The 57,671-nt window shown below is 71.8% G+C and carries 43 protein-coding genes, 1 tRNA gene and 1 pseudogene (1 of these 45 cut by a window edge); 30 read left to right on the plus strand and 15 right to left on the minus strand.

Annotation, left to right across the window (positions count from 1 at the left end; all coding sequences use genetic code 11):
• Nucleotides 1–36 precede the first annotated feature (36 nt).
• Nucleotides 37–795: a dioxygenase family protein gene (locus ACQEVS_RS14240; RefSeq protein ID WP_433027550.1), complete on the minus strand. Its 759-nt coding sequence runs from the start codon at nucleotides 793–795 to the stop codon at nucleotides 37–39.
• A 244-nt stretch (nucleotides 796–1,039) separates the two neighbouring features.
• Between ACQEVS_RS14240 and ACQEVS_RS14245 the strand changes: the two genes are divergently transcribed.
• Nucleotides 1,040–1,546, plus strand: coding sequence for a MarR family winged helix-turn-helix transcriptional regulator (locus ACQEVS_RS14245; protein WP_433020192.1), 507 nt, complete (start codon nucleotides 1,040–1,042; stop codon nucleotides 1,544–1,546).
• 142 nt (nucleotides 1,547–1,688) lie between these two features.
• Here the strand turns inward: ACQEVS_RS14245 and ACQEVS_RS14250 are convergent, their stop codons facing one another.
• Both ACQEVS_RS14250 and ACQEVS_RS14255 read right to left on the minus strand, forming a co-directional pair.
• Nucleotides 1,689–3,206, minus strand: coding sequence for an MFS transporter (locus ACQEVS_RS14250; protein WP_433020195.1), 1,518 nt, complete (start codon nucleotides 3,204–3,206; stop codon nucleotides 1,689–1,691).
• A gap of 358 nt (nucleotides 3,207–3,564) precedes the next feature.
• The gene (locus tag ACQEVS_RS14255; RefSeq protein ID WP_433020198.1) at nucleotides 3,565–4,197 is read right to left on the minus strand and encodes a TetR/AcrR family transcriptional regulator; all 633 of its coding nucleotides are present in this window, start codon (nucleotides 4,195–4,197) and stop codon (nucleotides 3,565–3,567) included.
• Nucleotides 4,198–4,469: 272 nt separating this feature from the next.
• Between ACQEVS_RS14255 and ACQEVS_RS14260 the strand changes: the two genes are divergently transcribed.
• On the plus strand, nucleotides 4,470–5,726 hold the full coding sequence (locus tag ACQEVS_RS14260) for a M6 family metalloprotease domain-containing protein (protein ID WP_433020201.1): 1,257 nt from the start codon (nucleotides 4,470–4,472) through the stop codon (nucleotides 5,724–5,726).
• 527 nt (nucleotides 5,727–6,253) lie between these two features.
• On the plus strand, nucleotides 6,254–7,720 hold the full coding sequence (locus ACQEVS_RS14265; RefSeq protein WP_433020204.1) for a hypothetical protein: 1,467 nt from the start codon (nucleotides 6,254–6,256) through the stop codon (nucleotides 7,718–7,720).
• A gap of 209 nt (nucleotides 7,721–7,929) precedes the next feature.
• On the opposite strand, the gene ACQEVS_RS14270 is transcribed toward ACQEVS_RS14265, so the two are convergent.
• Nucleotides 7,930–10,284: a tetratricopeptide repeat protein gene (locus ACQEVS_RS14270; RefSeq protein WP_433020207.1), complete on the minus strand. Its 2,355-nt coding sequence runs from the start codon at nucleotides 10,282–10,284 to the stop codon at nucleotides 7,930–7,932.
• Between the two features lie 160 nt (nucleotides 10,285–10,444).
• Between ACQEVS_RS14270 and ACQEVS_RS14275 the strand changes: the two genes are divergently transcribed.
• On the plus strand, nucleotides 10,445–10,921 hold the full coding sequence (locus ACQEVS_RS14275) for a GNAT family N-acetyltransferase (RefSeq protein WP_433020210.1): 477 nt from the start codon (nucleotides 10,445–10,447) through the stop codon (nucleotides 10,919–10,921).
• Between the two features lie 175 nt (nucleotides 10,922–11,096).
• On the opposite strand, the gene ACQEVS_RS14280 is transcribed toward ACQEVS_RS14275, so the two are convergent.
• Nucleotides 11,097–12,104: a helix-turn-helix domain-containing protein gene (locus ACQEVS_RS14280; protein WP_433020213.1), complete on the minus strand. Its 1,008-nt coding sequence runs from the start codon at nucleotides 12,102–12,104 to the stop codon at nucleotides 11,097–11,099.
• A 70-nt stretch (nucleotides 12,105–12,174) separates the two neighbouring features.
• Between ACQEVS_RS14280 and ACQEVS_RS14285 the strand changes: the two genes are divergently transcribed.
• From ACQEVS_RS14285 to ACQEVS_RS14330, 10 genes are all read left to right on the plus strand, one after another.
• The gene (locus ACQEVS_RS14285; protein ID WP_433020216.1) at nucleotides 12,175–13,692 is read left to right on the plus strand and encodes an MFS transporter; all 1,518 of its coding nucleotides are present in this window, start codon (nucleotides 12,175–12,177) and stop codon (nucleotides 13,690–13,692) included.
• Nucleotides 13,693–14,874: 1,182 nt separating this feature from the next.
• Nucleotides 14,875–15,273, plus strand: coding sequence for a cupin domain-containing protein (locus tag ACQEVS_RS14290; protein ID WP_433020219.1), 399 nt, complete (start codon nucleotides 14,875–14,877; stop codon nucleotides 15,271–15,273).
• Nucleotides 15,266–16,825, plus strand: a complete 1,560-nt coding sequence (locus ACQEVS_RS14295; protein ID WP_433020222.1) for a class I tRNA ligase family protein — start codon at nucleotides 15,266–15,268, stop codon at nucleotides 16,823–16,825. The genes ACQEVS_RS14290 and ACQEVS_RS14295 overlap by 8 nt, the downstream gene beginning before the upstream one ends.
• Nucleotides 16,826–17,026: 201 nt before the next feature.
• Nucleotides 17,027–17,389: an aspartate 1-decarboxylase gene (gene panD, locus ACQEVS_RS14300; protein ID WP_433020225.1), complete on the plus strand. Its 363-nt coding sequence runs from the start codon at nucleotides 17,027–17,029 to the stop codon at nucleotides 17,387–17,389.
• A gap of 78 nt (nucleotides 17,390–17,467) precedes the next feature.
• The gene (locus ACQEVS_RS14305; protein WP_433020228.1) at nucleotides 17,468–18,892 is read left to right on the plus strand and encodes a SidA/IucD/PvdA family monooxygenase; all 1,425 of its coding nucleotides are present in this window, start codon (nucleotides 17,468–17,470) and stop codon (nucleotides 18,890–18,892) included.
• Nucleotides 18,889–20,136 (plus strand): NAD(P)/FAD-dependent oxidoreductase, encoded by a 1,248-nt coding sequence (locus tag ACQEVS_RS14310; RefSeq protein ID WP_433020231.1) that lies wholly within the window; start codon nucleotides 18,889–18,891, stop codon nucleotides 20,134–20,136. Before ACQEVS_RS14305 ends, ACQEVS_RS14310 begins: the two co-directional genes overlap by 4 nt.
• Nucleotides 20,137–20,312: 176 nt before the next feature.
• The gene (locus ACQEVS_RS14315; protein ID WP_433020234.1) at nucleotides 20,313–21,668 is read left to right on the plus strand and encodes a hypothetical protein; all 1,356 of its coding nucleotides are present in this window, start codon (nucleotides 20,313–20,315) and stop codon (nucleotides 21,666–21,668) included.
• A gap of 127 nt (nucleotides 21,669–21,795) precedes the next feature.
• A complete protein-coding gene (locus tag ACQEVS_RS14320; protein ID WP_433020237.1) occupies nucleotides 21,796–22,680 on the plus strand; it encodes a VOC family protein in 885 nt (294 codons plus the stop codon).
• An 88-nt stretch (nucleotides 22,681–22,768) separates the two neighbouring features.
• On the plus strand, nucleotides 22,769–23,584 hold the full coding sequence (locus ACQEVS_RS14325) for a thioesterase family protein (RefSeq protein ID WP_433020240.1): 816 nt from the start codon (nucleotides 22,769–22,771) through the stop codon (nucleotides 23,582–23,584).
• A 78-nt stretch (nucleotides 23,585–23,662) separates the two neighbouring features.
• Nucleotides 23,663–23,735 (plus strand) — tRNA-Arg (locus tag ACQEVS_RS14330).
• Between the two features lie 125 nt (nucleotides 23,736–23,860).
• Here ACQEVS_RS14330 and ACQEVS_RS14335 read toward each other — a convergent pair.
• Entirely contained in the window at nucleotides 23,861–24,199 is a 339-nt protein-coding gene (locus ACQEVS_RS14335) for a tyrosine-type recombinase/integrase (RefSeq protein WP_433020243.1), read from the minus strand.
• Here ACQEVS_RS14335 and ACQEVS_RS14340 point away from each other — a divergent pair.
• Together ACQEVS_RS14340 and ACQEVS_RS14345 are read left to right on the plus strand one after the other, a co-directional pair.
• Nucleotides 24,176–24,415, plus strand: a complete 240-nt coding sequence (locus ACQEVS_RS14340) for a Scr1 family TA system antitoxin-like transcriptional regulator (RefSeq protein WP_433020246.1) — start codon at nucleotides 24,176–24,178, stop codon at nucleotides 24,413–24,415. The two genes, ACQEVS_RS14335 and ACQEVS_RS14340, sit on opposite strands and share 24 nt — an antisense overlap.
• Entirely contained in the window at nucleotides 24,412–24,642 is a 231-nt protein-coding gene (locus ACQEVS_RS14345; RefSeq protein WP_433020249.1) for a DUF397 domain-containing protein, read from the plus strand. The genes ACQEVS_RS14340 and ACQEVS_RS14345 overlap by 4 nt, the downstream gene beginning before the upstream one ends.
• Nucleotides 24,643–24,984: 342 nt before the next feature.
• On the opposite strand, the gene ACQEVS_RS14350 is transcribed toward ACQEVS_RS14345, so the two are convergent.
• From ACQEVS_RS14350 to ACQEVS_RS14365, 4 genes are all read right to left on the minus strand, one after another.
• On the minus strand, nucleotides 24,985–28,059 hold the full coding sequence (locus ACQEVS_RS14350) for a type I restriction endonuclease subunit R (protein WP_433020252.1): 3,075 nt from the start codon (nucleotides 28,057–28,059) through the stop codon (nucleotides 24,985–24,987).
• Nucleotide 28,060: 1 nt separating this feature from the next.
• Nucleotides 28,061–29,266: a restriction endonuclease subunit S gene (locus tag ACQEVS_RS14355; RefSeq protein ID WP_433020255.1), complete on the minus strand. Its 1,206-nt coding sequence runs from the start codon at nucleotides 29,264–29,266 to the stop codon at nucleotides 28,061–28,063.
• Entirely contained in the window at nucleotides 29,259–30,773 is a 1,515-nt protein-coding gene (locus tag ACQEVS_RS14360) for an N-6 DNA methylase (protein ID WP_433020258.1), read from the minus strand. Before ACQEVS_RS14360 ends, ACQEVS_RS14355 begins: the two co-directional genes overlap by 8 nt.
• A gap of 662 nt (nucleotides 30,774–31,435) precedes the next feature.
• A complete protein-coding gene (locus ACQEVS_RS14365; protein ID WP_433020261.1) occupies nucleotides 31,436–32,224 on the minus strand; it encodes a GntR family transcriptional regulator in 789 nt (262 codons plus the stop codon).
• A gap of 109 nt (nucleotides 32,225–32,333) precedes the next feature.
• Here ACQEVS_RS14365 and ACQEVS_RS14370 point away from each other — a divergent pair, with 109 nt between their 5' ends.
• Genes ACQEVS_RS14370 through ACQEVS_RS14380 form a run of 3 tightly spaced genes read left to right on the plus strand, consistent with a single transcriptional unit; the run spans nucleotide 32,334 to nucleotide 33,626 of the window.
• Nucleotides 32,334–32,741 (plus strand): NUDIX hydrolase, encoded by a 408-nt coding sequence (locus ACQEVS_RS14370; protein WP_433027553.1) that lies wholly within the window; start codon nucleotides 32,334–32,336, stop codon nucleotides 32,739–32,741.
• A 46-nt stretch (nucleotides 32,742–32,787) separates the two neighbouring features.
• Complete coding sequence (locus ACQEVS_RS14375) at nucleotides 32,788–33,213, plus strand: ATP-binding protein (RefSeq protein ID WP_433020264.1); 426 nt, start codon at nucleotides 32,788–32,790, stop codon at nucleotides 33,211–33,213.
• The gene (locus ACQEVS_RS14380) at nucleotides 33,210–33,626 is read left to right on the plus strand and encodes a hypothetical protein (protein ID WP_433020267.1); all 417 of its coding nucleotides are present in this window, start codon (nucleotides 33,210–33,212) and stop codon (nucleotides 33,624–33,626) included. The genes ACQEVS_RS14375 and ACQEVS_RS14380 overlap by 4 nt, the downstream gene beginning before the upstream one ends.
• 1,274 nt (nucleotides 33,627–34,900) lie before the next feature.
• Here ACQEVS_RS14380 and ACQEVS_RS14385 read toward each other — a convergent pair.
• The gene (locus ACQEVS_RS14385) at nucleotides 34,901–35,605 is read right to left on the minus strand and encodes a hypothetical protein (RefSeq protein ID WP_433020270.1); all 705 of its coding nucleotides are present in this window, start codon (nucleotides 35,603–35,605) and stop codon (nucleotides 34,901–34,903) included.
• A gap of 220 nt (nucleotides 35,606–35,825) precedes the next feature.
• On the opposite strand from ACQEVS_RS14385, the gene ACQEVS_RS14390 reads away from it, so the two are divergent.
• From ACQEVS_RS14390 to recQ, 10 genes are all read left to right on the plus strand, one after another.
• Nucleotides 35,826–36,578, plus strand: a complete 753-nt coding sequence (locus ACQEVS_RS14390) for a polysaccharide deacetylase family protein (protein WP_433020273.1) — start codon at nucleotides 35,826–35,828, stop codon at nucleotides 36,576–36,578.
• Nucleotides 36,579–36,905: 327 nt separating this feature from the next.
• Complete coding sequence (locus tag ACQEVS_RS14395) at nucleotides 36,906–39,692, plus strand: ATP-binding protein (RefSeq protein ID WP_433020276.1); 2,787 nt, start codon at nucleotides 36,906–36,908, stop codon at nucleotides 39,690–39,692.
• Nucleotides 39,689–40,093 (plus strand): roadblock/LC7 domain-containing protein, encoded by a 405-nt coding sequence (locus tag ACQEVS_RS14400; RefSeq protein ID WP_171166850.1) that lies wholly within the window; start codon nucleotides 39,689–39,691, stop codon nucleotides 40,091–40,093. The genes ACQEVS_RS14395 and ACQEVS_RS14400 overlap by 4 nt, the downstream gene beginning before the upstream one ends.
• Complete coding sequence (locus ACQEVS_RS14405) at nucleotides 40,090–40,488, plus strand: DUF742 domain-containing protein (protein WP_433020279.1); 399 nt, start codon at nucleotides 40,090–40,092, stop codon at nucleotides 40,486–40,488. Before ACQEVS_RS14400 ends, ACQEVS_RS14405 begins: the two co-directional genes overlap by 4 nt.
• Complete coding sequence (locus ACQEVS_RS14410) at nucleotides 40,469–41,080, plus strand: GTP-binding protein (protein ID WP_433020282.1); 612 nt, start codon at nucleotides 40,469–40,471, stop codon at nucleotides 41,078–41,080. The genes ACQEVS_RS14405 and ACQEVS_RS14410 overlap by 20 nt, the downstream gene beginning before the upstream one ends.
• A gap of 661 nt (nucleotides 41,081–41,741) precedes the next feature.
• Nucleotides 41,742–42,920: a cytochrome P450 gene (locus ACQEVS_RS14415; protein WP_433020285.1), complete on the plus strand. Its 1,179-nt coding sequence runs from the start codon at nucleotides 41,742–41,744 to the stop codon at nucleotides 42,918–42,920.
• Complete coding sequence (locus ACQEVS_RS14420; RefSeq protein ID WP_433020288.1) at nucleotides 42,854–44,098, plus strand: cytochrome P450 family protein; 1,245 nt, start codon at nucleotides 42,854–42,856, stop codon at nucleotides 44,096–44,098. Before ACQEVS_RS14415 ends, ACQEVS_RS14420 begins: the two co-directional genes overlap by 67 nt.
• A 386-nt stretch (nucleotides 44,099–44,484) precedes the next feature.
• Nucleotides 44,485–45,222 carry a VC0807 family protein gene (locus tag ACQEVS_RS14425; RefSeq protein ID WP_433020291.1) on the plus strand — a complete coding sequence of 246 codons (738 nt, stop codon included), beginning with the start codon at nucleotides 44,485–44,487 and terminating at the stop codon, nucleotides 45,220–45,222.
• A gap of 121 nt (nucleotides 45,223–45,343) precedes the next feature.
• Complete coding sequence (locus tag ACQEVS_RS14430; RefSeq protein WP_433020294.1) at nucleotides 45,344–47,449, plus strand: restriction endonuclease; 2,106 nt, start codon at nucleotides 45,344–45,346, stop codon at nucleotides 47,447–47,449.
• A gap of 129 nt (nucleotides 47,450–47,578) precedes the next feature.
• Nucleotides 47,579–49,552 carry a DNA helicase RecQ gene (recQ, locus tag ACQEVS_RS14435; RefSeq protein ID WP_433020297.1) on the plus strand — a complete coding sequence of 658 codons (1,974 nt, stop codon included), beginning with the start codon at nucleotides 47,579–47,581 and terminating at the stop codon, nucleotides 49,550–49,552.
• Nucleotides 49,553–50,410: 858 nt separating this feature from the next.
• On the opposite strand, the pseudogene ACQEVS_RS14440 reads toward recQ, so the two are convergent.
• The 4 genes and pseudogenes from ACQEVS_RS14440 to ACQEVS_RS14455 form a co-directional block, all read right to left on the minus strand.
• Nucleotides 50,411–51,055: pseudogene (locus ACQEVS_RS14440) on the minus strand (class F sortase); the annotation flags it as partial.
• 178 nt (nucleotides 51,056–51,233) lie between these two features.
• Nucleotides 51,234–51,779 (minus strand): hypothetical protein, encoded by a 546-nt coding sequence (locus ACQEVS_RS14445; RefSeq protein ID WP_433020300.1) that lies wholly within the window; start codon nucleotides 51,777–51,779, stop codon nucleotides 51,234–51,236.
• Between the two features lie 240 nt (nucleotides 51,780–52,019).
• Nucleotides 52,020–53,855 (minus strand): MFS transporter, encoded by a 1,836-nt coding sequence (locus tag ACQEVS_RS14450; protein ID WP_433020303.1) that lies wholly within the window; start codon nucleotides 53,853–53,855, stop codon nucleotides 52,020–52,022.
• Nucleotides 53,856–54,255: 400 nt separating this feature from the next.
• Entirely contained in the window at nucleotides 54,256–56,850 is a 2,595-nt protein-coding gene (locus ACQEVS_RS14455; RefSeq protein ID WP_433020306.1) for a D-alanyl-D-alanine carboxypeptidase, read from the minus strand.
• Nucleotides 56,851–57,109: 259 nt separating this feature from the next.
• Here ACQEVS_RS14455 and ACQEVS_RS14460 point away from each other — a divergent pair, with 259 nt between their 5' ends.
• Nucleotides 57,110–57,671: the 5' portion of a GOLPH3/VPS74 family protein gene (locus ACQEVS_RS14460; protein WP_433020309.1), read on the plus strand. The gene runs 224 nt beyond the window's last position; the window shows 562 of its 786 coding nt (coding positions 1–562); the start codon lies at nucleotides 57,110–57,112; its stop codon lies off the right edge, out of view.

Raw genomic sequence — 57,671 nt, forward strand, 5'->3', positions numbered from 1 at the left:
CACCCGTCGGCGGGCTTCGCGGCCGCCGGGGAGTCGTCAGCCGAACTGCACCGACCGCTTGGCCAGTCCCAGCCAGAACCCGTCGATCACACTGCGCTGGCTGTCGAGTTGCCCCTCGGCCGCCCCCAACGTGACGAAGAGGGGCGCGAAATGCTCCGTGCGCGGATGCGCCAGACGGGCCGCGGGCGACTTGCGCGTGAAGTCCAGCAGGGCGTCCACGTCCTGCGCCTCCAGCGCCTCCCGCCCCCAGTGGTCGAACTCGGCGGACCAGGCGGGCGTACCGCCCTGGTGCCGCAGGGCGGCCAGGTTGTGGGTGAAGAAGCCGCTGCCGACGATCAGCACGCCCTCGTCGCGGAGGGGTGCGAGCCGGCGGCCGATCTCCATGAGGCGCACCGGGTCGAGCGACGGCATCGACATCTGGAGCACCGGAATGTCGGCGTCCGGGTACATCTCGACCAGGGGGACGTACGCGCCGTGGTCCAGCCCGCGTTCGGGCATGTCCTGGACGGGGAGGCCGGCGCCGCGCAGCGTGGAGCGGACCCGTTCCGCCAGGGCGGGGGCGCCCGGGGCGGCGTACCGGACGCGGTAGTAGTGCTCCGGGAAGCCCCAGAAGTCGTAGACGAGCGGGACGGTCCGCGTCGCGCCGAGCGCGAGCGGCGCCTCCTCCCAGTGCGCCGAGACCATGAGGATGGCGCGCGGCCTGGGCAACTCGGCCGACCAGGCGGCGAGCTGGCCGGGCCACAGCGCGTCGTCGGCGAGGGGCGGGGCGCCGTGGGAGAGGTAGAGGGCAGGCATCCGTCCGGAGGCCGGGGCGGAGGCGGGGTTTGGGCGGGGGGCCGAGGTGTCGTCCGGCACGGTCACTCCTGAGCTCGCTCGATCGACGTGATCGACGTACTGGACGCGATCAGCGGGGTCGACGTGATCAATGTGCTTGAACTTTCAAGCTCTACAGCCTCACTTTAGACCGGCTTTATTTAGACTTCAAGAATCCCCGAGGGGCCGACCGACCGGCCGCCCGACGAGTGGAACAGTGGATGTCATGAGGAAAGAACCCGCAACGGACCCGGCGGAGCCCCGCTGGCTCTCCGCCGAGGAGCAGGCGACCTGGCAGGCGTACCTGCACGCCACCACGCTCCTGGAGGACCATCTCGACCGCCAGCTCCAGCGTGACGCGGGGATGCCGCACATCTACTACGCGCTGCTCGTCCAGCTCTCGGAGGCCCCCCGGCGCCGGATGCGGATGACCGAACTGGCCCAGCAGGTCAAGATCACCCGGTCCCGGCTGTCGCACGCCGTGGCGCGGCTGGAGAAGAACGGCTGGATGCGGCGCGAGGACTGCCCCTCCGACCGGCGCGGGCAGGTGGCGGTGCTCACGGACGAGGGGTACGAGGTGCTGCGGAGGACGGCGCCCGGCCATGTCGCGGCGGTACGGGCCGCGATCTTCGACCGGCTCACGCCCGAGCAGGTCGCCGAGCTGGGCGAGATCTGCGCGACCATCGCGCGCGGCCTCCAGCCGGCCGGCGCGGACCTGCCCTGGCTGCGCTGAGGCAACCGCCCGCGGCCCTTCCGGATACGGCGAAGCCCCCGCACGGAGCGATCCGTGCGGGGGCTTCGGCCTCGTTCGGCCTCTCGGCCACCGGAGGAACCGCGGCCGCCGGGCAGCGCGGGCCTCGGTGGGGCCTACGGTCTCAGTGGGCCATCACCGGGACGGCGTCCTCGACGGCGCCTTCCCCGTCGCCCGCGCCCGCCTTGGCCGCGGCGTTCGGGCGGCCGGCGTTGACGAAGACCACGGCCACCAGGGCGGCCAGCGTCAGGATGCCCGTCGCCCAGGCGATGCCGACCTGGAAGCTGTGCACCGTCGCCTTGATGCCCAGGACCTGGATGGCCTCCTTCGTCGTGGCACCCGCGCGGTGGGACGCGGCGTAGTCGTCCCTGGCGCTGTTGGCCAGGGTGTTCAGCAGGGCCGTGCCGATCGCGCCGCCGACCTGCTGCGAGGTGTTGACCATCGCGGAGGCGACACCGGCGTCACGGGCCTGGACGCCGTGCGTCGCGAGGCTCATCGCCGGCATGAACGCCGTACCCATGCCGATGCCCATGAGCAGCAGGCCCGGCAGGATGCCCGTCACGTACGAGGTGTCGACGTCGATCCGGGTGAGCCACGCCATGCCGAGGGCGGCGGTCAGGAAGCCGGGGCCCATCAGCCAGCGGGCCGGGACCCGGGTCATCAGCCGGGCGCCGATCTGGGTCGAACCGGTGACCATCATGGCGATCATCGGGAGGAAGGCCAGACCGTTGGTGATCGGGCTGTACTCCTTGATGCCCTGGAGGTAGAAGACCAGGAAGAGGAACAGACCGAACATGCCGATCGAGGCCAGGCCGAGCGCGCCGTACACGCCGCCCCGGTTGCGGTCGGCCACGACGCGCAACGGCAGCAGCGGCGACTTGACCTTGCCCTCGACGACGACGAACGACACCAGCAGCACCGCCGCGGCGGCGAACAGGGTGAGCGTCAGACCGGCGGTCCAGCCGTCGGTCTCGGCGCGGGTGAAGCCGTAGACCAGCGAGACCAGGCCGAGGGTGGCCAGGATGACGCCGGGGATGTCCAGCTTCGACGGGTTGCGGCTGCCCTCGGGCTCGTGGATGACGGCGACGGCACCGGCGGCGGCCACGGCGGCGAAGGGGATGTTCACGAAGAACGTCCAGCGCCAGTTGAGGTACTCGGTGAACACACCGCCGAGCAGCAGACCGACGGCACCGCCGCCACCGGCGATGGCACCGAAGATGCCGAACGCCTTGGCGCGCTCCTTCGCCTCGGTGAAGCTGACGGCGAGCAGCGACAGCGCCGACGGCGCGAGCAGCGCGCCGAAGACGCCCTGGAGGCCGCGGGCGGCCAGCAGCATGCCGGTGTTGACGGCGACACCACCGAGCGCGGAAGCGACGGCGAAACCGATGAGGCCGGTGATGAAGGTCTGCTTGCGGCCCCACAGGTCGGCTATTCGGCCGCCGAAGAGGAGCAGTCCGCCGAACGCGAGCGCGTAGGCGGTGATGACCCACTGCCGGTTGCCGTCCGAGATGCCGAGGTCGGCCTGGGCGGACGGCAGCGCGATGTTCACGATGGTCGCGTCGAGGACGACCATCAGCTGGGCCATGGCGATGAAGATCAGCGCTTTCCAGCGCCGGGGATCCGGGGTGGTGATGTCTGGCATGGAAGGGCCTGCCTAGTGATGCGAGAGGTGAACGAGAACCGAAGGAATGACGGAGCGCCGGGTGCGGGTGTGACGTGCCGTGGGCGAGACGGCGGACACACCCGGCACGGCCGGTGAAGCGGCTGGCGCGAAGCACTCGGGCCGGTGGGGTTCGACGGATCGAACGGGCCTGGGTACCGCACGAGTTGGAAGGACCGGACGGACTGGACGGGTCGAGCGGGCCGGACGGACCGGAAGGGGCGGACGGGCTGGACGGGTGGAGCGGTGGATCAGGACGGACGGTACGAAGGACGTTCGGATCGGACCGAAGGACCTTCGGATCGGACTATGGCAGACGGGTCTGACAACGGGGCCGGACCTACCGCCGGTTGTGGCGCAGTTCGTCGAGAGTCGCCGCCGAACCGGGCAGTTCGGAACGGGCCGGGGTCATCAGGCCGTCCAGGAACAGCTGGAGGTGCCGGTGGACGAACCGGTCGAAGTCCAGACAGCCCTTGCCCGGCAGCGGTCTGGTCAGTTGGGTGAGGGCGACCATGAGGTCACCGACGTCGATGTCGGAACGCAACTGCCCCGCTTCGCGGGCGGCGGCCATCAGCTCCCGGATGTTCCGGTCGAGCCGGTCGCGCGCCTCGACGAGATCCGGATGACCGCGATCCACATCGGAGTCGAGCAACGGGCACAGCGCGCCCACCCGTTCGTCTGCCGCGGCGTGGACGAACCGCCTCAGCGCACGGAAAGCATCGGGCTCCTCGGCTCGTGCTGTCTCGGCGCAGTCCGCGATGCGGTCCATCACCGAGAGGGTGACATGGTGGATCAGCTCGCGGCGGTCCGCGAAGTGACGGTACAGCGTCGCATTGCCGACCCCGACGCGTCGAGCGATTTTGTCGAAGGAGAACTCGGCCCCGTGCTCGACCAGCACTTCGCGGGCGGCGGCGATGATGCGCTCCCGATTGCGCTGGGCATCGGCGCGCAGCCGCGGCGAGGGTGTGGTCACGACGGGTCTCCTCTCTCCTTGCGGGCCTCTTCTTGCGGGTCTCTCCCCGCGAGCCGAGCCGGCCCCGGGCCAAACGGGGAAGGCTTCCCCGTTTGCGCGGGGACGAGAGGTTAAACGGGGAGAAGCTCCCCGGAAATTTCCCCTCCGCGGGAATTTACGATGTGGCCTGCGTCACGTTTGAAACGACCGCTGTCCCCCGCTTGCCGTACCCCCGGAAGCGCACGGGCGTACGACCGCCCAGGGTGTTAGTCACCCGGCAGGAGGTGACAGGCATGAAAACCCTGGCCATCCCCGTGGTGGCGGCCGCGCTGTTCGCCCTCACCGCACCGGTGGCGGGCCGGGCGGGCGCCCACGAGCCGGTGGCGATGCCCGCCGCCGGACCGGATCCCACCGGCCGCCCCCCGTCCGGGCCCTGCGCCCTGCGCTCGGGCACCCGCTCCGTCTCCGAGAGCGCCCGCACCCCGCGCGGCTACGCCCGCTCCCGGGGGACCGTACGGGCGATGACCCTCTTCATCGACTTCCCGGACGCCCCGGGCAAGGGCAGCCCGCGGAAGCGGTACGCCGAGTTCTTCCCGGCCGTCTCCGACTTCTACCGGACCAGCTCCTACGGGCGCCTGGACTACCGCTCCACGCCGCTGCTGCGCTGGATCCGCATGTCGCGCCCGTACGCCGCGTACGGCATCCGGCGCGGCACGCCGTTCGACACCCGCAGCGACAGCGGCTACCACGCGCTCGCCAAGGAGATCGTCGCCGCCATCGACGGCACGGTGGACCTGCGCCGCTACGACCTGGTCAACGTCCTGGCCAGCCCGGACGCCGGGCCTCCGGCGACGGAGGACGTCCGTTCGGTGACCTTCGCGGGGGCCCCGACGGGCCTGCGGACCCGCCACGGCGCCGCCCTGAAGAACGTCTCGTTCATATGGAGCCGCCAGACGGGCGACAGCCCGTACCGCGTCCTCGTGCACGAGAACGCCCACAGCTTCGGCCTCCCCGACCTCTACGCCGCCGGTCGCGGGGACCGCGTCGTCTCCCCCGTCGGGCACTGGGACCCGATGGACGAGGACTGGGGACCTTCGAACGACTTCCTCGCCTGGCACAAGTGGAAGCTGGGGTGGCTCGCGCCACGGCAGGTGCAGTGCGTCACCGTGGCCGGCAGCCGTACGTTCACGCTCACCCCCACCGCGACTCCCGGTGGTACCAAACTCGTCGTCGTCCCCGTCTCCCGCCGCCGCGCCGTCACCCTGGAGGCCCGCACCCGGGGCCCCCTCGACCACGCGGTCTGCCGCCCCGGGGTCCTCGTCGCCACCGTCGCCACCGACCGGCCCTCGGGCACCGGCCCGGTCCGTGCCATCGACGCCACCCCTCACGGCCGCGGCTGCTACACCACCGACCCCAATGTGACGGCGAGCCTGAGCGACGCTCCCTACCCGGTCGGCGGGCACTGTGTGGTCGACGGCGTCACCGTCGACGTCCTCGGCCGGGACGCGCACGGCAAGTGGCGGGTGAGGGTGACGCGTTCACGGCACTGAGCCTCGGGGGCCGCGGAGACCGTCAGGTGACGAGTGCGACGGCAGTAACGTGGCGGGGGAAGGCGGGGAGGAGTTGCCGCCGTCGGTGAGCGGGTGAGCGTGACGAGGGGGACCTGGGGTGCGGGACGACGTGCGGGAGTTCGTGCCGGAACGGGTGCCGGTGCCGGTTCCGGTAGCGGTTCCGGTTCCGGGACGGATACGGGTGCCGGTGGGCGCGGACGCCGTGCGGTGGGTGACCCGCGGCCGGGTGAAGCGGGTGCTGTTCGTCGTCCACAACGTCACGTCGGCGACGCGGTTGCTCGATGTGATGCCGCTGTTCGACGGGGACCTGCGGGTACAGATGGCGGTGACGTGCACCGGGTCGTCACCGTTTCTCGCGGGGGTACCGGAGCTGCTGGCGGGGGTGGGGCTGCCGGTGCTGCCGTGGGAGCAGGCGAAGGAGGAGGCGCGTGGCTTCGATGTGGTGATCGCGGCCAGTTACGGTGGTGAACTGGAGTTCTTTGAGGGGAAGTTGGTGGTCCTCTCGCATGGAGTTGGCTACAATAAAAGGCTGGCCGCGCCGGGAGCCGGGAGCCGGGAGCCGGGAGCCGGGAGCCGGGAGCCGGGAGCCGGGAGCCGCTGCCGTCGCCCTCGCCGCCCCTGCGACCGCCGCGCCCGTCTTCGGCCTCGGCCCCGAGTGGCTGCTCCATGACGGACGCCCCCTCGCGACGGCGACCGTCCTCTCCCACCCCGAGCAGCTCCGGCGCCTGCGCGCCGCCTGCCCGGAGGCGGCCCCCACGGCCGTCCTCGCGGGCGACCCCTGCTACGACCGCATCCTCGAAGCGCTCCCCCAACGCGACCGCTTCCGCCGCGCGTTCGGCGTCGCCCCCGGTCAGCGGCTCGTCGTCCTCAACTCCACCTGGGCGCCGCGCGCGCTGTTCGGTGACGGCGCGGAGGACCGGCTGTCCTGGCTGCTGTCCCGGCTGACCTCCGAGCTGCCCGCGGACGAGTACCGGACGGTCGCCGTCCTGCACCCCAACATCTGGTACGGGCACGGGCCCGGGCAGGTCCGCGCCTGGCTGGAGCGGGCCCGGCGGGCGGGGCTGACGCCGGTCGACCCGCTGGAGGACTGGCGGCAGGCCCTCATCGCCGCCGACTGCGTCATCGGCGACCACGGCAGCGTCACGTACTACGCCGCGGCCATCGGCCGGCCGGTTCTCCTCGCTTCCTTCCCGGAAGCCGATCTCGACCCCGACTCGCCGGTGGCCGCGCTCGGCCGGACCGCGCCGCGCCTGCAGGCGTCGGACGATCTGCGGCACCGGATAGCGGCGGTGATCGAGTCCCACGACCCGCGCGGCTACGCCACTTTGGCGGAGCTGACGAGCTCGGCGCCGGGGCGTTCGGCCGTGCTGCTGCGCCGCCTCCTCTACCGGATCATGGAGCTTCCCGAGCCGGCCGGGCGCCCGGCGCTCCTCGGCCGGCTGCCTCTTCCCGTTCACCAGCCCGCCGTGCGGACCGCTCCCGTCCGCGTCCTCACGCGCGTCCTGCGGGTCGAGCCGCCCGAGGTGGCCGTCGTCCGGTACACCGATCCGGCGTACGAGCCGGAGGAGCCCGGCGCGGAGGCCGCGCATACGGTGGTGCACGAGGACACGTCCGACGTGTCTCTTTTGGAGAACGCCGATGTCATCCTCCGGGATGGTGATCCGGACGATCCGCGGGTCGGGCCACCCGCTGTCTGGGCCTCCGAAGTCGCCGCGCGGTATCCGTATTGCGGGCTCGCCGCTTATCTCACCGGGGTCGATCGCGGGACCGTCCGTACGCGCGGGGGTGAGCTGCTGCGGCTGGCTGCCGTGCCGGGTGGGGACGGGCGGGCCGATCTTTGTGATCCGGCCGCGTATGTGTCGGGGCTGTACGCCTGGTTGGGGGATGGGCATGAGGTTCCGGCTGAGCTGACCGTCGTCACGGGGGCGGTGCGGCATCGTGTCGTAGTGGAGCGGGTGGACGCTTCGCGGTGAGGGTGCCCCGGTCCCGCCCTTTCACCATTTCTTGCGGGGCAATCCCCCGCACCCCCTAAGCGCCCTGCGGGCGCTGTCCTCAAACGCCGGACGGGCTGACTGTTCAGCCCGTCCGGCGCTTGAGGACGAGCGGCGCAGCCGCGAAAAAGGGGGTCTGGGGGCTTGCCCCCAGGAATCGGCGAAGGAGCGGGACCGGGGCCGGGGCACCCTCACCCCCCAGTCAAACCCGCCCGCACCCGCGCCGCCCCCACCCCGTCCCCGCCCCGCTCGTACAACTCCTCCGCGCGGCGCAAGAACGCCACCCTCCGTTCCGCGTCCTCCGCGCAGCGGGCCCGCATTTCGGCCGCGTCCGCCTGCTGCAGCTCGGCGCCCTCGTGGTCCATGACGGCCAGGGCCTCGTCGAGGCAGAGCCGGGCCGCGTCGGGGGCGCCGGCGGCGAGGTGGGTTTCGCCGAGGCTCATGTAGACGCGGCCCTCGTTGTAGAGGTCGCGCTCGGGCAGGGCCCGGAACAGGGCCAGGGCCGTGTGCAGGGTGCGGACGGCCTCCTCGTACCGTCCCGCGCCGCGCAGGGCGCGGCCGATGTGGTCCTCCAGGAGGGCGAGGCCGCGGGGGACGTCCCGGGCGCCGTCCTCTCCCGGCCCGATGCGTCGCAGGAGTTCCCGGGCGCTCGTGAAGCAGTCCCGTGCCTCCTGCCACCGCCACTGCCTCAGCCGCAGCAGTCCCAGGGATTCGACGGCGGTGGCCTGGCCGCGGAGGTGGCCGGCGGCGCGGTCGGCGTCGGCGGCCTCGGTCAGCGCGGTCTCGGCCTCGTCCCACTGGCCCCGGCCCAGGTACGCGAAGGCGAGCTGGGCGAGCACGCGTCCGACCGCCCGCGCGTCGCCGAACTCTCCGGCCTGGCGGCGGGCGGCGGCGGCGCCGCGCCGGTGGGTGTCGATCCACTGGTCGTGGAAGCCCAGCCGCAGGTGCAGCCCCCAAGTGGCCTCGCACAGCTGCCAGACCAGGTCGTCGAGACCGAAGTGCTCGGCGACCCGGACCGCCGCCGCGAGGTTCGCGCGTTCGCGGCGCAGTGCGGCGAGAGCGGTCCGGCCGTCGTGGGGATCGCGGCCGGCGGGCAGGGTCAGGCCGTGGTAGGCGGGGCCCAGGCGCCAGCGGCCGGGCATCACCCGGAAGTCGGCCGCCGCCGCGAACCGCAGGTACCAGATGATCATCCGGCGTGTCGCAGCGGCGAGTTCGGCGGGGGCGTCCTCCGCGCGGGCCCGCCGTTCGGCGTCCGCGCGGACGAGGTCGTGGAGGCGGTACCGCTCCTCCCCGACCTCCTGAAGGAGGTGGACGCCGGCCAGTTCCTCCAACAGGACGCGCGCCGCGCCCTCGGTGGTGCCGGCCAGCCGCGCGGCGGCTTCCACGCCGGTCTCCGGCCCCGGCCAGAAGCCCAACAGCCGGTAGAGCCGGGCGGCTTCGGGGCTCAGCTCGCGGTAGGTCAGGTCGTGAGTGCGGCGGACGGCGTCCGTCCCGTTACGGTCGTCCATCCCCTCAGGGTTCCCCGGAACCGGCCCGGCGAGCCGTCGTTCGACGGTCTCCCAGCTGAGGTGCTCGCGGCCGGCGACCAGCGCGCCCGTCTCGCAGAGCGCCAGGGGCACCCGTCCACAGCGCCGCGCGACCGCCGCCATGCGCGCCGCGTCGCGCGCCCCCTCGCGTCGTCCGCCCATCGCCACCACCCGCTCCAGCAGGAGGACGGCGTCGGCCTCCGGCAGCGGGTCCAGGGTGAGGAAGCGCGCTCCTGGGTCACCGGCGAGGCCGTTCAGCCGGTAGCGGCTGGTGACGATCACCAGCGAGCCGGGGGCGGCCGGGATCAGCGGTCTGACCTGCGCTTCGCCGGCCGCGTCGTCGAGGAGGACGAGCATCCTGCGGCCGGCGGTGAGGTTCCGGTACAGGTTCTCCTGGCGACGCGGATCGGCGGGGACGCGGTGCGCCGCCAGCCCGAGATCTCCCAGGAGCACGGACAGCGCCTCTCCGGGCCGCGCGGCCGTGCCGGCCGCAGGGCCGCCCAGCCGGACGAACAACTGCCCGTCCGGGAAGCGCTCCTTGAGCCGGTGGGCGCAGTGCACGGCGGTGGCCGTCTTCCCGATGCCGCCCTGGCCGGTGAGTACGGCGACGTGCGCCCCCGGACGTTCGTCGCCGTCGATCAGCTCCTCCAGCGCGGCCAGCACCGGCTCCCGGTCGGTGAACACCCCGCTGGCGGCCGGCAGGACGCGCGGTACGTGTCCGGGACCGGCCCCGAGGCTCGGCGCGTCGGTCTCCCGCACCCAGGCGAGCAGTTCCCGGGCGAAGCCGGGGTCGGTCAGTGCGCGGGCGTGCAGGGCCTCGGCGAGCCGCCGTACCTCGTCCACGCCGACCGGCGGCCCGTCCCCGCCCTCGTCCTCCCCGGCCCGCCGGCCGCGGCCGAGCAGCCGCGCCAGTCCCTCGGCGGCCCGGCGGCCCATCTCCCCCGCGGCCCCGCCCAGCGTCCCCGACGCGGCCGTCTCCAGCGCCCCGAGCACGGCCTCCACGCTGATCGCCAGATCCACAGACCCTCCCCGCCCTCCCCGATTCGACCCGCCGGGACACGCTATCGGTGCGCCCGGCTCCGTCCCAGACCTGCCGCGCATGCGCCCGGCGCGACTCCACGGCACACGCCCGTATGAAGCCGATCACAACCCCTACCGTGGACGGCCCGGCCGTTGGATCGTGATCGACGTCATCCCGAAGCTCCGGAGGTATCGCATGGTGGACATCGGCAAGCTCGCACCGTCCGACAGAGAGGCATGGGAGGCCCTGTTCCGGGCCTACATCGACTTCTACGAGCGCGACGAGCCGCAGGAGATGTACAACACGGCCTGGGCGGCGTTCCAGGAGGACACAACGCTGCACGCGTTCGGCGCGCGGGTGGACGGCCGGCTCGTGGGCTTCACGCACTTCTTCATCCACCCGAACACCTCGGGACCGCAGGTCTGTTACCTCCAGGACCTGTTCACCGACCCGTCCGCGCGCCGGCAGGGCGTGGGCGAGGCGCTGATCGCCGCCGTCGTGGACTGGGCGAAGGAGCGCGGCTGCTCGCGCGTGTACTGGAGCACCCACGAGACGAACGCCACGGCGCGCGGGCTGTACGACCGGGTGGCCGACTACAAGGGGTTCATCCGCTACCAGATCGAACTGCCGCGCTGACGGCGGACGGACGCGGCGGCGCGGCTTCGAGGGAGAGCCGTGGCGCCTTCACGTAGCCACCGAGCCTTCGGGCGGCCCCGCCAGGGGGCACCGCACCTTCAGGGGGCCGGTGCGCCTTCAGCAGGCCGGCGCGCTCTCAGGAGGCCGGCGTGCCTTCGGGGGGGGCGCCGCGACGTCAGGAGGCCAGCGGAGTGGCGGTCGCGTCCTCCGCTCCGGCCCGGTCCCCGCGTCCGTCCACGCGCCCGTCCACGCGGAACGTGCGCCGGTAGGTGTCCGGGGGCACGCCGAACGCGCGGTTGAAGTGCCGGCGCAGCGTCGCCCCGCTGCCCATCCCGACCTGCGCGGCGATCCGGTCGACGCTGTCGTCGGTGCGCTCCAGGAACTCCTGGGCCCGGTGCAGGCGTTGGGTCAGCAGCCACTGGAGGGGCGTGGTGCCGGTGACGGCGGCGAAGTGCCGGCCGAGGTTGCGCGGGCTCATGTGGGCCCGGCGGGCCAGGTCGGTGACGGTCAGCGGCCGGTGCAGCTCCTCCAGCGCCCAGGCCAGCACGTCGGTCAGGCTGTTGCCGTTCTCGGGCGGCACGGGAGCGGTGATGAACTGGGCCTGTCCGCCGGACCGGTGTGGCGCGACGACGAGCCGGCGGGCCACGCCGTTGGCGATGGCGGTGCCGTGGTCGGTGCGGACCATGTGCAGGCAGAGGTCGATGCCGGCGGCCCGGCCGGCCGAGGTGAGCACCGAGCCCTCGTCGATGTAGAGCACCCGCGGGTCGACCTCGACCTCCGGGTGGCGCCGCGCCAGCGCGTCGGCGTGCAGCCAGTGCGTGGTGGCACGCCGCCCGTCGAGCAGCCCGGCGGCGGCCAGGGTGAACGCCCCGGTGCAGATGGACGCCACCCGGGCGCCCGCGTCGTGCGCGGCCCGGACGGCCTCGATCAGGTCGGCGGGCTGCGGCTGGTCGACGTCCTGGCAGGCCGGGACGATGACGGTGTCCGCCTTGGCCAGCTCGTCGAGACCGTGCGGGGTGTCGGCCTGCAGCCAGCCCCCGACCTGTGCGCCCGCCGGGGCGCAGACGGTGAAGTCGTACCAGGAGTCGACGAGGTCCGGTCGGTCCGTTCCGAAGATGGCGCAGGCGGCGGCGAGTTCCAGCAACGGCATGCCGTCGGTGACGGCCAGCGCGACAGAAGCCATGTCCGTAACTGTACGCCCCTCGTCGTTCCGGACACTCGTGGCGGCGGCGGGGCCTCGACAGCATGGGGGCATGACCAAGCATGCGTTGACCAATCGCGCGGCCCCGGCGGCGGTGTCCGGGCCGTCCGCCGGCATCGGCGGCCGGGCGTGGCTGCGGGCCGGCGTCGCGGTGGCGGCGGTGGGCTGGGGGGCCAACCAGTTCGCGCCGCTGCTGCTGCTCTACCGCTCGGAGCTGGGCCTGTCGGCCGCCACGGTGCAGGCCACGTTCGGCCTGTACGCCATCGGCCTGGTCCCGGGGCTGCTGCTCGGCGGTCCCGTCTCGGACCGGTACGGCCGCCGCCGGCTGATGCTGCCGGCGCTGTTCGTCTCGGTGCTGGCGAGCCTGCTGCTGATCGCGGGCGGTTCGCAGGAGGAGCTGTTGTTCGTCGGCCGGCTGGTCTCCGGCGTCGCCAGCGGCGCCGCGTTCAGCTCCGGCACCGTCTGGATCAAGGAGTTGTCCCTCGCGGGCTCCACCCGGGAGGCCAACCCGGGCCCGCGGCGGGCGACGATCACCATGACCACCGGCTTCGCCGTGGGCCCCCTGGTGGCCGGACTGCTCGCGCAGTGGGCGCCGTCCCCCATGACCGTCGCCTACCTGCCGCACCTGGCCCTGGCCCTGGTCTCCATCCCGCTGGTCTGGGGCGCGCCCGAGACCTGCGGCGGCTCGCGTGAGGGCAGCGTGTGGCGGCAGGTGCGGGTGCCCGCCGTGCGCGAGCCGCGGTTCCGTAACGTCGTCGCGCCGCTGGCCCCCTGGGTGTTCGGCTCCGCGTCGGTCGCCCTGGCCTATCTGCCCGGCCTGGTGAAGGACCGCGTCGGCGGCAACGCCCTCGTCTTCGGCGCCGTCGTCACCGCCCTGACCGGCTTCGCGGGCATCCTGGTGCAACCGCTGGCCCGCCGGATGGACGATCCGCGACGGCCGCGGCTGATCGCGTCGTCGATGGCGATCGTGGTGGCGGGACTGCTGGTCTCGGCCGCCGCCGCGGAGACGCTCCAGCCGGTACTGGTGGTGCTCGCGGCACTGGTGCTCGGCGCGGGATACGGGTGCTGCCAGGTGTGCGGGCTGCTGGAGGTGCAGCGGATGGCCGGTCCGAAGGACCTGGCCGGGTTGACCGCCGTCTACCAGGCGCTCTCGTACATCGGTTTCGCCGCGCCGTTCATCCTGGCGGCGCTCCAGGGCTCCGTGCGGGCGAGCGTACTGCTGTGCTGTGCCGCCGGGTTGGCGGTCCTCACCCTGGCGTACGTCACGCTGCGGGCGGCGCGGGGGCAGGGCCCGGCGGTGGCCGGGGCCAAGTCAACTGCCGAAGCAGTGACGGAGGTTGGGACGGCGGCTGAAGCGGCGACGGCTGAGGCCGCGGCGATCGAGACGGCGGATGTCGTGTCGGTTCCCATCACGGGCGCGCCGGTTGACCCGGTCGGCGCGGCAGCCCCGGTCGGCTCGGGTGCTTCGGGCGCCCCAGCCGGCTCGGCCGCCCCGAGTGCCCCGGTTGGCCCGGTCGCCCCGGTCGGCTCGACGCCCGTCGCGCCGCAGCCGGGGGACAGCTCGACCTGACCCGATCAAATCCGGTCCAGCTCAAAGCAATCCGATCAGATTCAGCCTGATCCGATCCGCACAGATCCGGACCCACCCCTCCAGCCGGCCGGGCCGGCGCCGGACGGAAACCGCGAACCCCCGTCGCCCCGTCCCGCCGTCCCGGCCTTCCAGACCCCCGGCTCCTGTGCCCGCCACCCGGCGGGCACAGGAGTTTCCGGGGCCGTTTTCCCGTACGAGGGCATTACCGTGCAGGGGCACCGGGTGGCCGATATCCGTACGCTCCACGCCCGTGTGGCGCGGACCACGTTTACATAATTTCCTTACACACCGGATACCGGAAGAAATAATTCCGTCATCCATTCCCGCAGGTGACGCCGGTCAATTCCAACCGCCCGGACACCAACGGAAGTTCAGGGTTGACCCTTCAAGCGCCTTCATGGAGGATTGGCGTCGTCCTCAGGACGGAAGTTCACACGCGGACGGACGCGGTGACGGCACCCCGGCATTCACACCGGGAAGCCGGAACCGCGCCAGCTACGGGGGGATTGATTATTGAGGCCTGACACGACGCGACCTCGGCCGGCAGGGCCGGCGGCCTGCCGCCGCCCGTCCTGCCCCGCTCCGGCGTCCGACGCGCGATAGCGACCGCGACGAAGAGCAGCGGCCCGGCGACGACGGCTGCGAGCGCCGCCCTACGGGCGGGCGACCGCCCTGTTCCCTAGGGCGTCCCGGTCACCCGGGAGACCGCCGCGCACGTCATCGCGCATCGCGCGGCTCCGCGAGGACGCCATCTCGCCCCCACCCCACCCCACCCCTCTCCTTTCACCGGCTCCGGCGAAGTGCGCTTTCCGCTGCCCGCCACCGGTTTCCGGTCGACGGCCCCCGGCCGCCCCGACGACGACTCCCCCACCCACACACCCCTTTACCGAATTCACCGCAGAGTTTATCAGCGGTTTACCCGGCCTGCGCTCCCAGAGATTCACGATGATTTCACCGGAGCCTTCCCCTGCATTCCCGGCGCTTTCCGGCGCGCGTTTACCGGTGACGCCCGGGGACGGCATCCGTCGGAATTCCTGCGCGCCCGCCCACCAGCCGCGCCCTACCTCCACCCGGGCCCGGCCCGGCCACCGGCCGAGCCCGTCCACCAGCCGCGTCCGCGCACACTCGCGCGGCCGGCCACCAGGAAAAGGATTCGCCACCATGTATGTACGCACCACGGCCGAAGACGGCTATGTACGCAAGAACAACATCGACGTCCGCCAGCTCTACCCGTGGGACGGCGTCGTCGTGCCGCCGTGGAACAGCACCCTGTGCAGCGTCCACCCGCACGAGTCCAGCACCAAGCACCAGCACGCCACGGACGAGACGTTCATCTTCACGGGCGGCTCCGGCACGGTCCGGGTGGGCGACGAGCAGCGCGACGTCACCGTGGGCGACGTCATCTACATCCCGAACGGCAACGACCACGTCGTCACCAACACCAGCGACGACACCCTGCTGACCTTCGTCAGCATCTACTGGCCGCAGCCCACCGGGCAGCCCGCCACCGAGCTGCAGGCCCAGACGCAGCCCCAGACGCAGGAGCCCGCCCGTGGCTGAGCGAACGGACGGCGCCGTGCGCCGCGTCAATGTCAGCTTCTCCCCGCCCACGCCCAACGGCGACTTACACCTCGGCCACCTCGCCGGCCCGGTGCTCGGCAGCGACGTGTGCGCGCGGTCCCAGAAGATCCTGGGCAACGACGTGGTGTACGCGTGCAGCACCGACGACAACCAGACCTACGTGGTCACCACCGCCCAGCAGGTGGGCGTGACCCCCGAGGAGCTGATCCGGCAGGCCCTGGACGGCACCCGCCGGTCCCTGGAGCTCGCGGGCGTCGAGGTCGACCTCTACGAGCGGCCCGACGAGCGATACACCACGTTCGTCCGGGACTTCTTCACCCACCTGTGGAAGCACGGCGCCTTCGACCGCCGCGAGGTGCAACTCCCCTACGACGCCGAGGCGGACGAGTACCGCGCCGAGGCGTTCGTCACCGGCCGCTGCCCGACCTGCCTGGCCCACGCCCGGGCGGGCGTCTGCGAAGCCTGCGGCCTGTACAACCTGCCGGGCGCCCTGCTGGCGAGCGACACCGAGACCGCGCTGCCGACCCGCCCGGTCTCCATCTGGGTCCTCGACCTGGAGCGTTACCGCTCCCTCCTGACCCACTGGTACCAGGTCTCCGACGTCCCGCTCCGACCCGACCTCCAGAAGGTCGTCGACCTGACGCTCGCCGGACGGCTGCCGTACATCCCCATCACCTACCCTTCCACCTGGGGCATCCAGGTGGACTGGGACGGGCCCGACGCGCCCCCGCAGGCGATCAACGCCTGGCCGGAGATCTACGTCGGCCACCTCTACTGGCCGCAGCGCGTCCGCGAGCGCGGCCGGGCCGGCTGCGACGAGTTCGTCCAGTTCATCGGGATCGACAACGGCTTCTACAACGCCTTCGTCTACGTCGCGCTGAAGCTGCTGGCGGTCCGGCACGGGCTCCCCGTCGAGCTTCCCGTCACCCGCACGCTCACCAACCAGTACTACCTGCTGGAGGGCCGCAAGTTCTCCACCAGCAAGGGCGACGTGCTGTGGGCGGGCGAGTACCTGGAGAAGGCCGGGCGGGACCGCGCCCGCTTCGTCCTGGCGCTGACCAGCCCGGAGCTCCAGCAGTCCGAGTTCACCGAGCAGGTGGCCGAGGGTACGCTCAGCGCCCGCTTCGACACCCCGCTCGCCACCATCGCCCGGACGTTCGGCGAGAAGCTCGCCGGCCGGAGCGTCGACGCGCCGCCGTCCGCCTGGTGGGCCGCCGCCATCGAGGCGTCCCGGCAGCGGTTCGAGGCCGCGTACACCCTGGAGACCTTCAGCATCCGCAAGGCCGCCGAGGCGCTCGCCCTCCACCTGGAGGTCCTGGCCCTGCGGGCCGGGCAGGTCCGTACCGACGACGCGAGCGACGTCTCCGGCGCCCTGCTGTTCCTGTGGACGCTGCGCACGCTCGCCTGGCCGGTCACCCCCGACCTGGCCGGGGCCGTGGCCGAGGCGTTCGGCGCCGACGCCACCGGCACCCCGCTGCTGCGGGACGCCGCCGAGCCGCCGGCCGGGGAGTTCCGCGCGCTGTCGGTGTGACGGCCCGCCCGTCCCTGAGACGGCCCGGACCGTCCCTGCGACGGCCCGCACCTCCCCTCGTACAACCTCCTTAAGAAGCGCTCGACTTCACGAAGCGTCCGGCTTCAAGAAGCGCCTGACTTCCTCAAGAAACGTGCGCCTCCTGCAAGAAGCGCGCGACTTCGCCCTTCACCACGCTCACTCACCAAGGAGAACGACATCATGCTGCGCACCTTCATGCGTTCGAAGATCCACCGCGCCACCATCACCGACAGCAACCTCAACTACGTCGGCTCCATCACCATCTCGCCGGAGTTGCTCGACGCCGCCGACATCGGCATCCACGAGCTCGTCCACGTCGTCAACATCAACAACGGCGCGCGCTTCGAGACGTACACCATCCTGGGCGCCCCGGGCGCCAACGAGGTCATCGTCAACGGCGCCGCCGCCCGCCTGGTGCAGCCCGCCGACAAGGTGATCATCATCGCCTACGGCCAGCTCACCGACGAAGAGGTGGCCGAGCACCGGCCGCGCGTCGTGCACGTGGACGAGAGCAACAAGATCCTCGAAACGGTCACGGCATGAGCCACCCGCGCCGCTTCCCCCTCATCGCACGGCGCCTCCCCGGCGCGTTACGTACGACCTGATCAGAAGGTACGAGCCATGACGGAGCACGAGATCCATTCGGTGCTGGGCATCGGTTTCGGCCCGGCCAACCTGTCCCTCGCCGTGACCATGGAGGAACTCGGCTACACCGGCCGGTCCCGGTTCGTCGAGCGGGCCGGCGACTTCCAGTGGCAGGACGAGCAGCTGATCGACGGCGCGGACATCCAGAACAACCCGTTCCGCGACCTGACCATGCCGCGCAACACCGGAAGCGCCTACACGTTCGTCAACTACCTCGCCTCACAAGGCCGGTTGACGGACTACCTGCACCTGAACTCCAAGTTCCCACTGCGCCGCGAGTACGCCGGCTACCTGCGCTGGGTCGCCGACTCCTTCCGCGACGCGGTCGACTACGGACGGTCGGCCACCCGGCTGACCGTGGCGGACACCGCGGACGGCGAGGTGTTCCGGCTGGAGACCGACGACGGCCGGCAGTACCTGGGCGAGACGGTCGTCATCGGCACCGGCCGCTCACCGCGGATCCCCCCGGCGTTCCGCCGGAGCCTGGGACCGACGGTCTTCCACGCCACCCGCTACCTGAGTTCGCTGCGGCGACTGCGCGGACGGGCTCTGCGCGTCGCGGTCGTCGGCGGCAGCCAGAGCGCCATCGAGATCGTCCTCGACCTGCTCGGCCGGGACGACGTCGCGCAGGTGGTGTCCGTCCAGCGGGGCATCGGCTTCCGGCTGAAGGACACCAGCCCGTACAGCCGCCGCGTCTTCCTGCCGGAGTTCATCGACTACTTCTATCCGCTCCCCGCCGAGACCAAGCGGCGGATCCGCGCGGAGCTGCGGTCGATCAACTACGCGGCGTGCGACCAGGACGTCATCGACCGGCTGGCCACCGTCCAGCACGAGTACGAGCTGAAGGGCTCCGACCGGCTGCGGCTGATGCCGTTCTCGGAGGTGTCCGAGGTGGCCCCGCACGGGGGCGGCGGCGTGCACCGGCTCGTCGTCCGCGACGTCAACACCGACACGCGCAGCGTCTACGACGCCGACGTCGTCGTGCTGGCGACGGGCTTCCGGGACTTCGGCCTCGGACCCGACGACGAGCCCTACCACCCGCTGCTGACGGACGTGGCCGACCGGCTCGCGCTGACCGAGGAGGGCATCCCCGCCGTGGCCCGCGACTACTCGGTCCCGGTCGCACGGCGCTCCTCACGGCACTCCTACGGCTCGCGGCCGCTGCGCCTGTACCTCAACGGGCTGTGCGAGGCGAGCCACGGCATGGGGGACGCGGGGGCGCTGGCGGTGCTGTCCGCGCGGTCCACGGACATCGTGGAGTCGCTGATGCTGGAACCGTTGGAGTCGGACGGGGTGTTGGAGCCGGAGGGGGTGCTGGCACCGGAGGGGATGTTGGAGCCGGACGCTCTTCTTCCGGACCGCCGCATCGCGGGCCTCGTCCCGGACGAGGCCCTCCGGTGACGACTGCCGTCACCACCGGTGAACGCGTCACCACCGGTGAACGCGTCACCACCGACGTCGCCGTGGTCGGCGCCGGCGTCATCGGCCTCGCCACCGCCGAACGCCTCGCCGCCCGCGGCCACTCCGTGATCGTCATCGACGACCACGGGGTGGCGGGCGGCGTCACCGGGGCGTCCGGCGGGCTGGTCCGGGCGCTGGATCCGTCCTTCGACGACTCCGAATCGGGCTCGGGGTCCGGCTCGGGCTCGGGGTCCGATTCAAGCTCGGGCTCGGGCTCCGGTTCAGGCGCGGGCTCCGGCTTCGACTCCGGCCCCGGCTCCGGCCCCGGACCCGGCTTCGATTCCTCCGCCGCCCGGGACTGGGCGGCGGAGGGGCTCGGACGCTACCTGCGGCGCGGCGACCGCGGCCGCTGGCCGGCCGTCCGGGAGCACGGCAGCCTCACCCTGTTCCCCGCGGCCGCCGCCGGGCGGGCCGCGGCGGGCGCCGATCGGGTACGGGCCGCGGGCCACCCGGCGGAGGTCCTCGACGCGCGGGAGATCGCCGCGGCCTTCCCCGGCCTGGCCCCGCCCGAGGGACTGGTCGGAGTCCACGAACCCCACGCCGGCTGGCTGCCGGCCCGGGCCGTGGCCGAGGCGATGCTCCGGGACGCGGACACGGTCACCGTGCTCCGCGCCCGGGCGCTGGAGATCGTCACCGCGCGCTCCAGGGTGACCGGCGTCCGGACCACCGACGGCTTCGTCGCGGCCGGGGCCGTGCTGCTGGCCGCGGGGGTCGGCAGCACGGCCCTGGCCCGCACGGCCGGCGTCGAACTCCCGCTGCGCACACGGTCGGTGAGCTTCTGCCTCTTCGCGCCGCGCGTGCCCGTCCCGGGCGACCTCCCGGCCCTCCTCGACACCACGACCGGCGGCTGGCTGCGGCGCTGGGACGACGGCTCCGCCGTGCTGGCCGGGGTGCCGTCCCGGGAGTGCGACGTACCGCCGGTGATCACCCGGGGCGTACCGGACACGGAGGCGAAGCGCGTCCGGGAGGTCGCGCGGTACCGCTGTCCCGCGCTCGGTGACGCGGACGTCGTCGGCGGAGTCACCGCCTTCGACGCCCTCGCCCCGGAGGGCGAGGGCGCGGTGACGGCCTGGCCGGAGCCGCGGGGCCTGGTCACGGCCGTCGGCTGGAACGGCGGCGGCTTCAAGAAGGCGCCCGCGGTGGGGCGGTACGCGGCGGAGTTGATCGGGGAGGTCATCGCGTGAGGGGAGGTGGTCGTGCGAGAGGAAGGGATCGTGTGAGAGGAAGGGATCACGTCAAGGGACGTGCCCGCGGGACGGGACGGGAGCGCGGAACGGGACATGAGCCCGTGACGGGCCGGGAGCGCGGGACGGGACATGAGCCCGTAACGGGCCGGGAGCCCGTGACGGAACGTGGCCGCGTGGCGGAACGAGACAGCGCGGCCGGGGGCCAGTACCGGACCCGCCCCGCTCCCCCGTCCGCCCGGCTCAACCCCACGGACGAGATGCTGTACCGCGCCGAACGGGCCCTCGGCTCGTCCCGGATCGTGCAGTTGCTGTGGCGCCTTCCGGAGCCGGTGACGCCGGCCGCACTGCGCGCGGAGTGGGAGCGGCTCGACCGCGGCCGGCTCAGCCGCCGTCCGGCCGCGGCCCGCGTCCCCGGCGCGCGCCGTGCGTGGGTGCCCGCGCACAACGCGGAACCCCCGCGCCCGTACCCGGCGCCCCTCACGCACGACACGGTGTGGGAGTGGATCGACGAGCAGGTCCGCGCTCCCCTGCCGGCGGGCTCGGGGGCCCTCTGGCGGCTGGCGTCGGCTCCGTACGGCCAGGGGGCGCTGGTGTCACTCACCGTGCCGCACTTCCGCGCCGACGGGATGGGGATCTTCACGGCCCTGACGGAGGACGGTCCGCCGCCTGCCCGCCGGGGGCCGTTCGCCGGGGCGGCGGACGGCGATCTCGCCGACGCCGTAGGGCAGGTGGCGCGTGCCGTGACCGCGACGGCGGCCTGGGCCGCGCGAACGCTCCCCGACCGGCGGTCCCGCGCGGAGCTCGCCGCGGCCCTGCGGCCGGCACCGAAGCCCCCCGCGTCCGACCCGCGGTTCTTCTCCACCGCCGTGTTCGACTTCGACGCCGCGGAGTGGGAGGAACGGGCGCGGGCCCGCGGCGGCACGGCCAACAGCCTGTTCGTCGAGATCGCCGCCAACCTCGTCCGCGCCCGCGTACCGCTCGGCGACCGCACCGGGATCCGGGTCGGCGTACCGGTGAGCCTGCGGCGTACGGCCGCCGACGCGCGCGCCAACGCCCTCGTCGTCGTCCCGCTGTCCGTACCGGCGGGCCAGGTCCGCCGGACGGACCTCGGGCCGACGCGCCGGAGCACCAAGGCCGCGCTCGACGGGACCGGCGAGCACAGCGCCACGCTGGTGCCCGAGCCGCTGTGGCACCTGCTGCCGCGCCGGTACGCCGACCGGCTCAAGGCGCCCGGCGCCCAGGCGACCGACGTCGTCGCGTCCAACTTCGGCGCGCTGCCGGAAGGCGCGCGCCGTTTCGCGGGCCAGTGGGCCGACGGCGCGGCCCTGCGCACGATGAACGTGCCCGGTCTGGTACCCGAACGGGCGGGCCTGCGCGTGTCGTTGTGCGCGGTACGCGTCGGCGAGCGGCTGACCGTGACCGTGACGGCGATCCCCGACCATTTCGGCGACGCCCGGTCGCTGCGCGAGCTGGCGGCGGAGGAGTTCGCGGCGTGGGGGCTGCGGGGCCGGGAGTGGTGGACGGAATGAACAGAACAGAGACGAACAGCGAGTGAGAGAGAGCGACTTGATGCGGTCCGAAACCCGACCGAAAAGCGGGACGACGGGAAGCGTGACGGTGGGGAGCGGGACGACGGGAAGCGCCACGATGGGCAGCGTGACGGCGGGAAGCGTGACGGCACGGACCCCGGCGGCGGACCGCTGGTTCCGCACCCGTCCGGACTCGTCCTCCCTCGACCGCCCCCGGCTGCTGGCGAGGCTGCTGATCGACCTGGCGGACCTGGACGACCGGATCGCGTTCTACGAGCGCCTCCTCGGCGTCCCGGCCGATCTGCGCATGCCGATCCCGGACTTCGGCGGCCTGGAACTGGCCGCCGTGGGCAACCTGCTCCTGATCGCGAGCGAGCGCCCCTTCACGCCCGTCCAGCGGCGGACGGCGTACTCGCTCATCGTGCCGTCCCTGACCGGCCAACTGCGGCTGCTGGAGCGGACGGGGACGGAGGTCCTGGAGCCGGTCGAGGCGATCAAGCCGGGCTCGCGGGCCCGGGTGCGCTACCCGGACGGCTCCCTCGCCGAGCTGGTCGAACACCGCCCGCAGCCCGGCGAACGCCCCTCCTCCCGCCCCGGCATCGCCGTCCGCGAGGCGATGGACACGGGCGTACGCCTCCTGGCCCGGCGCGCGGTGCCGGCGGACGGGCTGGACGAGGCCGTCCGCTTCTACCGGACGGCGCTGGAAACGGAACCGGAGGCGGGGGCGCCCGGGGGCACGGCGATCGTGGGCAACCTGCTGCTGACGACAGCGGCCGCGACGGATGCGGGACCGATCGCGTTCACGCTGCTGGCACCGTCACCGGAACACGTCGCGGAACTGGCGGGGACGGCCCAGACGGAAGCGGCCCAGACGGGAACGACCCAGGCGGAAGCGGCCCAGGCGGGCGGCGGCGCGCCCGGAGGCCCCGCGCTCCTGACGCTGCCGTACGGGACCAGGGCCGAGATAAGGACGCCACCCCGCCGGCTTCCCGCCCAGGGAACGGACGCCTGAATTCCGCCCCCGGCCACAACCACCCGGACGCCACCTGAGACCGTACGCACGACACCGCAGGAATGAGGCAGAGGGGAGAGCCGGCCCGATGGCACCGGACGGTTCCGCTGACAGCGCACGGTTGCCCGAGTCCTTCTACCGGGACGCGGGGGACGGCCGCTACGAGAGCACGCCCGCCACCGCGGGCCCGTGGAGCCCCGAGGCCCAGCACGCGGGCCCGCCGTCCGCCCTCCTGGGACGGGCACTGGAACGGCACGAGCCCCGGGAAGGCTTCCGGGTCGCCCGCGTGACGCTGGAGATCCCGGCACCGGTGCCGGTGGGCGACCTGCTGGTGCGGGTACGCACGATCCGCGGCGGCCGCCGCACGGAACTCCTGGAAGGCGAGATCACCGCGAACGGCCGCCCGGTGATGCTGGCCCGAGCCTGGCGAACGGCGGCCGCCCCACCGGCCACCCCCACCCTGCGCCACGACCCGCCCCCGCCTGCCCTCCCGCAGCCCCAGCCGGAGCACGGCTTCAAGGGCGCGTACACGAACGGCTACGTCTCGGCGATGGAGTGGCGCTTCACATCCGGCGGCGGCTTCGACACCCCCGGCCCCGGCACGGCCTGGGCACGCCAGCGGATCCCGCTGGTGGCGGGCGAGGAGGACACCCCGCTGACCCGCGCCCTGACCCTGGCCGACAGCAGCTGGGCCGTCGGCTTCGAACTCGACCACGTCAACGGCCTCGTGATCAACACCGACGTCACCCTCGCCCTGCACCGCGACCCGGTCGGCGAATGGCTCTGCCTGACCTCTTCGACCGCCGCCACCCCCGCGGGCTCGGGCCTGGCCGAAGGCCGCCTGGACGACACATCGGGCAACTGCGGACGAATCCTCCAGACCCTCCTGATCGCCCCTCGCTGACCACCCACCCCCACCACCCAGCACGGATCCCCTACCATCCGCTAACCTGTCCTCGGCCGCCCCTCCACGGACGGCCCCGCCTCCGTAGCTCAGGGGATAGAGCACCGCTCTCCTAAAGCGGGTGTCGGCAGTTCGAATCTGCCCGGGGGCACACTGCAGTATGCGCTGACCTGGGGTTTCTCCCCAGGGAGGCGCTCTATTCGGCCCCGGACTCCTCGTCCGGGGCCGTTTGCGTGAGCGGACGGGCCGCCAGGCCCCGATATTTCCGCGGATTGCTCAGCACCATCTGGCACCGGATCCGCTGCGGGCCTCGACGCCATCAGGCTCCGGCCGGCTTCCGGGCCCGTCGACGGCCCTGCTCACACGCGCTCGCGGCACGAGGTGGGCCGCGGCCTCGGCGATCGCCAGGTCGGCCCCGGGGAGGAGGCTTGTGTACGTGTCCGCAGTGATGGTGATCGAGAAGTGCCCGAGCATCTCCTGGATGTCCTTCAGGTCGGCCCCGGCCGCGTGGGCCAGTGTCGCCGCGCCGTGACGTAGCTCATGGAGCCGGATCGGCGGAAGGCCGATCTCCTCGTACAGCTCGATGAGGTGATGCCGATTGCCAAGGGCGCTCACGCGGCCATGGCCGGGACGTTCGCGCTGCTGGAGTTCGGCACGAAGGCGCCCACCATCGTCTACGTCGATTCGATCGCCGGAAACGTGTACCTGGAGAAGGAACGCGATGTCCGCAGGTTCATCCAGACCTTCGACCTGGTACGAGCCGCGGGCCCTGACCCACAGGAGACCCCCGCCATCCTGGAGAACATCGCAAGGGAGATGCAGAAGACATGAGCACGAATCACAGGCGGCCGGCTTACGAGGCCGACCCGAGCGGCGCCTGCTGGCGCAAGAGCAGTCACAGCTCCGGCAACGGAGCGTGCGTCGAGGTCGCCGAGGCCGGTGGCATCGTTGCCGTCCGGGACTCCAAGGGCCGCAGCGGCCCCGTCCTGCGGTTCAACCCGACCCAGTGGGCCCATTTCGTCAGCGACACGGCCGAAAGGACAGCTGCCCGCAACTGATCTACGGTCACGTTGCTGGTGATAACGCAGCCGGTCCGAACGAAACACGGTCGCTCGGACCGGCCACAAGTCACACATCTGCCCCACCTGCCCGCCAGACAACCCATAGGAGGCCAACTCAGCGGCTCCGGTTACCAGACCGAGGTCTGCGCCTTCAGCCACCTGGAGTGCCCTGTGTCCAGAATCCAGCGGACATCCGTCTGAGGTCGGTCTGAGGCGCTAGCATCCGCAGGTTCTGCCACTCGGGGGAAGGGTGAGGATACTCCAGGTAGAGTCACTTCAACTCAGGTTTCAGGCCGCACACTTGGGCAACCTTTGCGGTGGTCCCGGTCATGACGTCGTTCAATAGTTCTCCCGTACGTACTCATACGTTCGATCGAACAACTCGCCCTTGATCGGCAAGCTGTACTCTTTCAAGACGGAACGCAGCTCGCGACGGACGCGTTTGTCGCCCGCGTCGCTCGCACTCCAACCGGCATAGGCGACCTCGACGACGATCGAGTCGATCCGCCAGGCTATGTCGGGGACGATCTTGTGCAGCCCGGGCGGTGTGTTCTCCGCGACGATCTGAGTGAGCGACCCACGCTTCGGATCGGCCAGCCGGTCGAGCGCTCCCTGGTCGCCCTGTTCCGCTGCCCGGTCCGCGGCGACCACGTCCTGAGCGATCTTCAGCGCTTCCTCGAGGAACGCCAGCGAGTCCTCGACGTTCTCGATCACCTTGGCACGGAGCTTCTCGATCCGCTCCGCCAGCGACCGGTACGCCGGGCTCTCGGTATCGGCGAGCCGACGCCTGAGGCGCGCCTCGATGGAGTCGAGGACCTCCTGGTACACGCCATCGGCTTTCGACTCCGGCATCTGCTGCTCGGAGAGCTTCAGCTGCTCGGCGATCTTCTTCACCAGCGCCAGGCCGGCAGCGTCGAGCGTGACTGTCTTCGATGGCATCGACTTCACGCCCACGTCGGTCATGTGACCGTGGATCAGGTCAGTGGTCTTCGCGCCGAGACGTGCCCAGAGGAACGTCTTGGAGACGTCCTTGGGCCGAATCGACTCGTACACCTTCGCGAGCCAGAAGTACTGCCCCTTGAATGGCCGGAGCATCGGGTGCGGGTCGAGGAACTCCCACACCGTCTGCAGCGCGACGTAGGTCTCGATGAACTCGCTGCGCTGCGCAGCGCCCTCGGGGATCCGCTCGTGGGCCTCGGTGAGCGACTCGAACGACGAGTCACTGGTGTCAATGCCGTCGAACAGATACAGCAGACGTGTGAGGTCGGCGACGAACTTCCCCGCTAGCTTGGAGGCATCGGTGACGTTGAGCTCATCCTCTCCGTCATCCTTCACCTTCGGGCCGGCGACTGCCTTGCCGATGGCCTTCGCGAGCCCTATGTAGTCGACGACCCGCCCGAAGTCCTTGCGCTGCCCGGTGACGGGGTTCTTCCATGGGCGGTTGGGCCGCGTGATCGTCTGGAACAGGTTCGTGTCCTTGGCCGGCTTGTCGAGATACAGCACACCCTCGATGGGCGCATTGAAGCCGGTCATCCACTTCGCAGTGACGACGATGAACGACATCGGGTCATCGACCTTCTTGAAGCGGCGCTTGAGCGCCTCCTCTTGCTCTGGGGTGAGCAGGTGCTTCTTATGCTCCTTGGGGGTCTCCTTGCTGTCGGCGACGTGCATCACCACCCCGACTTCACGGAGTCGTCCGTCCGGCATGACTGCAGCACGGCGCTCCAGCTCGGCCTCGATGGCTCTGGTGTACGCGATCACAAGGCGCTGGTTGTAGGCCACGACCTGAGCCTTCTGCCCCAGAGGCGCGACATAGGTAAGGAAGTGGTCGACGATGTCGGCACACACAGCAGCCACGCGCTCGGGGTTGGAGAGGATCGTCTCGATGTGAGAAGCCTTCCCCGACAGGAAGACCTTCTCCTCCTCGTCCAGGCCCTCCTCCGTGGCCAGCTCGTCGAACGCCTCGTCCAAGGCTTCCTTGTCGAGGTTGAACCCGACAGACCGGCCCTCCACGATCACCGGCTTGGTGAACCCATCGGCGATGGACTGCTCCGGCGTGTATCGCGACATCACAAAGTCCGGGTCGTCAGGGTCACCGAACAGCTTGAAGGTCGAACGGTCCTTGTCCTGGATCGCCGTGCCCGACGCGCCGAAGAACTTCGCGTTCGGCACCGCCGCGCGCCACGCATCGCCGAACTTCCCCTCCTGCGAGCGGTGCGCCTCGTCGACGAGGACCACGATGTTCAACCGGTTGTTCAGATGGCCGGCCTCGGCGAACTTGTGCACCGTCGTGATGACCACACCGGGCTCACCGCTGCGCAGCAGAGCGTGCAGCTCGCGCCGGTTACGGGGCACCGACATCCGCGGCATGCCAGCGGTCTCGAACATCTCCGCGGTCTGCCGGACCAGGTCCTTGCGGTCGGCGATCACGATGACCGTTGGCGCGCTCCCGAACTTCCCCGTCACCGCGTCATCGCGCAGCAAACGGGCGGCGGCGAACGCCATGAGTTCGGTCTTGCCCGATCCCTGGTGATGCCAGATCAGTCCGCCAGGGCGGCCTGCGAGCACCTTGGCGTGGATCGCCAGAGCCGCCTCGAACTGTGGGTAACGAGGCAAGAATTTGACGTCGACCTCGGAGGCGTCCCGAGCGTGACGGAACATCACTAGGTCCTTGAGGATCGGCAGGATCGTCTCCGGCCGCAGCAGCAAGCGGGCGGCCCGCTCAACTCGAGCCGGGCCCGTGAAGCTTTTTAGATCGTCCTCAGTGGACCCCCACGGGGCCCAGATCTCGGAGTCGGGGTCCGGGACCGCCCGGATCGGAGCCATCCGGAACTCCAGTCCCTCGGTGGCGACGTTGAAGACGTTCGTCGCGAAGAAGTTCGGGTATTCCTCCTCGTACACGTCGTAAAGGTCCTTCGCGGCGTTGACCCATGAGACCTGATGCTTCACAGGCGTCTTGGTCTCGGCAACGACCAGCGGGAACCCGTTGACGTAGTAGACGACGTCGAACCGGCGCGGTTTGGTCGCACCGTTGACGGTAACCTCGTCAGCGACGGTGAAGCGGTTGTTGTTGAGGTCTTTGAAGTCGATCAGCCGACGAGGCACATGCCTACCGTCGATCGTCGTGAATGAGTGGTCGCCACGAAGCATCACGGTCAGCCGCTCGTTGGCTGCAACGAGACCGTTGTGCGCATCGAGGACAGCCTGATTGAGTTCATGCAGAACGAGGTCCGCCGACTCGGGGTCGTCGACCAGCTCCGGGTTCAGGGCGAGCAAGGCTTCGCGTGCCCAGCCCTCGACGATGACGTCGTGCTCATCACGCGGTAGATCGTCTCCTCGGAGACGCTCCCAGCCGGCCTCCTCCGCCCACTCGAGCAGTGAACGCTGAATCGTGCTCGCTTCTGTCCAACCCATGTCAGGACACCTCCTCGAGCAGGGCGTCGTACGCCTCCGGGATCTCGATTTCCTGGTTGAGGAGGGAGGCCAGGAGCGCGGAGCGGAAGGCGCGGAGATTGGCGAGCTCCAGATCCAGGTCATCTACTGCGAACGCGACAGCATCACAGTGCTGAACGTACTTGGACTGCTCCTCAAGCGACGGGATCGGCAGACGCAGAGAACCCAAAAGGGCCTTATTGATCTTTCTCATCGAAGCGGTCCCGCGCGCCGATGCTGTGATAATTGAGCGCACTGACGGGGAACACAGTAGATGTGCCAGAAACGTCGCCTGGCAGACCTCGGGCTTTGTTTGGATTCGCCAGATAAGGTCAGGCAAGTAGGTCTGGGGGGCTACGTTTCGCGCGATGGCGGCATAACCGACGCGATCGGATGAACCACTGGCTCTAGTGATAAGAAGGTCGCCCTCCGCCACTAGGTGGGCATTGGTGTAACCCGTCAGGTCAACAAGTCGCTTTGCTTCGGAGGTCACGAAAGTACCCAGCTGGATTGCGCTCAGTTTCAGGACAGCTGGCTCTCCGGTTCGCGGCTTTTCATCCGAAGCCTGAACACTCTTTCCTCCTTGAATCCTGGAAACAACGCTGCGTAGATCGTGTTCGGTACCTTCCGGATACGCGTTGCGAACGAGTGCCAGCAATGAGACTGCCTTCTGTTTCTCGGCGTCCAACCCGTCAATCTGAGCGTCCACCGCTGTCATGACATCGACGATGCGGCGCTGCTCAGACAAGGACGGGAGAGCGACTTCAATCGTCAAGAAGTCAGCGGGCTTGACCCGTTCGCGCCTGCCGCCCATGCCGGTCGACAACGCCTGCAGTTGCTCCCACAGTCGTTTTGTGGTCGTAAGGAGCCGGAAGTATTCGGGAAGCATTCGCTCGCCACATGTGAACGTCGGAAACTCTTGCGACGCGTAGACCTCGCCCAGATCGTTCGGAGCAACGGTGATCGCTCCTTCGAACGCCTTCAAGCGGCTGTAGACGACCTGGTTCGGCCGGATGCGATTCAGCGTCTTGTACGAGGTCTGATCGCCAGAGATCGCTTCCCGGAGCAACAGGCCCCGACCGCGGTTCAAGACACCGACGATGTCGTAGGAGGTCGTCGCCGTGACCGGGACCGTGTCGACGTCCAGCGCGATGACCTCGTCGAGCCGGACCCGCTCCCACTCACTCACTGGACACCCCGAACACGCTCGTGTCGACGCCTGCCGCTGCGAGCCGCTCGAACATGAGAGCCTCGGTGTCGATGCGGTGCTGCCGAGCGTCGGCATACGCCACGAGCGCGGTGCCCAGATCGGCGGTCTCTTCTGCAGCGACCTTGATGTAGCGGCCGATGTTCAGGTCGAAGCCGTTCTGCTCGATCTCCTCGAACGGCACCAGCCGGACGTTCGCGCCGCCCTCACCCGCTGAGTCGCTACCTGCCTGGTACGCCTCGATGACAGCTCTGACGTCATCCTCGGACATCAGGTTCTGCTTCTTGCCCTTGATGAACCGCGCCGAGCCGTCGATGAAGAGCACGTGATCCTTGCGCTCAGTTGGCTTCTGGTCTCGGAAGATCAAGAGACATGCCGGGATTTCGGTCGAGTAAAACAGCTTAGGCGGCAGCCCGACGACGGCTTCCAGAACGTCCTTCTCGATGAGGCCCCGGCGGATCTTCGCCTCCGCGCCTCCGCGGAACAACACGCCGTGGGGCATCACCACGCCGACACGACCGGATCCAGGCTTCATCGACGAGACCATGTGCTGGACGAAGGCGTAGTCGCCGTTCTTCGCCGGCGGCACGCCGCAGATGGCTCGCGGATCCGAGGGCCAACGGTCCGCTCCCCAATTCGCCAGCGAGAAGGGCGGGTTGGCGATCACGACGTCGAACCGGCGGACCGCACCGCTGGGGGCCTTGAACGCCGGAGCGCGGAGGGTGTCTCCGCGCTTGATGTCGAAGTCCTCGATCTCGTGCAGGAACAGGTTCATCCGGGCGATCGAGGCCGTCGTCAGGTTGATCTCCTGGCCGTACGCCCTGAGAGTGCGGTGGTCCTTGCCGGACTCGCGCAGCTGGTTGATCGTCGCGACAAGCATCCCGCCGGAGCCGCAGGACGGGTCGTAGACGGACTCGCCCGGCTCAGGCTGGAGGATCCCGACGAGCAGGCTCACGACCTCACGGGGCGTGAAGAACTCGCCGGCCTTCTTGCCCGACTCGTCGGCGAAGTTCTTCAGCAAGTACTCGTAGCCCGCACCGAGCAGGTCGTGCGAGACCGTCGACGGGTCGAGCCTGATCTTGTTGAACGCTTGAATGAGCCCCAGCAGAGCCGACTCCGGGATGCGCTCCTTGTTGCCCCACGAGGCGTCGCCGAAGACGCCAGCCAGCGAGCGCGGGTTGGCCATTTCGATTCGCTGGAAGGCCTTCGCGATCTCCGCACCGAGGTTGGTGACCTTCTCGGTGACCTCGCTCCACAGCGTGCCCTCGGGCAGCTCGAACCGGTGGAACTCGGCCTCGATCTCATCGTCGAGGTCGTCGCCGTACTTATCGAATGCCGCGTCGTGCTCGTGAACCCAGGTGTCGCTGATCCACTTCCAGAACAGCATCGGGAAGACGTAGGTCTTGAAGTCAGCCGGGTCGACGGGGCCGCGGAGCGCATTCGCGGCGTCCCACAGCCGGGATTCGAGCTCGTGCTGGGTGATCGTCACAGAGATGAGGTCCTTCGTTGAAGACGGTGCCCCGATTATGGAGGAGGGCACTGACATTTCGGGAGTCCGCTACGGCAGGCAGTAGCGACCAGTAGACGAGACCAGCACCCACGCTTCAAACCGAGCGTGATCGTGGACGCACTGAGAGTAGACCCCTGTGTGCCTCCGCGTCTGAGTCACAGCGTATGAGAATCACCAGCGAACTGGATCGCGAGCGTCCCGAGGGCTGGGCCCCTGAATGGAGCGGGAGCTTGTCGTCGCGGCCCAGCGGACCGCTCGCCCCCTACCACGTGAAGGGGATACCGGTCCCCTGATCAGCCACCCGCCATGCGTGAGCGATGCGTGAGCGATGCGTGAGCGATGCGTGAGCGGACTGATCAGTGCCAGGCGTCACCCTCAGGACGAGGCAGCATGCCGCGTAGCGCTGATCAGGCAGAACAGCACCACGCGGCACGGCCGAGCACCCATCGTCACAGGTCCGATCCCACTCCTAAAGCGGGTGTCGGCAGTTCGAATCTGCCCGGGGGCACTGATGCCGAAGGGGCACCTAGGAACATTCCTAGGTGCCCCTTCGGCATCAGTCGACGCCTCGGGCATCCGCTTCGACCGACGACAACTCCTCGGCGCATCCGCGGCGCGGGTGGGAAGACCGCCTGAGCGGCTCAAGTGGCGGGTAGTTGGTAGGCGAGAACGTACGCGTCGGCCGCCATGACGGTGTCGCAAACCTCGACGGCACGGCCCTCGGTGTTGAAGGCGGTCCGCACCAGGTGGATGACCGGAACGCCCGACGCCAGGCGGAGCGTCTTCACCTCGGCCGGCGAGGGCATCCGGGCCCGGATCTCCTCGTCGAAGTGGTCGAGGCGGTGGCCGAGTTCTTCGAGACGGGCGTAGATGCCGCCCGGGCCGGGGTTGGGCTCGGCGATCGCAGTGTTCCTGGCCAGGTCCAGCGGGATGTAGGAGGTGGCGAACTCAACCGGACGTTGATCGAGGAGGTAGCGCCGCCGTCGGGCGAGCACTCGCCGGGCGCCGCCGAGGCGGGCGGCGATGTCGGGCGCAGGCCGTTCCTCCCGGACCTCCAGACTGTCAACCTCCGGGCGGCTTCCCGCGCCTTCCGCTTCCACCGTAAAGGCGGACTTTCCTTGCTCGCGGTGACGCCGGGCGAAGCGGTCGGAGGCCAGCCGGCGCACCGGTGGGCGCGACCGGACGAAGACACCCTTGCCGTGCTCGGACGACACCAGGCCCTCGCCCTGGAGGATGGAAAGCGAGTTCCGCACGGTCATCCGTGAGACGGCGAAGTGCTCCACCAGCTCGGATTCCGATGGCAGCTTGTCGCCCTCGCGGAAGCGCCCCTTGTCGATCGCCTCGCGCAGTCGGTCGGTGATCTGGCGGAAGACCGCCCGATCACTCATCGGGTCCAGTGCGCCGAGCAGGCCGGAAGGCAGAGGAGCCATCGGGTACTCCTTTAGGTGTCTAGACAAGCGGCTGAGTTCCGTTGCTACGGTGGAGAGCCTAGCCAGCCAAAGGGGACCGAGGAACGTGAGCACAGAGCGCCCTCACTCCGTGAGCGTCGCCGGGATCATCGTCGACGACCAGGGCCGCGCCCTGCTGATCAAGCGGCGGGACAACGGTCGCTGGGAACCGCCCGGCGGGGTGCTGGAGGCCGGGGAGACGATCCCCGACGCCCTTGAGCGCGAAGTGCTCGAAGAGACCGGAATCAAGATCGCGACTCCGGCGGTCCTGACTGGCGTGTACAAGAACATGACCGGCTTGATCGTCTCCCTCGTCTTCCGCTGTGAGGCGATCGACGGGAACCCGACCACGGGCGCCGAGACCCGGGCACTGCGCTGGGCGACGCGCGACGAGGTCGTGGAGCTTGCCGACGAGGCGTATGCGATACGCGTCCTGGACGCGCTCGACGCGGCGAACCCGCCGGCCGTCCGAGCCCATGACGGCGTTCGACTCGTCTAGCTGAAATCCACTACCCATAGCGGCCTACCAGCACAAAGGAACTTGTATGGATGAGTATACGAGTGAGGCGCGGGTCTGGGGGCTCACTTGCCCAGGTTCCGTGGAAGAGGTCGGGCGCGTGCGGCGCTGGACGCGCGACGTGCTGCGGCACTCGCCGTACGCCGGTGACGCCGAGGTGATCGTGAGCGAGCTGAGCAGCAACGCCGTGCTGCACACCGCGAGCGGCTGCCGGGTCGGGCACTTCCACGTCGCCCTGTGCGTATCCGAACACGTCATCGCCATCTCCGTCGCGGACGCCGGCAGCTCCCCCACCAGGCCGGTGATCGGACGCCCGCAGCCGACCGCGTCCAGCGGCCGGGGCCTGTCCCTCGTCTGCTGCCTCGCGACCAGGACGACGGTCCGCGGGGACCGGAGGGGCCACACCGTGACCGCCGAGCTCGTGACCACCCCGACAACCATGGGAGAAGAATGATGAAGCGACGTGACTCATCAGCCTTAAAGGGCGGTTACTGGTGCTCCTGCGACGTCGTCTTCGGCGGAGTCACCGACGGCCCCAAGCTGGTCACGGCCTTTGACGCGCGGAGCGCGGCCGAGGCCGTCATCAGCGTGATCGTGGCCATGGAGATGATGGCGGTCGGCCCGGAGGAGAAGGAGGCGACGGCCGTCCGGGCATGGGCCGAGAGGACCCAGGCCGCGTCATCGCTCATCGCGGGCCAGATGTGCACCTACACGGTGACCCGGGGCGAGCTGGAGGTGACGTGGACGATCCGACCGGTCCTCTTCCTCCCCCTGGCCGACCGCTCGGAGTCCCGACTCCCCACCTGCTCCCGGCGGTTCACCACCTACCCCTTCAGACCGCTGTTGCCGCCCCGGCCGACTGAGTAACAACCTTCTCTACGGGTTCAAGGCGGCTCGCTCCGCTCGCCGCGCGCGGCCCGGCTCCCCCGGGCCGCCGCTCCTGTCTCCGCCCCGCTCCGGCCCGGGTCCGCCCGGCCGCGCGGCTGAAGCGGAGTCGCTGCTTTCCCTCAGAACGGATGCCTCCGGCGGGGGCGCTCCGACTCCGGGATGGCGGGGGGGCCGGCGGGCGGGCGCGGGCCCCATTTGGGCTGAGGAAGAAGCTGCCATCCCGTCCACCGTCGTCCCAGGCGAAGCCGAGCAGCCTTGGCCCGGGGCGTCCAGGTCGTTCGTACAGTGGCGCGCTCCACCTGGACGCCCCGGGCCAAGCCCGCTCCACCTGCGTGTGGGACGACGGCGGACGGGATGGCAGCGGGGAACGCTGTGGTTCGCGCCGATCGAGCCTGTCCCTAGACCGTCCCCATTGTGAGCTCAATCACTCCGCCGAGCAGTGCTTCGGTGCGCGGCCGCGACCAACGCAGCTCGAACCTCACAGCGGTGCGTTGCAAAATGATACTCGTGCGGAACCGCCGCCCTGCGGACAGCGCCGCCCTGACGTGTGAAATCGCCGTCCAACCAGGCAAGTTTTCGGTTCAAAACTAGTACTCTTATTGGGAGTGGATTCCGTTAAACGGAGCGATGCATTCGCAAACATTGCGAACGATTCCCGGGTGACGGCAGGTCGCTAGGGGTGGGCGAAGACCCCATCATGGGAGCTCGGTCGCCCACCCCAACCGCCTGGGCTGCAACCGCGACGGTGGGGGTGGGCCAGAACCTTGGAGGTTCCATGACGAGTTTGGCCCTATGCGGTCAGGAGTCAAATAGCTGGCGCACCAACGGGTTGATCACGGTGCTAGTCATCGCGCTGATCCTCTGGCCAGTTGCAGCCGAGGCCGTTGATGCCTACATAAACGTGATGACGCTGGCAACAGTCCTGGCTGGTGGAGGTGCAGCAGTGACATATCGCAACCGAAGCCGCCGTCCCTGACGGAAAGCACTTCTGCCGGTAGCTGTCCGACCGCTGACATCCGTCGGTGACATCAACGACGACGGACGAGGGCATTTGCAAGCAGTCGGCCACGGTAGACGCGCTCAGGGTGACCGCTCTCGTAAGGACAGGCCGATCGAACTCCTAAAGCGGGTGTCGGCAGTTCGAATCTGCCCGGGGGCACCTGGGCGAAGGCCCCGGGCCGGTCACGGTCCGGGGCCTTTTGCATGCAGTGCGGAGTCGTTGGGCCGGGGGCACGACGGGCCCTTCGGGAGCCTCACGCCGCGAAGGCGGCGGTGGTCACGTCGCGCTTCAGGGTGGCGCGGTGGTGGGCGTAGGTGTGGATGTCGGAGACGCTGATGAGGACGCAGAAGCGTTCTGTGGTCGCGATGGTTTTGGCGACCGTTGCGAATTCGCGGCGGAGGTAGTGGATGGCGGCCAGGTTGGACAGGGAGCTCTGGCCGCAGACCAGGAATACCGGGCTGGTCGACTCCGGGGGAGTGAATTTGGCGACGAGGACGTGTTCGTGGTTGCCGCGGTCGAAGAGGTGCTTTTCGCCGTCGACTTCTACGGCGATCGAGTCGGTGTCCGCGGTGTTGTAAGGGTGGAGGGTGACGCCGGGGAGATGGGCGGCGAGGTGGCCGCCCGTGCGGGGGTTGACGCCTCCCGAGGGGCCGCCCACGCAGAATTCGGTGCGGTCGCCATTGCTGCCACGGAAGTTGCCGGGTTCGACGAGGACGTCACAGCCCAGTTCCCCTGCCAGCAGAGCCAGTTCCACGGCCGCGCGGGTGTCGGGGTAGGCGGTCGCCTTGGGGGCGTTGTATTTGTTGCCCAGGACTACGAGGCATGTCTGACCGGGGCGGACGCCGAAGAAACGTGCCCTTCTGTTCACCTCGCGGGTCCGCTTGGCCCGTTCCCACAGCCATACGAACGCGCCGCCGAGAAAGCTGGTCACCAGGCCGATGACGATGTTCTCCAGCACCGATTGAATCGGGTCCCCCCTCCATGGCATCGCGGCTGCTCAGTATCGCGAGTCGCGCATCGGGCGGCAATCTCCGGCCCTCGTGCGTCAACTCCTCGCCCGGTCGGCGGGATGCCGGGGCGTGGGAGGGGGCGCCGGGCGGCAGAGTGGTTCGTTTCGGAGACTCTGTCGGGAGGGCAGGCGCTTGGGCGGGGACGTCGGGCGGCGTGGGTTGTTGCGGATGGCTGCTGGAACGGTCGGGGTGGCCGGGGTGGCTGGAGCGGCCGGGGTGGCCGGGGCGGCGGTCGCCGGGTGGAGTGGGGTGGCTCGGGGTGCTGACGGTGCTCTCGGCGGGGTGGATTTGGCCGTCGTGCCCACCCGGGAGCGGAAGGTTGCCCTCACGTTCGACTGCGGGGGTGGGGATCAAGGTGTTGATGAGGTACTGGGGGTGCTCGGTGCCTGGGGAGTCGCCGCTGCGTTCTTCATGACCGGGCAGTTCGCTTCCGTTCATGGCGACGCCGCGCGGCGGATCGCCCGCGCGTACCCCGTGGGCAACCACTCCATGACGCACCCCGCCTTCCCCGGCCTCACCCGTGAGCAGCGGGTGGTGGAGGTGCGGTCGGCCGCGGAGGCCGTGGAACGGGCGGTCGGGCGGCCGCCGGTGCGGCTGTTCCGGTTCCCCTACGGGGAGGTGGACCGGGAGTGCATCGCCGATGTGAACGCCGAGGGTTACACGTGTGTCCGCTGGACCGTGGACACGTTGGGGTGGAAGGGCGCCGGCGGAGGCAGCACGACGGACCGCGTCGTCGGGCGGGTGCTCGACGCCCTCGTCCCCGGCGCCGTCGTGCTGATGCATGTGGGACGGACCAGTTCCGCCGACCCGTCCACCGTGGACGCCACGGCGCTGCCCCACCTCATCAGGGCCGTCAGCGGTCGGGGGTATGGGTTCCTCTCACTTGACGGGTTGCCCGGTAGCCGCGGCGGCGTGGCGTGAAGGGGGCTGTGATAGTCATTCCGGGTGGTCTGGCCCCGTACCACGGCGGAAGGTGACGGCCTCGCCGTCCCGGTCGGCCTCGCCGCACAGACCCACGCGGCAGTAGCAGTAGCAGGGAGCAGGGAGGCGTGGTCCGAGCCTGGTCGTCCAGCCGTCTCGGCGAGAGTGGATCTGTCGTCGCCATGGCGCGCTTTCGCGGAGGACGCGGAGGAATCGCCCGAAATCCGACCAAGCGTCAGGACACACCCAACACTTCCGCCACCGCCGCCCCGCCCCGTACGCTGACGGCCGTCCTCCAGTTGAAGATCGCCTCCCGGGAACCGTCTGATGATGCCGATAACGGAGGCCGTGTCCCTGGGCCTGGCCGCGGGCACGGCCACCGCCGCTGTGATCGCCGCGCCGATGTTGATCCGCGCCCGGCGCCTGACCGCGCGGCTGCGCGAGGAGCTGTCGGCCGCCACGGAGTACGGCTCCCGGCTGGGCGACCGGCAGCGGGCCTGGATGGAGGAGCTGGAGCGGCTGGTCGAGGTCCGGCTGCCCGCGGTCCTGGAGGGCGTACCGGAGGCGGACGTTCCGAAGCCGCTGTACGCCGTTCGCGACGGAGATCCGGAGGCCGCTGTCCTCGCAGCCCGTCACGAGGCGCTGCTGTCGCGGACGGCGGCGGCCATCCGGACGCGGAAGGATCTTGAGGAGTCCGGGCGCGCCGCGTTCCTGGTCATGGCGGACCGCATCCAGGTGATGGCCCTCGCCCAGCAGCAGGGCCTCGACGTGCTGGAACAGAGCGCCGAGGACCCGGTGCTGATGGCCGGACTGATGCGCGCCGACCACGCGGCGGCGCAGCTCGCTCGGCAGGCCCAGACGATGAAGGTACTGTGCGGCGCGTGGCCCGGACGGCAGTGGCCCGACGCCGTCTCACTGCTGGACGTGGTGCGCGGCGCCCAGTCGCGGATCCTGGAGTACCAGCGGGTGCGCGTCCAGGGCGCGCGGGACGCCGCCGTCGAGCCGCGCGCGGTCGAGGCGCTGATCCACGCGGTCGCCGAGCTGCTCGACAACGCCACCCGGTACTCGCCGCCGACCGTGACCGTGCTGGTGGGCATCCGCCCGGTGCACAGCGGCGCCGTGATCGAGATCGACGACGGCGGCCTGGGCATGACCGAACAGGCCCTCGCCGAGGCCGAGGTCCGGCTCGGCGGCGGCGCGGCGGCCCAGGGACGCGGCCTGGGCGCCAAGCCGCAACTCGGCCTGGCCGCCGTGGGCATGCTGGCCCGGCGGTACGGCTTCTCGGTGAAGCTGGACTCGCCGTCGGCGTACGGGGGCGTCCGGGCCGTCGTCCTCGTCCCGTCCGCCCTGCTCACCCAGGGGCCGACGACCCCGGCCACCCCCGCGCCCCCGCGCGCTCCTGGGCTGCGGGAACAGGCGGAGCAGGAGCAGGCGGAACGGCGGCGTGCGCGGCGGGAGGCACACGGGTACGCGGCGGGGGCGCGGACAGCCGCGCGAGCGACCGCTGTTGCGGACACGGGCGTTCCGTCGGCATCGGAGGCCGGGGCGAGCGCGTCGAGTGACGTCGCTCCGGCGGCGTGGGACGTGGCGCGGGAGCATGCGCGGCCGGAGCAGATGCCGCGTCAGGACGGTTTCGACGACGGCGCCGGGGTGCGCGGCGGGTACGGGGCCGGGGTGCGCGACGGGGCGGGGGCGCGCGACGGGCACGCCGCGCACGCCGTCGTCGACCCGGGGGCGGACGGTGCCGGCGGACGCGGTACGGGCGCGCGCCGCCCCGGAGTTCCGGCCGCCGGCGCCTCGGAGCCCGCCGGGATCACCCCCGGCGGTCTCCCGCGCCGGCGCAGCCGCCGGGCGGCAGGCCAAGGGCAAGAGGCGGCCCGGGGCCCGGTGCCTCGGAGGTCGGCGGCTCCGGCGTCCGTTGCGCGGGACGCGGAGCCCGTCCGGTCGCCGCAGCAGGCCGCGGCCTTCATGAGCAGCCTGCAGGCCGGGACCCGGCTGGGGCGTGAGGAGGCGGCGGAAGCCGCGGAGGCGGCTGCCGGAAGCGCCCGTACGCCGGTGGGTGCGCCGGCGACGGCTCCCCCAGCGGAAGCGGCAACGGAACCGGTGGCGCGACCAGTAGCGGAACCGGTAGCGGAATCGTCGGCGATGGCGGCAGCGGAGACGAGGGCCGAGGTGCCCGCACACACGTCTTCGGCCGCGCCCGCCCCAGAGTCGCCGCAGGCGGGTGGCGATGGAGAAGCGGAGGCGGCGACGGCCTCCCGGACGCCACAGGCCACAATGGCGGCGGAGGCCACCGGTCCGGTCGGCCCGTCGGATACTGCCGTAGCGGAAGGAGCTGCCGTGCGAGCGGGAGCTGCCATGCCTACGGAATCCGCCGAGCGGGCGGGTTTCGCCCTGTCATCAGCGGATGCTGATGGCCCGGCAAGTGGGGTCGGCGGGCTGGGGACTTCGGCCGGATCATCGGGCTCGGACGAACCGTCGGGTCGCGTCGGCCCGGCGCGCCGCGTCGGGTTGTCGGAGCATGGCGGGTCGTCGGAGCATGTCGGGACGTCCGAGCACGCCGGGGCGCCCGACCACGTCGGGTTGTCGGAGCACATTGGGCTGCCGGAGCCCGCCGGCTCATCGGATGGCTTCGAGCTGCCGGGTTCCGTCGGTTCCTCGGAGCACGTCGGGCCGTCCGACCACGCCGGGGCATCGGAGCACGTCGAGTTGCCGGAGCACGTCAACTCGCCGGATCACGTCGGCCCATCGGAGCACGCCGACCCGCCGGAGCGCGTCGAACCGCCGGAGTCCGTCGGCTCCTCGGAGCACGTCGGGCCGTCCGACCACGCCGGGGCGTCGCAGCACGTCGGGTTGCCGGAGCACGTCGGCGCGCCGGACCGCTTCGGTCCGTCGCATCGCGTCGACCCGTCCGAACCCGTCCGAGTGGAACGTTCCCCCGACTCGACGGGCCCGGCCGGGCCGGCGGAAACAGCGGGTCCGGCCGGTCGACCGAACCCGGCGGACCCGGTGAACACCGCTGAAGCGGAAGCAAAAGCGGAACCGGAAGCACCGGACGCCGCAGAGCCGGCGCGGCCCCGTGAGCCGAACGACAGCGAAAGGGAATCGCGTTGAGTACGAACGGGAATCTGGAGTGGCTTCTCGCCGACATCTTGCGGGTGCCCGCGGTGCGGCACGCGCTCGTGGTGTCCCGCGACGGGCTGCGGCTGGCCGGTTCGCCCGACATATCCACCGATGACGCCGACCGCCTGTCGGCGATCTGCTCCGGCCTGCTCTCGCTCGGCCACGAGGCCGCGGCGCAGCTCGCGGGCGACGGGAGCGCGCCGCGTCAGGTGATGGTGGAGTTCGACGGCGGTTTCCTGTTCCTGGTGGCCGCCGGGCCGGGCGCCTCGCTGGCCGTGGCCACGGCGGCGGACGTGGACGCCGGGCTGGTCGCGCGGGAGATGCAGCACATGGTGGTGCGCATAGGGCAGCACCTCAGCAGCCCGCCCCGCGCCCGTACCGCCACTCCGTGAGCGGCGCGACCGGCGCGGGGCCGGTACGCCCCTATGTGATCACCGGTGGCCGGGTGGCCCCTTCCCGGGACACCCTCGCCCTGGAAACCCTGGTGGTGGCCGCCGAAAGCGCCGGAGCCACCGGAGCCACCGGGGTCCCCGGCGCCGCCGCGTCCACCGGTGAGCACGCGCCCGACCTCAGTCCGGAGTGCGCCGAGATCCTCGAACTCTGCGTCCGGCTGCTGTCCGTGGCGGAGGTCGCCGCTCACCTGCGCCAGCCGGTCGCGGTGATCAAGGTGCTGCTCGCCGACCTGCTCGACGCCGGCCTGGTCGTCGCCCGTCCCCCGGTCACGGCCGCCGACCGGCACGATCCCGCCCTGCTGAAAGAGGTACTCGATGGACTCCGCCAACTCTGAGGGCGGCCGCTACCTTCCCCCGACCGTGCGCACGTCCGTGAAGATCGTGATCGCCGGCCCGCTGGGCGTCGGCAAGACGACGCTCATCGGCTCGCTCAGCGAGATCCCGCCGCTGCGTACCGAGGAGACCATGACGCAGGCGGGGCAGGGCGTCGACGACGTGCTGCCGGGCAAGGCCACCACCACCGTGGCCATGGACTTCGGGCGGATCACCCTCAACCGGCGGCGCGTCCTCTACCTCTTCGGCACCCCCGGCCAGCCGCGTTTCTTCCCGCTGTGGCGGCACCTCACGCACGGCGCGCTCGGCGCGCTCGCGCTGATCGACACGCGCCGGCTGGAGGCGAGTTTCGACGTGCTCGGGCACCTGGAGGACCTGGGCGTCCCGTTCGCCGTCGCCGCCAACGCGTTCCCGGACGCGCCGGTGTACCCGGCGGACGAGCTGCGCGAGGCGCTGGACCTGCTGCCGGACACCCCGGTGATGCTCTGCGACGCCCGGGACCGGGGGTCGAGCGCGCGGGCGCTGGTCACGCTCGTCGACCACCTGTACACGACCGCCGCCGGCGCCGCGCCGCTGGAGGTACCGGCGTCATGAGCGCACCGATACCGGAGATACCGGAGGTCTCGGGTTTCTCTGAGGCATCAGAGGTCTCGGGGGCCTCGAAGATTTCGGGGGTCTCGGAGGTCTCGGGTGTCCCCAACACCCTGAGCGTCCCCAGCGCCCCGGGCGTCCCCAGCACCCCCGACGTCCCGAACACCCCAGGCATCCCCCACACCCTGGAAACATCGGCGGGCGCGGATACCCCCGGCGCCTCGCAGGCCCTGCCCGCCACCCAGGCCCCGGCGGGCACGGAAAGCCCCCGCCACCCGGCTCCCCCCGCGTACCCCCGACCTCCGCACCCTCCGCGCACTCGCCGACCCCGTCGACCCCGCCCATCCCCTCGATCCCGCCACCCCCGGCAGGCCCCCCTTCCGCCGTTCCGCAACCCCCGCCCGGCTGCCCGGCCCACCAGCCGCCGCCCGGTCGGGCGGCTGCCGAACAGTGGACGGCCGACCGGCCGACGGCCGAACACCCGACAGCAGGGAGCCCGTCGACCCACCCGACCACCACCCCCACCACTCCCTCCCCACCCCCCGCCACCCCCCTCTACGGCGAGATCCTCACCGGCGACACCCACGCCCTCTACGAGCGCCTCCGCCGCGAGCACGGTCCGGTCGTCCCCGTCGAGCTGGAACCGGGCGTTCCCGTCTGGCTGGTGATCGGTTACCGGGAGCTGCTGGAGGTGACCCGCAACGAGGAGTGCTTCTCCCACGACTCGCGCCGCTGGCGGGCGTTGCGCGAGGGGCTGGTGCGGCCCGATTCGCCGCTGTTGCCGATGATGGGATACCGGCCGACCGTGCTGTTCGCCGACGGGCCCGAGCACCGCCGGCTCTACCGCGCGGTGAACGACGGCTTCGCCCGCCTCGACCAGCACCGGCTGCGCCGCAGCATCGCCCAGCTGTCGAACATGCTCCTCGACGCGATCGCCCCGCGTGGCGAGGCCGATCTGCTGGCCGAGTACGCGCAGCAGCTGCCGCTGTGGGCCGCCTCCCGGATGCTGGGCCTGTCCGACGACGTGGCGCCCGAACTGATCGCCGCCGTGCGCGGGATGGTGGACAGCGGTCCGGAGGCGACCGCCGCCAACCGGGCGCTCCAGCGGATCCTCGGCGACCTGGTGCACCGCAAGCTGGCCGAGCCGGGCGACGACCTGACCTCCTGGCTGCTCGCGCACCCCGAGGGCCTGTCGCCCGAGGAGGTCCTGCACCACCTGGCCGTCATCATCGTGGCGGGCAACGGGCCCGCCGCCAACTGGACGGCGGCGACGGTCCGGTTGCTGCTCACCGACACCCGCTTCCGCACCCATGTCACCGGCGGCCGGCTCACCGTGGACTCGGCCCTCGACGAGGTGCTGTGGCGGGACGCGCCGGTGCAGAACTTCCCGGGCCGGTACGCGACCCGGGACCTGCGCTTCGGCGGGCGTTACGTGCGCGAGGGCGACGCGCTGCTGCTCGGCCTCGCCGCCGCCAACCACGATCCCGCCGTACTGCCGCCGGACGGCCAGATCGTCCCCGGCAACCGCTCCCACCTGGCGTTCGGCGCGGGCCCGCACACCTGCCCGGCCCGCGACCAGGCCCGGGTGATCGCCCACACCGCCGTCGACACCCTCGTCCACCGCCTGCCCGACATCCGGCTCGCGGTGCCCGCCGGGGAGCTGTCCTACCGGCCGTCCCCCTGGGCCCGCGCCCTCACCGCCCTGCCCGTGCGTTTCAGCCCCGTCGTACCGAGCACCGCCGTCAAACACCGCACAGCCGCCGTTGGAGGCCAGCCATGGACGACACCCGCACCGACGACGCACGACTCTTCCGCGACGCGCCGCTCTTCCGCCTGGACGTGACCGGAGCCGACCTCCACGGGGAGGTCCGGCGGCTGCGCGACACCGGTCCCGTCGTCCGCGTCGAGCTCCCGGACGGGATACCCGCCTGGGTGGTCACCCGCCACCGGCTGCTGCGCGACCTGCTCACCGACCCGCGCGTCGTCAAGGACCCGGTCAACTGGACGCTGCTGCGTGACGGTTCGGTGCCGGAGGGCTGGCCGCTGATCAACTTCGTCGCTCCGGCAGGCATGGTGACCGCCGACGGTGACGACCACCGGCGGCTGCGCACCCTGGTCACCCAGGCGTTCACGCCCCGGCGCATCGCCGGGATGCGCGCGCCCGTCGAGGCGAACGTGCGCGGGCTGCTGGACCGGCTCGCCGCGCAGCCGCCCGGACCGGTGGACGTACGGGCGCTGTTCGCCTACCCGCTGGCCATGCGGACGATCGGCGACCTGCTCGGCGTCCCGGAGGAGCGGTACGACGAGTTCCGCGCCCTCTCCGCCAGCCTCACCAGCAGCGCCACCGGGCCCGACGAAGTCCTCGCGACCCGGCGCAGACTGCTCGCGCTGCTCGCCGCGCTGGTGGCCGAGAAGCGGGCGGCCCCCGGCGAGGACATCATCAGCGACCTGATCGCCGCCCGGGAGGACGCCGACCGGCTCTCCGAGGAGGAACTCATCGGCACCCTCCTCCTCATGCTCGTCGCGGGCCACGGCACCACCCTCAACCTCGTCACCAACGCGGTGCGCGCCCTCCTCACCCACCCCGGGCAACTGGCCCGCGTCCGCGCCGGCGAGCTGCCCTGGACGGCGGTGGTCGAGGAGACGCTGCGCTGGGACTCACCCGTCGCCCACTTCCCGATGCGCTATGCCAAGGAGGACATCCCGCTGGAGGGCGCGGTGATCCGGCGCGGCGACGCGATCCTCGCCTCGTACGTGGCGGCGGGCCGGGACCCGGAGCAGTACGGGCCGACGGCGGGCGCCTTCGACACCGCGCGCGAGAACAAGCGCCACCTCACCTTCGGGCACGGCGCCCACTTCTGCGTCGGCGCCGCGCTGGCCCGGCTGCAGGCCGAGACCGCCCTGCCGGCCCTCTTCACACGCTTCCCGGACCTCTCCCTCGCCGCCACCCCGGAGGAGCTCCTCCCGCTCCCCTCCTTCATCAGCAACAGCGTCCGGACGCTTCCGGTGCTGCTCGGCTGATCCTCGTACGACGCGGGGGGCGGAGCCGCGTTGATGTCCGTACGACGCGGGGGCGGGGCCGCGCTGACGCCCGCACGAGGCGTGGGCGGAGCAGCGCTGACGCCCGTATGAGACGTGGGCGGAGCAGCGCCGACACTCCTACGACGCGAGGGCGGGGCCCGGCGGAGCCCCGCCCGTCACTCCTGATCCCGGCAGGCTCCGGCAAAGCCCCACCCACGGCTCCGGCGCCGACTCCGGCGGGCCCACCCGCAACCCCAACGGCCCCCACCCATGACATTCGTCCTGCCGTATCCCCCACACCCGGCCCTGCCGCCGGGCACCCCCGCTCCGCGAAGCTGTGATCAACACCCCGGGATCAGCCCGGCACCAGTCCAGGAGCAGCAAGCATGTCGCAGGCACCGGCTCAGCCCGCCACCGCCACCGCCGCCACCACCCCCGCCGCCCCGGCGCGCGAGGAGCACCCGCTCTCCACCGCCCTCATGCCGCTGCTGCTGGACGTCGCCGTGCCGCTGGGCGGCTACTACCTGCTGCACGCGGGCCTCGGGCTCAGCCTCGTCCTCTCGCTGGCCCTCAGCAGCGTGGTGCCTGCCATCCGCACCGTCCTCAGCCTGGTGCGCGACCGGACGGTGAACGGGCTGGCCGGCGTGATGCTGGTGGTCAACATCCTCTCCCTGGTGCTGAGTTTCGCCACCGGCGACGCCCGGCTGATGATCGCCAAGGACTCCGTCATCAGCAGCTTCGTCGGCGGCGCCATCCTCTGGTCCGCCGTCCGGGGCACCCCCCTGATGACGGCCGGCCTCAAGCCCATGCTGGTCAAGGGTAGTTCGGCGAAGGCCGCCGCGTGGGACCGTCTGACGTCGGGGAACGCCCGCTTCCGGAGCCTGGAGCGCCGTTACAGCGCCATCTGGGGCGCGGCCCTGCTCACCGAGTGCGTCGCCCGCGTGATCGGCGCCTACACGCTGCCCGTCGACGTGATGGCGTCCTGGGGTTCGACGGTGATGCTGCTGGGCGCCATCGTGGTGGGCATGGTGGTCGGCGGCGCGGTGGGCGTGGGCCCGATGGAGAAGCTGCTGGACGCCGAGGCGGAAGCGGGAGCGGAGTTCGAGGCGGCCGCCCGCGTCTGACGGACCGCCGGCCCGACACCGGCCCGCCGCGACTAGAGTTGGCGGGTCACCGCTGGTCATGGAGCCAGTACGTATCGCGGTTCCGGGACGGATCGGTCTCGGGGGGAGGGCTGAATCCGCCATGACTCGTCGCTCCAACGGACTGATAGGCATCTGGGCGGAGGCCCAGCGCGCGCAGAACCGGCAGCAGGAGCTCCGGCACCGGGCCGAGGTGCAGGAACAGCGGGAACGGGAGCGGGTGCAGCGGGCGGACCAGCGCGAGGCTGCGCGGCTGGACCGGGAGCGGCGGACGGCCTACCGGCAGGCGCGGGAGGCCGAGGCGCGGCGGCGGACGGAGGAGCTGGAGACCCGGGTCGCGGAGCTGGAGGGGCTGCTGCGCACCGGGTGCGCGGCGCCCGCGTTCTCGGCGGCGCGGCTGACGGAGCCGGAGGCGCTGGAGCCCTTCAACCCGGGTCACCTGGGGGTGCCGGCGCCGCTGCCGGACCCGGCGCGGTACGGGTTCGGGCGACGGTCGCAGTACGAGCGCGACCTGCGGGCGGCCCAGGAGGCGGAGGCGCTGCGGCAGCGGCAGCTGGCCGCCTACCGGCAGCAGTACGACCAGTGGGCGGCGGCCCGGCTGGCGCAGGTGCGGCAGCACAACGCGGGCGTCGCGGAGCTGGTGGCGGCGCTGCGGGCCGGTGATCCGGACGCGGTGGTGGAGTACTTCTCGGCGGCGCTGTACGCGTCGTCCGCCTGGCCGGAGGAGTTCCCGCACCAGGTGTCCGCCGCCTACGACCCGGGGGCGCGCCAGCTCGTCCTGGAGTGGGAGCTTCCGGGGTTCGACGTGGTGCCCGAGGTGAAGTCGGTGCGCTACATGCCGACCGCCGACCAGGAGAAGGAGACGGCCCGCCCGGTGACCCAGCGCCGGGCGCTGTACCGGGACGTGGTGGCGCAGTGTGTGCTGCTGGCGGTGCGGGAGCTGTTCGCGGCGGACGAGTTCGGGGCGCTGGAGTCCGTCGCCCTCAACGGTTTCGTGGACGACCACGACCCGGCGACGGGCCGCCGGGCGCGGCTGGTGCTGGCGGCGGTCACGGTGGACCGGGCGGCGTTCGGGCGGCTGCACCTGGAGCAGGTGAGCGCGCCGGACTGTCTGGTGGACGGGCTGGGCGGGCGGCTGTCGGCGCGGCCCGACCAGCGCACGGCCGTCCGGGCCGAGCGGACGCCGGACGAGGTCGGCTGGGGCGTGGTGTCGCACGGCGGCGGGGACGACGGCGACCCGGACCTGTTCGAGATGGACCCCGTGGAGTTCGAGGCGCTGGTCGCGGAGCTGTTCCGGGCGCGCGGGATGCGGGCGGTGATGACGACCCGGTCGAATGACGGCGGGGTGGACGTCGAGGCGCTGGACCCGGACCCGATCAGCGGCGGCCGGATCATCGTGCAGGTGAAGCGGTACCGGAAGACGGTGCCCCCGACGGCGGTCCGGGATCTGTTCGGGACGGTGCAGGGGGCGGGGGCCAACAAGGGCGTGCTGGTGACGACGTCCCGGTTCGGTCCCGGCTCGTACGCGTTCGCGAACGGCAAGCCGCTGACGCTGGTGAACGGCGAGGAGCTGGTGGGACTGCTGACGCAGCACGGGCTGCGGGGGCGGCTGGGGCCGGCGGACGGTGCGGGGCAGGCGCACGGAGCGGGGGCGGACGGAGCGGGGGCGGACGGCGGCGCGGCGTCCCGTACGGCCGCTCCCGGAGCCGGTGCCGCGGAACCCGCCGACCACAACGTGCTGGGCATGTCCTGGTCCGGCGGCGTGGCCCTGGACGTCTGCGCCCTGGTCTGCCGGGGGTCCCGGGTCCTCAGCGAGGACCACTTCGTCTTCTACAACAACCCCCGCACCCCGGACGGCACCGTGCGGTCCGTCGAGCCGCTGCCCGGTGACAAGGCGGCCCTGCGAGTGGCGTTCGACGCGCTCCCCGAGCCGGCGGACCGGCTGGTGCTGGCGGCGGCCATAGACCCCGAGGCCAATCCGGAGGCCGACCTTTCCCGCTTCACGGACGCGCGGATACGGCTCTCGGACGCGGCCGGGGCGGAGCTCGGGCAGCTGGAGGTCTCGGACGGCCGGCCCGGCGAGACGGCGCTGGTGCTGGGGTCGTTCCGGAAGCGGTCGGGCGGGAACTGGGACTTCGTGGTGGGGGGCAAGGGGTATTCGGGGGGCCTGGAGGCCCTGGTGCAGGAGTACGGGATAGAGGTGGCGTAGGGCGGTCCGGGGGACGGCCGGGCGCCCACCGGGACACCTGTGGGTGACGGAGTTGTCCACAAGTGCCCGGCCGTCCACAGGCTTCCTTGATCGCCCGCTCGGCCGTGCCATTCCTCGTAGACTGCCCGAATGGCCGACCCCACCGAGACCACCGCGACCGTCGAGTCCGCCGAGACCACCGAGCCCGCCGAGACCGCCGTGGCCCGCGAGCCCGGAGCCTCGAGCGAGGCGCTGGGCGTCCTGCGCCGCGTCTTCGGTTACGACGCGTTCCGCGGGGCGCAGGAAGAGATCATCGAGCACGTCGTCGCGGGTGGCGACGCGCTCGTCCTGATGCCCACGGGCGGCGGCAAGTCGCTGTGCTACCAGATTCCCGCCCTGGTCAGACCGGGTGTCGGGGTGGTCGTCTCGCCGCTGATCGCGTTGATGCAGGACCAGGTGGACGCGCTCCGCGCACTCGGCGTCCGCGCGGGCTTCCTGAACTCGACGCAGGACCTGGACGAGCGCCGCATGGTCGAGGCCGAGTTCCTGGCGGGCGAGCTGGACGTGCTCTACCTCGCCCCCGAGCGGCTGCGTCTCGAATCGACGATGAGCCTGCTGGACCGGGGCAAGGTCTCGGTCTTCGCGATCGACGAGGCGCACTGCGTCGCCCAGTGGGGCCACGACTTCCGGCCCGACTACCTGGCCCTGTCCGCGCTGCACGAGCGCTGGCCCGACGTGCCGCGCATCGCCCTGACCGCCACCGCCACGGACGCCACCCGCCGGGAGATCGCCGCGCGGCTGCGGCTCGGTGACGCCCGCCACTTCGTGGCGAGCTTCGACCGGCCCAACATCCAGTACCGCATCGTGCAGAAGAACGAGCCGCGCCGCCAGCTCCTGGAGCTGATCCGCGGCGAGCACGCGGGCGACGCGGGCGTCGTCTACTGCCTGTCCCGCAAGAGCGTGGAGGACACGGCCGCGTTCCTGGTGCGGGAGGGCGTCGAGGCGCTGCCGTACCACGCGGGCCTGGACGCCCGGGTCCGCGCCGCCAACCAGGCGCGCTTCCTGCGGGAGGACGGCCTGGTGATGGTCGCCACGATCGCCTTCGGCATGGGCATCGACAAGCCGGACGTCCGTTTCGTGGCCCACCTGGACCTGCCGAAGTCCGTCGAGGGCTACTACCAGGAGACCGGCCGCGCCGGGCGCGACGGCCTGCCGTCGACGGCCTGGCTGGCGTACGGCCTCCAGGACGTGGTCCAGCAGCGGAAGATGATCGACGGCTCGGAGGGCGACGAGGCGCACCGCCGGCGGCTGGCCGCCCACCTGGAGGCGATGCTCGCCCTCTGCGAGACGGTGGAGTGCCGCCGCGTCCGGCTGCTGGCCTACTTCGGTCAGCACGGCGAGCCGTGCGGCAACTGCGACACCTGTCTGGCGCCGCCCGTCACCTGGGACGGCACGATCGCCGCCCAGAAGTTCCTCTCGGCGGTCTTCCGGCTGGCCCGCGAGCGCCGCCAGAAGTTCGGCGCCGGCCAGATCATCGACATCCTGCTCGGCAAGCGGAACGCCAAGGTCATCCAGCACGACCACGACCAGCTCACCGTCTTCGGCATCGGCACGGAGCTCAGCGCCGTCGAATGGCGGGGCGTGGTGCGGCAGTTGCTCGCCGAGGGGCTGCTCACGGTGGAGGGCGAGTACGGCACGCTCGTCCTCACCGACGCCAGCGGCGACGTGCTGGGCGGCCGGCGCAAGGTGCTGCTGCGGCGCGAGCCGGAGCGGAAGGCGGCCCGGACGAAGTCCGCGTCCGGCGGTGGCGGCGGCCGGTCGGGGAGCCGCGCGGCGGTGGCCGAGCTCCCGGTGGCCGCGGTGCCGGTCTTCGAGGAGCTCCGCGCCTGGCGCGCCGCCACGGCCAAGGAGCAGGGCGTCCCCGCGTACGTCATCTTCCACGACGCGACGCTGCGGGAGATCGCGACGGCCCTGCCCGACTCGCTGGACGGCCTGGCGGCCGTCAACGGCGTCGGCGAGAACAAGCTGGTGAAGTACGGGGACGCGATCCTGGAGGTGCTCAAGGGGCTGGGCGCGCCGGAGCCGGAAGAGGGGGAGGAGGAGGCGATGGCGACGACGGACTGACGCCCCGCGCTCCCCGAGGGCACCCAAGTGACCCCGTACTCCCTGGCGTTCTACGTGGACGTCGTCACCACCGGCACCGTGCTCGGGCTGCGCCCGGCGGACTCCCCCGAGCGCGTCGCCGAACTCCTCGGCCCGGACTTCGGCGACAACGTCCACGAGTACGGCCTGTGCCGGGACCACGGCCTGACCGAGTTCCACTGGACGCGCGCGTCGGCCGGATCCCCCTGGGAGGGACACCACTTCACCCTCCAGGTGCACCGCCTGGCCCACCGGCGGCGGGAGGTCCCGGAGCCGGCGTTCCGGGAGCGGTACGGGCGCTTCACCCCCCGGCTCCGCTTCGGCAAGCTCCGCCGCCTGCTGGAGCGGCGCGGAGTGCCGCTGGTGGAGATACCGGAGATCCGGCCAACGCGCCGTACTACCGCACTTTCTGGCAGCCGGCGTCGGAGGTCGGGATCTCCGTCATCGGCCTGTGCGGGGAGTACCGCACCCCCGCGGGTCTGCGGGTCGGTGACGTGTACGCCATCCACGCCCCGCTGCCGGCGGACGTGGTGGGGATACGGCGGGAGCGACAGCGGGAGCGGTCCCGCTCCGTCAACGGGGGCTTGCCTTCGGGGACTTCGCCGGAGCGCTAGGCGAAGGTGGCCGGACGGCCCCGCTCCGGCGGCCACCGGCCTTCGGCGACGCGGACGGCGCCGGGGAGGGCGCCCGCGACGGCCCGGCGTGCTTCGTCGCGGGGCCGGCCGTTCGCGGAAGCGCGGCCGAAGACGGCGGAAGAGCAGAAGGAGAGGACGAAGAGGAAGGAGAGGACACAGACCCGGCCCCGGCCCCCGCACTCCCCCGCCCGCCGCCCGCCTCGACGACCTTCGCGAGGTGTGCGTACACCACCACGTTGCCCAGGTACGCGTGGTGCTCCTCCGAGAACCCGCCCCCGCACGTGATCACCCGCAACTCGGCCCGCCCCGAGGCCCCGTACACCTTCCGGGACGGGAAGTCCCCCCGGTCGTACACCTCGATCGCGTCGATGGTGAACACCGCCGTGCGCCCGTCGGCGCGGACGATCTCGACGAGGTCCTTCTTCTTGAGGGCGCCGAGGTTGTAGAAGACGGCCGGTCCGGTGGGCGTGTCCACGTGGCCGGCGACGACGGCGGTGCCGATGGCGCCGGGCGCGGTGCCCGACTCGTACCAGCCGGCGAGGTTCCTGTCGTCCTGCGGCGGGCTGGCGAGGCTGCCGTCGGCCTGCAGCCGGAGCCCGCGCAGCGGGGCGTCGACCTTGATCTCGGGGATGCGCACCCGGACCGGGGTGACGGGTGGCAGCGGCCGGATCAGCGGGTCGCGGCGGTGCGGGGCCAGGGCGCCCGCCCCGCCCGCGGGGAACGCCTCGGCCCGGGAGGGCTGCGGCGGCGGGGCGGCGGCCCGGGACCCGCTGTCTATCAGCCAGCAGCCGGAGAACAGTCCGGCCGTGACGAGTACGGCGGCGGCCACGGGCCGCGAGCCGAGCCACATGATGAGCGCGGCGAGCGCGGTGCGCGTCGTCCGGAGCATCGAGGTGTCACCGTCCTCCACCGGCGGATGTACGGCGGTCCCCCCGTCGCCCCCCGGCTGATTTCCCCGAAACCCCCCGGCCGGCCCGCCGGTTCCCGGCCCCGACGCGGGCCGGGAACCGGCGGGCGGAACGGGCCTCTCAGGCCCGGTCGGTGCCCGCGCGGCGGCGCAGGAACCAGGTGCCGCCCACCGCGGCGGCGCCCAGCACGGACGCGCCCGCGATGATCTCCGCCGTGCCCGAGCCCTCGCTCGTGCCGCCGGCGCCCGTCCGCATGCCGCCCTTGGGCGGGCTGGCCGGCTTGCCGGGTTTCGCGGGGGCGGAGGAGGGCGAACCGGTGGTGACGACCAGGTCGCCGGTGGCTTCCTTGCCGTTCTTGCACTTCACGCCGATGCCGTAGGTACCGGCCTTGGCCGCCTCCGGCACGTTGAACTGGCCGACCACCAGCTCCTTGTGGGCGCCCGGCTTGAGCTCGAACGACGAGGGCCCGCCGACGGCGCTCGCGTCACCGGAGCCCATGCCGTGCTTGCCGCAGGCGAGCGTGCTCACCGTGACCGTCGCGCCCGGCGAGGCGGTACCCGGCTCGATCTCCAGCTTGTCGAAGTCCCCGGCGAAGGCGGGGACGCAGGGCAGCCCGGCGACGGCTATGGTCAGGACGGCTCCGGCCAGCACTCGTGCAGTACGCATGCTCGTTCCTCCGTGCGCGGACGCGGCACACCGATGTGCCGCAGCAGGTGGGAGGTTCCGCGCACTTCCGAGCGAAACGGTCCGTGGCCGGTGCCGCACGCCGCGCGACGACGAACGGGTGATCTCCGACGGCCGGTACCGGCAGGGGACGAACGGGTGACGGACACCCGCCGTACGGGGCATGCCACCGGCGCGGCGCGCACGCCGGGCCGGTGGCGGCCGTTACCGGCCTCGCCGCCGCTACGGCGCCATGTCGTCGGGGCAGCCCGTCCCGCGCGGCAGCTTGTAGGGCGCGCCGATGCGGTACGTACCGGGGTGCGGCGCGTGCAGCACCGTCCAGTCGTCCTCGGGGTCGTCCTCGCCCGGCGGCTGCTCGACCTTCTTGGTGAGGCAGCCGCGCTCGTTCACCGCCGGCCCGCCGTCGGGGCCGGCCTTCGGCGGCTCGACGGGCTTGCCCGACTCGTCCACCAGGCCCAGCCACGGGGTGTAGGGGATGCGGATGAGGACGGGCCCGGGGGACCGGACGGTGAGGGAGAGCTCGTCGGCATCGGCGCGCAGCACCTCCGCCGGGGGCGCGGCGAGCGGCGTCGGGTTCTTGACGGCGAACAGGCGCCAGTTGGAGTCGTGCCACACCTCGTCGAGGTAGGGCTGGCCCTTGCCGACGAGCTCGGCCTCCTTGACGGCGGCGTGGTCGGGCTCGCCTATCGGCAGGACGACGTAGTGCACGGCCCAGCGGTCGAGCCAGGTGCGGTAGCTCTGCGGGGTGAGCAGGCCCTCCTTGTAGAAGACGGGGTTCCGCTTCATGTCGGCCTGCCGGTTCCAGCCGCGCGCCAGGTTCACGTACGGGGCGAGGGCGGACGCCTCGCGGTGGCTGCGGGCCGGGACGACCTCGACCCGGCCGCGGTCGGCGTCGACCTTCTGCAGCCGGTCCACGAGGGGCGCCATCTCGCGCGCCCAGGAGGCGGCGGGGGTGGTGTTGATGATGTCGGCGGTGGAGTTCACCACCTGCCAGACGGTCACGGTGACCAGCGCGAGGACGGACGCGGTCCACATCCGGCCCGCGCGCAGCCACTGCGCCCGCGGAGGCACCTCGGCCTCCTGCAGGGCGGCGAGCAGCACCACGCCACCGAAGATCATGCCGAGCCGGGCGATGTTGGTGCCGATCTGGGAGGGGATCAGCCACACCAGTATCACGCCGACCACGTACAGCCCGGCCGTCATCCGGACCGTCCGCCAGGACCGCGGGGCGAAGGCGAACGCGAAGGCGCCCGAGAGCAGCGGCAGGACCGTCGAGGGAACGTCCATCGGCTGCTGCCCGGAGAACGGGAAGAGCCACGCCGACAGGCCCACCACCACGACCGGCGCCAGACCCAGCGAGTAGGAGGCGGCCCGGCGCCTGCTCAGCCACAGCGCGGCGGCCACTATCCCCACGAACAGGCCCGCCACCGGGCTGGACGCCGTCGCCAGGCCCGCCATCAGGGCGGCGAGCAGCGCCCGCGGCCAGCGATACCGGCGCTCGACGCGCCAACGCGTCGGCCAGGCGAATATCACGGCCACCGCCGCCAGGCCGAACATCGAACCCAGCGCGAAGGTCACCCGCCCGGAGATCGCGTTGCAGACCAGCGCGAAGGCGCCGTACAGCGACGGCCACAGCGGCTGCCGGACGGCCTTGCTGCGCACCAGCAGCAGCGCGATCAGCCCGGACGCGACGGTCCCCGCGATCATCATCGTGGGACGCACACCGAGCTGCGCCATCAGGTACGGCGAGATCACGCTGTACGAGACGGGGTGCATGCCGCCGTACCAGGCGAGGTTGTACGCGGAGGTCGGGTGCTGGAGCGCGAACTCGGCCCAGGCGTCCTGCGCCGCGAGGTCGCCGCCGCTGTTGGCGAAGACGAACCGCCACACCACGTGCAGCACCGCGGCCACGAACAGGGTGACCGGCACGGTGCCGGTGAGCACCGCACGGGCCCGCGGCCAAGCACCGGGGCGCGCCGGAGCGGCGCCCGCCCCTGCCGGTGCGGCGCCTGCCTGCTCTTCGGATTTCCCGGCCCGCGCCGGGCCCACGGTGGTCACTGCGGCTCTCCCCGTCTCCCCGAGGTCTTCCCCCATCTTCCCGCATGCCCCGGCCGTCCCGGTGCCTCCGGGTACGCGACCGGGTCCGGCACGCGACAGGCCCGCGACCTGCGCGGACCCCGCGCGACGCTAGCACGGGCGGCGGCGCGGTCCCCGGACCGCGAAATGGCTCCGGGCCGTTACGGAGTGCCGGGCGCCCGTGCGAGCCGCCCTCGCGGGCCGGCGGGACGGCCCGGCCCGCGGGCGGAACCCGGCCGCGAAACGGCCACCGGCCCCTGCGGGCCGGTGGCCGGACGGTTCCCGTCGGACCGGGGCCGGTCGGCCACGACCGGCCGTCGGACTGGCCGGCCGTAGCCGGTCGGCCGGGGCCGGTCGGCCGTAGCCGGTCGGTCGGGGTCGGTCAGCCCAGGCGGGTCAGCTTCGAACCGAAGGACGGCTCGCTGAGCGCCTTCTTCAACGCCACCGGCACCCGCACCGCCTCGGACCCACTGCCGACGACGAGCTCACCGACGACCGTGCCGGCCTTGGCCGAGTGCGGCAGCGCCGCGCCCTTCTTCTTGTCCAGGGCGAACTTCGCCTGCAGACCGCCCCAGCCGTAGCTCTTGACGTCCTTGGTGGCGACGACCTCGGTCTTCCCGCCGAGCTGGTCGTCGACGCAGCCCACGACCTGGCCCTTCTTGACGACGACGGCCTGCTGGAGGGCGTTCTGCACGGCGGTCAGCTGCTCGTAGCTGACGCGCTTGACCATCCTGAGGCTCATCTCGGCGTTGACGTCCGGACCGCCCTTGAAGTGCTGGTCCATGGTGGCGCCGACGATCAGCACCTCCTCGCCGTTCAGCCGCTTGCGCGCCGCCCACATCAGGGTGCCGCCGGCCGGCGAGGACGAGCCCGTCTTGATGCCCAGCACACCGCTGTGCTTGATCAGCAGGTCGTCGATGTTGCTGTTGATGCCCTCGTTGAGGCCCTTGATCGGGGTGTTGGGCTTGGTGGTGATGGACCGGACGACCGGGTCCTTGATGACCTGCTCGGCGAGCAGCACCTGGTCCACGGCGGTGCTCACGGTGGTCTTGTTGAGGCCACTGGCATCGGTGTAGGTGGTGTTCTTCATGCCGAGCTGCTTGGCGGTGTCGTTCATCTTCTTGAGGAACGCCTCCTCCGAGCCGGCGTCCCACCGCGCGAGCTGACGGGCGATGTTGTTGCCGGACGGGATCAGCAGCATCTGGAGCATGTCGTACTCCGAGAAGGTCTGCCCGGCCCGCAGGCCGCGGATGGCCGACTCGTCCTTGGCCTTGCCCTCCTTCTCCGCCCGCTCGTCGATGGTGACGGCCGGACCCTGCTCGGGAACGTCCTGGCCGCCCGGCCCCTTGCGCATCTTCAGCGGGTGGTCGCGCAGCACGACGTACGCCGTCATGACCTTGGCCATGCTCGCCGTCGGCACCGGCTTCTGCGGCCCGTACGTGCCGAGGTCGCCGACGCCGAGCACCTTGGCGGCGGACTGGCCCTCGGTGGGCCACTTCATGTCGAACTTCTCGCCACCGAAGGTGTAGGCGGCCTGCTTGCCGCGCACCAGCGACGCGTCGGGCAACGGGCGGAACGCCTGCACCACGCAGAAGACGATCAGCAGGAGCACCACTATAGGCGTCCAGATCTTCACCCGGCGCATCGCCGTCCGCACCGGTGTCTCCGGCGGCGGCGGGGTGTTGGTGAGCTGGGCCAGCAGGTCCAGAGGCGCCTGCTTCTCGCCGTCCGGGCCGACGGGCATCGGCGTCTGCGTGGTGCGCTCGGGGCCGCCGGGACCGGCGGGGCCGGGCACCGGGCGGGCCGCGGGGGCGGGCGGGGTGACCTTGACGGGGACGGCGGGGCGCTCCGGTGCCTCGGGCCGCGCGGGGGCGGAGGGCGTGCCGGCGGACGCCGCGGGGGCGCCGGGCGCGGCCTTCTTGCCGAGCGCGGGCGCCTCGTCGTCCGACTTCAGCGGAACGAACCGGCTGCTCCGGCCCTGGTCGGCACCCGGGCGGGCACCCGCCTTGGGCGCGCCGGGGGCCTCCGGCGGGACGGCGGGGGCCTTGAGCAGGGCGGTCGGCTGGTCGGGGGAGGAGGCGCCGGAGCCGGAGGGCTTCCCGGCGTCCCGTCCGGTGCCGTTCGCGCCGCCCTTCGGGGCATCCTTCGGGGCGTCCTTAGCACCGCCCTTCGGGCCGTTCTCAGAGTCGCTCTTCGTCCCGGCGTCCGGGCGGACGATGCCGAAGGCGGCGGTCGGCCGGTCCACGGGACGGGCGTCGGAGCCGTCGCGGTCCTTGCCGTTCTTCGGCTCGGCGGCCTCGCCGGCCGGGGCCTGGGCCTGAGCCGGGGCCTTGATCAGCTGCGTCGGCTGGTCGGCGGGAGAAGCGTCGGTCTTGCCGCCCGTCTTGCTCCCCGTCTTGCCCTCGGCCTTGTTCTCGGGTCCGCCCTCGGACTCCTCGTCGTCCGAGTTCGCCATCCACGCGGCGACGGCGGCCTTCAGCCGGGCGTCGCCGGGCGGCACCCGGCCCGCTCCCGAGGCGGCGGGCTTTGCATCCGCATCGGCTTCCGCGTCGCCCTCGGACGGCGAGGCGGAAGGGCCGACGGAGGCGTCGGCCTTCGCGCCGCCCGCGTCCTTCGCACCCTTCGCGTCCTTCACGTCCGGCCGGGGCGCCGAAGACGAGGACGCCGAAGAGGAGGACGCGGTGCCCTCATCGGCACCCTCCGCGTCTCTCTCGCCGTCCTCGCCGTCCTCGCCGCGCTCGCTCCCGTTGACGCCCTTGCCGTCGGCGTCCTTGGCGCCGGTGGCACCCTTGGCGCCCCCGGCCGCGGTGTCGTCGCCGTCCTGGTCGTCCTGATCCGCGTGGGAACCGGTGCCACCGGCCACGGCCACGGCCGCTCCGGTCTCCCGGTGCATCCCGAGCCTCGGGTCGCGCTCGCCGCCGGCCGCCTCCCCCGACGGCTTCCCCTGCTCAGACTTGTCGGGGGACTCGCCCGCCACCGATGCCTCCTCGATTCCCACGCCGTACGCCGGGACGAAGCGCCGCGCGCTCCGCCGTTCCGGACATTCTCAACGTCTACCAGTGTGCTCTGCCGTCGGCGTGCCACCGCGCGACCACCCGGCAGGCGGCTTCCCCGGCTTCACCCATGTGCAAGACGAGACGACATACCTACCGGTTCCCACCCGAAGCCACCACGCACTCTCGACAGACCAATGTGAGAGGGGTCACCCTGTCACTCATCCACGCGGGGAGGCATGGATGGGCAGGAGCCGCAGAACAATTCCGGAGGAGCTTCTGCTGCTCGCCTTGGACCCGGCCACGGGGACCACGGCGCAGCCGCAGTCGCTCGACCTCGGTCTCGCCGGAGCCCAGCTAGTGGAGCTGGCTCTGGCCGGACGGATAGCCCCTGACGGGGATCGTATCGCCGTGGTGATGCCACGGCCGACAGGAGATCCGACCCTGGACACCGCGCTCGAACTGCTGCGCCGCCGCGGCAGTCCGGTCCGCGCGGTCCACTGGATCGGCGGGCCCCGGCTGGGGCTGCGTCAGACGTACCTCACCCATCTGGAGCGGTGCGGCATGGTGCACGCCGTCGCCGGCCAGATGTGCGGGGTGCTGCCGACCACCCGGTACCAGGCGACGGACACGGCCATCAGCCGGGAGATCAGGGCCCGGCTGGACAGTGCGATCCGCACCGGCGTGCCGCCGGACCCGCGGACCGCGGCGCTCGCCGCGCTGGCCCACGCGGTCGGCCTGGGCAAGCACCTCTATCCGGGCAACGAGGGCCGCTCGTCGCGCTCCAGGCTCCGGGACCTCATCC

This window comes from Streptomyces sp. CA-181903 (assembly GCF_050937075.1).
GTDB lineage: Bacteria > Actinomycetota > Actinomycetes > Streptomycetales > Streptomycetaceae > Streptomyces.

Coding starts and splice junctions, on each gene's coding strand:
- ACQEVS_RS14240 (WP_433027550.1), bottom strand. CDS start 795: ATGCCTGCCCTCTACCTCTCCCACGGCGCCCCGCCCCTCGCCGACGAC.
- ACQEVS_RS14245 (WP_433020192.1), top strand. CDS start 1,040: ATGAGGAAAGAACCCGCAACGGACCCGGCGGAGCCCCGCTGGCTCTCC.
- ACQEVS_RS14250 (WP_433020195.1), bottom strand. CDS start 3,206: ATGCCAGACATCACCACCCCGGATCCCCGGCGCTGGAAAGCGCTGATC.
- ACQEVS_RS14260 (WP_433020201.1), top strand. CDS start 4,470: ATGAAAACCCTGGCCATCCCCGTGGTGGCGGCCGCGCTGTTCGCCCTC.
- ACQEVS_RS14265 (WP_433020204.1), top strand. CDS start 6,254: ATGGAGTTGGCTACAATAAAAGGCTGGCCGCGCCGGGAGCCGGGAGCC.
- ACQEVS_RS14280 (WP_433020213.1), bottom strand. CDS start 12,104: ATGGCTTCTGTCGCGCTGGCCGTCACCGACGGCATGCCGTTGCTGGAA.
- ACQEVS_RS14285 (WP_433020216.1), top strand. CDS start 12,175: ATGACCAAGCATGCGTTGACCAATCGCGCGGCCCCGGCGGCGGTGTCC.
- ACQEVS_RS14290 (WP_433020219.1), top strand. CDS start 14,875: ATGTATGTACGCACCACGGCCGAAGACGGCTATGTACGCAAGAACAAC.
- panD (WP_433020225.1), top strand. CDS start 17,027: ATGCTGCGCACCTTCATGCGTTCGAAGATCCACCGCGCCACCATCACC.
- ACQEVS_RS14305 (WP_433020228.1), top strand. CDS start 17,468: ATGACGGAGCACGAGATCCATTCGGTGCTGGGCATCGGTTTCGGCCCG.
- ACQEVS_RS14325 (WP_433020240.1), top strand. CDS start 22,769: ATGGCACCGGACGGTTCCGCTGACAGCGCACGGTTGCCCGAGTCCTTC.
- ACQEVS_RS14340 (WP_433020246.1), top strand. CDS start 24,176: ATGCCGATTGCCAAGGGCGCTCACGCGGCCATGGCCGGGACGTTCGCG.
- ACQEVS_RS14345 (WP_433020249.1), top strand. CDS start 24,412: ATGAGCACGAATCACAGGCGGCCGGCTTACGAGGCCGACCCGAGCGGC.
- ACQEVS_RS14350 (WP_433020252.1), bottom strand. CDS start 28,059: ATGGGTTGGACAGAAGCGAGCACGATTCAGCGTTCACTGCTCGAGTGG.
- ACQEVS_RS14365 (WP_433020261.1), bottom strand. CDS start 32,224: ATGGCTCCTCTGCCTTCCGGCCTGCTCGGCGCACTGGACCCGATGAGT.
- ACQEVS_RS14375 (WP_433020264.1), top strand. CDS start 32,788: ATGGATGAGTATACGAGTGAGGCGCGGGTCTGGGGGCTCACTTGCCCA.
- ACQEVS_RS14380 (WP_433020267.1), top strand. CDS start 33,210: ATGATGAAGCGACGTGACTCATCAGCCTTAAAGGGCGGTTACTGGTGC.
- ACQEVS_RS14390 (WP_433020273.1), top strand. CDS start 35,826: ATGGCTGCTGGAACGGTCGGGGTGGCCGGGGTGGCTGGAGCGGCCGGG.
- ACQEVS_RS14395 (WP_433020276.1), top strand. CDS start 36,906: ATGATGCCGATAACGGAGGCCGTGTCCCTGGGCCTGGCCGCGGGCACG.
- ACQEVS_RS14410 (WP_433020282.1), top strand. CDS start 40,469: ATGGACTCCGCCAACTCTGAGGGCGGCCGCTACCTTCCCCCGACCGTG.
- ACQEVS_RS14420 (WP_433020288.1), top strand. CDS start 42,854: ATGGACGACACCCGCACCGACGACGCACGACTCTTCCGCGACGCGCCG.
- ACQEVS_RS14425 (WP_433020291.1), top strand. CDS start 44,485: ATGTCGCAGGCACCGGCTCAGCCCGCCACCGCCACCGCCGCCACCACC.
- ACQEVS_RS14430 (WP_433020294.1), top strand. CDS start 45,344: ATGACTCGTCGCTCCAACGGACTGATAGGCATCTGGGCGGAGGCCCAG.
- recQ (WP_433020297.1), top strand. CDS start 47,579: ATGGCCGACCCCACCGAGACCACCGCGACCGTCGAGTCCGCCGAGACC.
- ACQEVS_RS14445 (WP_433020300.1), bottom strand. CDS start 51,779: ATGCGTACTGCACGAGTGCTGGCCGGAGCCGTCCTGACCATAGCCGTC.